This window comes from Pseudomonas sp. MWU12-3088 (genome assembly GCF_023242405.1).
Taxonomy (GTDB): domain Bacteria; phylum Pseudomonadota; class Gammaproteobacteria; order Pseudomonadales; family Pseudomonadaceae; genus Aquipseudomonas; species Aquipseudomonas kribbensis.
Genome location: NZ_JALJEA010000007.1, coordinates 283323 through 339864 on the forward strand (window position 1 = coordinate 283323; position 56542 = coordinate 339864).

Annotated in this window: 55 protein-coding genes (2 of these 55 only partly in view); 34 read left to right on the forward strand and 21 right to left on the reverse strand. The window is 61.2% G+C overall.

What is annotated here, in order from left to right:
• From M5B98_RS18365 to M5B98_RS18400, 8 genes are all read left to right on the forward strand, one after another.
• Positions 1–92: the end of a 5-oxoprolinase subunit PxpA gene (locus M5B98_RS18365; RefSeq protein WP_248743549.1), read on the forward strand. Its footprint begins 667 nt before the window's first position; the window shows 92 of its 759 coding nt (coding positions 668–759); the start codon falls outside the window, past its left edge; it ends in the stop codon at positions 90–92.
• Between the two features lie 90 nt (positions 93–182).
• Positions 183–428 (forward strand): acetyl-CoA carboxylase, encoded by a 246-nt coding sequence (locus M5B98_RS18370; RefSeq protein WP_085708515.1) that lies wholly within the window; start codon positions 183–185, stop codon positions 426–428.
• 10 nt (positions 429–438) lie between these two features.
• Entirely contained in the window at positions 439–1812 is a 1374-nt protein-coding gene (locus M5B98_RS18375; RefSeq protein WP_248743550.1) for an acetyl-CoA carboxylase biotin carboxylase subunit, read from the forward strand.
• The gene (locus M5B98_RS18380) at positions 1809–2681 is read left to right on the forward strand and encodes a 5-oxoprolinase subunit B family protein (protein ID WP_248743551.1); all 873 of its coding nucleotides are present in this window, start codon (positions 1809–1811) and stop codon (positions 2679–2681) included. Before M5B98_RS18375 ends, M5B98_RS18380 begins: the two co-directional genes overlap by 4 nt.
• Positions 2678–3652, forward strand: a complete 975-nt coding sequence (locus tag M5B98_RS18385) for a biotin-dependent carboxyltransferase family protein (RefSeq protein WP_248743552.1) — start codon at positions 2678–2680, stop codon at positions 3650–3652. Before M5B98_RS18380 ends, M5B98_RS18385 begins: the two co-directional genes overlap by 4 nt.
• Before the next feature lie 111 nt (positions 3653–3763).
• A complete protein-coding gene (locus M5B98_RS18390; RefSeq protein ID WP_248743553.1) occupies positions 3764–5086 on the forward strand; it encodes a purine-cytosine permease family protein in 1323 nt (440 codons plus the stop codon).
• A 180-nt stretch (positions 5087–5266) separates the two neighbouring features.
• On the forward strand, positions 5267–6319 hold the full coding sequence (locus M5B98_RS18395; RefSeq protein ID WP_248743554.1) for an alpha/beta hydrolase: 1053 nt from the start codon (positions 5267–5269) through the stop codon (positions 6317–6319).
• 19 nt (positions 6320–6338) lie between these two features.
• Complete coding sequence (locus M5B98_RS18400) at positions 6339–7493, forward strand: cupin domain-containing carboxymuconolactone decarboxylase family protein (RefSeq protein ID WP_248743555.1); 1155 nt, start codon at positions 6339–6341, stop codon at positions 7491–7493.
• A gap of 6 nt (positions 7494–7499) precedes the next feature.
• On the opposite strand, the gene M5B98_RS18405 is transcribed toward M5B98_RS18400, so the two are convergent.
• Complete coding sequence (locus M5B98_RS18405; RefSeq protein WP_114882368.1) at positions 7500–8393, reverse strand: LysR family transcriptional regulator; 894 nt, start codon at positions 8391–8393, stop codon at positions 7500–7502.
• Positions 8394–8692: 299 nt separating this feature from the next.
• Here M5B98_RS18405 and M5B98_RS18410 point away from each other — a divergent pair, with 299 nt between their 5' ends.
• Positions 8693–10534 carry a potassium transporter Kup gene (locus tag M5B98_RS18410; protein ID WP_114882369.1) on the forward strand — a complete coding sequence of 614 codons (1842 nt, stop codon included), beginning with the start codon at positions 8693–8695 and terminating at the stop codon, positions 10532–10534.
• 15 nt (positions 10535–10549) lie between these two features.
• Here M5B98_RS18410 and M5B98_RS18415 read toward each other — a convergent pair whose 3' ends face one another.
• From M5B98_RS18415 to M5B98_RS18440, 6 genes are all read right to left on the reverse strand, one after another.
• Positions 10550–11899 carry an ATP-binding protein gene (locus M5B98_RS18415; protein ID WP_248743556.1) on the reverse strand — a complete coding sequence of 450 codons (1350 nt, stop codon included), beginning with the start codon at positions 11897–11899 and terminating at the stop codon, positions 10550–10552.
• The gene (locus M5B98_RS18420) at positions 11875–12540 is read right to left on the reverse strand and encodes a response regulator (protein ID WP_114882371.1); all 666 of its coding nucleotides are present in this window, start codon (positions 12538–12540) and stop codon (positions 11875–11877) included. Before M5B98_RS18420 ends, M5B98_RS18415 begins: the two co-directional genes overlap by 25 nt.
• Before the next feature lie 86 nt (positions 12541–12626).
• The gene (locus tag M5B98_RS18425; protein ID WP_248743557.1) at positions 12627–13064 is read right to left on the reverse strand and encodes a hypothetical protein; all 438 of its coding nucleotides are present in this window, start codon (positions 13062–13064) and stop codon (positions 12627–12629) included.
• Positions 13065–13092: 28 nt separating this feature from the next.
• Positions 13093–13857, reverse strand: coding sequence for a hypothetical protein (locus M5B98_RS18430; RefSeq protein WP_085708503.1), 765 nt, complete (start codon positions 13855–13857; stop codon positions 13093–13095).
• Positions 13858–13947: 90 nt separating this feature from the next.
• Positions 13948–14817: an AraC family transcriptional regulator gene (locus tag M5B98_RS18435; protein ID WP_248743558.1), complete on the reverse strand. Its 870-nt coding sequence runs from the start codon at positions 14815–14817 to the stop codon at positions 13948–13950.
• A gap of 122 nt (positions 14818–14939) precedes the next feature.
• Positions 14940–16907 (reverse strand): alkyl/aryl-sulfatase, encoded by a 1968-nt coding sequence (locus tag M5B98_RS18440; protein ID WP_248743559.1) that lies wholly within the window; start codon positions 16905–16907, stop codon positions 14940–14942.
• An 85-nt stretch (positions 16908–16992) separates the two neighbouring features.
• Here M5B98_RS18440 and M5B98_RS18445 point away from each other — a divergent pair, with 85 nt between their 5' ends.
• Positions 16993–17922 carry a LysR family transcriptional regulator gene (locus tag M5B98_RS18445; RefSeq protein ID WP_248743560.1) on the forward strand — a complete coding sequence of 310 codons (930 nt, stop codon included), beginning with the start codon at positions 16993–16995 and terminating at the stop codon, positions 17920–17922.
• A 104-nt stretch (positions 17923–18026) separates the two neighbouring features.
• The gene (locus tag M5B98_RS18450; protein WP_248743561.1) at positions 18027–20225 is read left to right on the forward strand and encodes an OsmC domain/YcaO domain-containing protein; all 2199 of its coding nucleotides are present in this window, start codon (positions 18027–18029) and stop codon (positions 20223–20225) included.
• 75 nt (positions 20226–20300) lie between these two features.
• Here the strand turns inward: M5B98_RS18450 and M5B98_RS18455 are convergent, their stop codons facing one another.
• Positions 20301–20669 (reverse strand): VOC family protein, encoded by a 369-nt coding sequence (locus M5B98_RS18455; protein ID WP_248743562.1) that lies wholly within the window; start codon positions 20667–20669, stop codon positions 20301–20303.
• 138 nt (positions 20670–20807) lie between these two features.
• On the opposite strand from M5B98_RS18455, the gene M5B98_RS18460 reads away from it, so the two are divergent.
• The 6 genes from M5B98_RS18460 to M5B98_RS18485 all read left to right on the forward strand — a co-directional run bounded on the left by M5B98_RS18460 (position 20808) and on the right by M5B98_RS18485 (position 25570).
• On the forward strand, positions 20808–21368 hold the full coding sequence (locus tag M5B98_RS18460; RefSeq protein ID WP_248739075.1) for a fasciclin domain-containing protein: 561 nt from the start codon (positions 20808–20810) through the stop codon (positions 21366–21368).
• Between the two features lie 120 nt (positions 21369–21488).
• Complete coding sequence (locus tag M5B98_RS18465) at positions 21489–21944, forward strand: VOC family protein (RefSeq protein WP_248743563.1); 456 nt, start codon at positions 21489–21491, stop codon at positions 21942–21944.
• Positions 21945–22065: 121 nt separating this feature from the next.
• The gene (gene msrA / locus M5B98_RS18470; protein WP_114882379.1) at positions 22066–22572 is read left to right on the forward strand and encodes a peptide-methionine (S)-S-oxide reductase MsrA; all 507 of its coding nucleotides are present in this window, start codon (positions 22066–22068) and stop codon (positions 22570–22572) included.
• Positions 22573–22730: 158 nt separating this feature from the next.
• Positions 22731–23249 carry a MarR family winged helix-turn-helix transcriptional regulator gene (locus M5B98_RS18475; protein WP_248743564.1) on the forward strand — a complete coding sequence of 173 codons (519 nt, stop codon included), beginning with the start codon at positions 22731–22733 and terminating at the stop codon, positions 23247–23249.
• On the forward strand, positions 23249–24451 hold the full coding sequence (locus M5B98_RS18480; protein ID WP_248743565.1) for an FAD-dependent monooxygenase: 1203 nt from the start codon (positions 23249–23251) through the stop codon (positions 24449–24451). The genes M5B98_RS18475 and M5B98_RS18480 overlap by 1 nt, the downstream gene beginning before the upstream one ends.
• Before the next feature lie 267 nt (positions 24452–24718).
• Complete coding sequence (locus M5B98_RS18485) at positions 24719–25570, forward strand: TylF/MycF/NovP-related O-methyltransferase (RefSeq protein WP_248743566.1); 852 nt, start codon at positions 24719–24721, stop codon at positions 25568–25570.
• A 180-nt stretch (positions 25571–25750) separates the two neighbouring features.
• Here the strand turns inward: M5B98_RS18485 and M5B98_RS18490 are convergent, their stop codons facing one another.
• Entirely contained in the window at positions 25751–26659 is a 909-nt protein-coding gene (locus tag M5B98_RS18490; RefSeq protein WP_248743567.1) for an alpha/beta fold hydrolase, read from the reverse strand.
• A gap of 184 nt (positions 26660–26843) precedes the next feature.
• On the opposite strand from M5B98_RS18490, the gene M5B98_RS18495 reads away from it, so the two are divergent.
• Positions 26844–27971, forward strand: a complete 1128-nt coding sequence (locus M5B98_RS18495) for a saccharopine dehydrogenase family protein (RefSeq protein WP_248743568.1) — start codon at positions 26844–26846, stop codon at positions 27969–27971.
• 2 nt (positions 27972–27973) lie between these two features.
• Positions 27974–28465 (forward strand): DUF2269 family protein, encoded by a 492-nt coding sequence (locus M5B98_RS18500; RefSeq protein WP_248743569.1) that lies wholly within the window; start codon positions 27974–27976, stop codon positions 28463–28465.
• Here M5B98_RS18500 and M5B98_RS18505 read toward each other — a convergent pair.
• Both M5B98_RS18505 and M5B98_RS18510 read right to left on the reverse strand, forming a co-directional pair.
• Positions 28448–28912, reverse strand: coding sequence for a thiol-disulfide oxidoreductase DCC family protein (locus M5B98_RS18505; protein ID WP_248743570.1), 465 nt, complete (start codon positions 28910–28912; stop codon positions 28448–28450). The two genes, M5B98_RS18500 and M5B98_RS18505, sit on opposite strands and share 18 nt — an antisense overlap.
• A 41-nt stretch (positions 28913–28953) precedes the next feature.
• A complete protein-coding gene (locus M5B98_RS18510; RefSeq protein WP_248743571.1) occupies positions 28954–29943 on the reverse strand; it encodes a zinc-dependent alcohol dehydrogenase family protein in 990 nt (329 codons plus the stop codon).
• Between M5B98_RS18510 and M5B98_RS18515 the strand changes: the two genes are divergently transcribed.
• Positions 29933–30127, forward strand: a complete 195-nt coding sequence (locus tag M5B98_RS18515; protein WP_248743572.1) for a hypothetical protein — start codon at positions 29933–29935, stop codon at positions 30125–30127. The genes M5B98_RS18510 and M5B98_RS18515 overlap by 11 nt on opposite strands.
• Positions 30109–30999 (forward strand): LysR family transcriptional regulator, encoded by an 891-nt coding sequence (locus tag M5B98_RS18520; protein WP_085733973.1) that lies wholly within the window; start codon positions 30109–30111, stop codon positions 30997–30999. The genes M5B98_RS18515 and M5B98_RS18520 overlap by 19 nt, the downstream gene beginning before the upstream one ends.
• A gap of 16 nt (positions 31000–31015) precedes the next feature.
• Here the strand turns inward: M5B98_RS18520 and M5B98_RS18525 are convergent, their stop codons facing one another.
• Positions 31016–31567 carry a GNAT family N-acetyltransferase gene (locus M5B98_RS18525; protein WP_248743573.1) on the reverse strand — a complete coding sequence of 184 codons (552 nt, stop codon included), beginning with the start codon at positions 31565–31567 and terminating at the stop codon, positions 31016–31018.
• Positions 31568–31770: 203 nt separating this feature from the next.
• Here M5B98_RS18525 and M5B98_RS18530 point away from each other — a divergent pair, with 203 nt between their 5' ends.
• A complete protein-coding gene (locus M5B98_RS18530) occupies positions 31771–32172 on the forward strand; it encodes a hypothetical protein (RefSeq protein ID WP_248743574.1) in 402 nt (133 codons plus the stop codon).
• A gap of 73 nt (positions 32173–32245) precedes the next feature.
• On the opposite strand, the gene M5B98_RS18535 is transcribed toward M5B98_RS18530, so the two are convergent.
• Positions 32246–32623, reverse strand: coding sequence for a hypothetical protein (locus M5B98_RS18535; protein ID WP_248743575.1), 378 nt, complete (start codon positions 32621–32623; stop codon positions 32246–32248).
• A gap of 14 nt (positions 32624–32637) precedes the next feature.
• Positions 32638–33561 (reverse strand): LysR family transcriptional regulator, encoded by a 924-nt coding sequence (locus M5B98_RS18540; RefSeq protein WP_248743576.1) that lies wholly within the window; start codon positions 33559–33561, stop codon positions 32638–32640.
• A gap of 124 nt (positions 33562–33685) precedes the next feature.
• Here M5B98_RS18540 and M5B98_RS18545 point away from each other — a divergent pair, with 124 nt between their 5' ends.
• On the forward strand, positions 33686–35128 hold the full coding sequence (locus M5B98_RS18545; protein WP_248743577.1) for an aldehyde dehydrogenase family protein: 1443 nt from the start codon (positions 33686–33688) through the stop codon (positions 35126–35128).
• Between the two features lie 12 nt (positions 35129–35140).
• On the opposite strand, the gene M5B98_RS18550 is transcribed toward M5B98_RS18545, so the two are convergent.
• Positions 35141–36703, reverse strand: coding sequence for a sensor domain-containing diguanylate cyclase (locus tag M5B98_RS18550; protein ID WP_248743578.1), 1563 nt, complete (start codon positions 36701–36703; stop codon positions 35141–35143).
• Between the two features lie 225 nt (positions 36704–36928).
• Between M5B98_RS18550 and ycaC the strand changes: the two genes are divergently transcribed.
• From ycaC to M5B98_RS18575, 5 genes are all read left to right on the forward strand, one after another.
• Positions 36929–37561 carry an isochorismate family cysteine hydrolase YcaC gene (ycaC, locus tag M5B98_RS18555; RefSeq protein ID WP_065261269.1) on the forward strand — a complete coding sequence of 211 codons (633 nt, stop codon included), beginning with the start codon at positions 36929–36931 and terminating at the stop codon, positions 37559–37561.
• Between the two features lie 188 nt (positions 37562–37749).
• A complete protein-coding gene (locus M5B98_RS18560) occupies positions 37750–38871 on the forward strand; it encodes an AAA family ATPase (RefSeq protein WP_248743579.1) in 1122 nt (373 codons plus the stop codon).
• The gene (locus tag M5B98_RS18565) at positions 38868–39302 is read left to right on the forward strand and encodes a hypothetical protein (RefSeq protein ID WP_248743580.1); all 435 of its coding nucleotides are present in this window, start codon (positions 38868–38870) and stop codon (positions 39300–39302) included. The genes M5B98_RS18560 and M5B98_RS18565 overlap by 4 nt, the downstream gene beginning before the upstream one ends.
• Positions 39302–41137 carry a hypothetical protein gene (locus M5B98_RS18570; protein ID WP_248743581.1) on the forward strand — a complete coding sequence of 612 codons (1836 nt, stop codon included), beginning with the start codon at positions 39302–39304 and terminating at the stop codon, positions 41135–41137. The genes M5B98_RS18565 and M5B98_RS18570 overlap by 1 nt, the downstream gene beginning before the upstream one ends.
• On the forward strand, positions 41130–44066 hold the full coding sequence (locus M5B98_RS18575; RefSeq protein ID WP_248743582.1) for a bpX6 domain-containing protein: 2937 nt from the start codon (positions 41130–41132) through the stop codon (positions 44064–44066). The genes M5B98_RS18570 and M5B98_RS18575 overlap by 8 nt, the downstream gene beginning before the upstream one ends.
• On the opposite strand, the gene M5B98_RS18580 is transcribed toward M5B98_RS18575, so the two are convergent.
• From M5B98_RS18580 to M5B98_RS18600, 5 genes are all read right to left on the reverse strand, one after another.
• Positions 44059–45342, reverse strand: coding sequence for an NAD(P)/FAD-dependent oxidoreductase (locus tag M5B98_RS18580; protein ID WP_248743583.1), 1284 nt, complete (start codon positions 45340–45342; stop codon positions 44059–44061). The two genes, M5B98_RS18575 and M5B98_RS18580, sit on opposite strands and share 8 nt — an antisense overlap.
• A gap of 4 nt (positions 45343–45346) precedes the next feature.
• Positions 45347–46924, reverse strand: a complete 1578-nt coding sequence (locus M5B98_RS18585) for an aldehyde dehydrogenase (NADP(+)) (RefSeq protein ID WP_248743584.1) — start codon at positions 46922–46924, stop codon at positions 45347–45349.
• Positions 46925–46992: 68 nt separating this feature from the next.
• Positions 46993–47940 carry a dihydrodipicolinate synthase family protein gene (locus M5B98_RS18590; protein WP_248743585.1) on the reverse strand — a complete coding sequence of 316 codons (948 nt, stop codon included), beginning with the start codon at positions 47938–47940 and terminating at the stop codon, positions 46993–46995.
• A 55-nt stretch (positions 47941–47995) separates the two neighbouring features.
• Complete coding sequence (locus M5B98_RS18595; protein WP_248743586.1) at positions 47996–48922, reverse strand: 4-hydroxyproline epimerase; 927 nt, start codon at positions 48920–48922, stop codon at positions 47996–47998.
• Between the two features lie 22 nt (positions 48923–48944).
• Entirely contained in the window at positions 48945–50576 is a 1632-nt protein-coding gene (locus M5B98_RS18600) for an APC family permease (protein WP_248743587.1), read from the reverse strand.
• Between the two features lie 235 nt (positions 50577–50811).
• On the opposite strand from M5B98_RS18600, the gene M5B98_RS18605 reads away from it, so the two are divergent.
• The 6 genes from M5B98_RS18605 (at position 50812) to M5B98_RS18630 (ending at position 56277) form a co-directional block, all read left to right on the forward strand.
• Positions 50812–51582, forward strand: a complete 771-nt coding sequence (locus M5B98_RS18605) for an AraC family transcriptional regulator (protein WP_134827149.1) — start codon at positions 50812–50814, stop codon at positions 51580–51582.
• Between the two features lie 64 nt (positions 51583–51646).
• On the forward strand, positions 51647–51919 hold the full coding sequence (locus M5B98_RS18610) for a hypothetical protein (protein WP_412548542.1): 273 nt from the start codon (positions 51647–51649) through the stop codon (positions 51917–51919).
• 46 nt (positions 51920–51965) lie between these two features.
• Positions 51966–52592 carry a DUF3885 domain-containing protein gene (locus M5B98_RS18615; protein ID WP_248743588.1) on the forward strand — a complete coding sequence of 209 codons (627 nt, stop codon included), beginning with the start codon at positions 51966–51968 and terminating at the stop codon, positions 52590–52592.
• A 178-nt stretch (positions 52593–52770) separates the two neighbouring features.
• The gene (locus M5B98_RS18620) at positions 52771–53826 is read left to right on the forward strand and encodes an aromatic ring-hydroxylating oxygenase subunit alpha (RefSeq protein WP_085708470.1); all 1056 of its coding nucleotides are present in this window, start codon (positions 52771–52773) and stop codon (positions 53824–53826) included.
• 37 nt (positions 53827–53863) lie between these two features.
• Entirely contained in the window at positions 53864–55219 is a 1356-nt protein-coding gene (locus M5B98_RS18625; protein ID WP_248743589.1) for an FAD-dependent oxidoreductase, read from the forward strand.
• A 98-nt stretch (positions 55220–55317) separates the two neighbouring features.
• Complete coding sequence (locus M5B98_RS18630; RefSeq protein WP_248743590.1) at positions 55318–56277, forward strand: LysR family transcriptional regulator; 960 nt, start codon at positions 55318–55320, stop codon at positions 56275–56277.
• A gap of 15 nt (positions 56278–56292) precedes the next feature.
• Here M5B98_RS18630 and M5B98_RS18635 read toward each other — a convergent pair whose 3' ends face one another.
• A protein-coding gene (locus M5B98_RS18635) for a hypothetical protein (protein ID WP_248743591.1) crosses the window boundary here: on the reverse strand, positions 56293–56542 show its 3' portion. It continues 179 nt past the right edge of the window; the window shows 250 of its 429 coding nt (coding positions 180–429); its start codon lies off the right edge, out of view; the stop codon is at positions 56293–56295.

Genomic DNA, 56542 nt, shown 5'->3' on the forward strand with positions numbered 1-56542 from the left:
TGCACAGCGATACGCCGGGCGCTTTGGCGCTGGTCGAGGCCACCCGCAAGGCGCTCGATGCCGCCGGGATCGAGGTGCGCCGCCCTCGCTGAATAAAAACGAAACACCCGGCACACAGACGCCGGTGTTCAAACATCGATTTTTTTGCCTGCCTTTCTACAACTATTCCAAGAGGAACAGACATGGCCGAACACTCTGTCATCACCCCGTTACCCGGGACTTTCTACCGAAAGGCCACGCCGGATTCGGCGAATTACGTCGAGGTCGGCGATCCTGTCAGCGCCGACACGGTGATTGGCCTGATCGAAGTCATGAAGCAGTTTTCCGAACTGACCGCCGGGACGGCGGGGCGCCTCAGTGCCTTTCAGGTTGAAGACGGTGATCCGGTGGAGCCGGGTCAGGTCGTCGCTACGCTTGATAGCGAGTGAGGGCGTGAACATGACTCAACCTATTCGTAAATTGCTGGTCGCCAACCGTGGCGAAATCGCCGTGCGCATCATCCGTGCGGCCAAGGCCCTGGGCATTCCCACCGTTGCCGCGTGCAGCGAGGCCGATATCGACTCTCAGGCCGCACGCCTGGCCGATGAAGTGCATCTGCTGGGGCCGGCCCGTGCCGATAAAAGCTACCTGAACATCGAGGCGTTGCTGGGTGCCCTGCAAGCGACGGGCGCCAATGCGGTTCACCCTGGATATGGCTTTTTGTCCGAGAACGCCGGGTTTGCCGAAGCCGTGATTGCCAGCGGCGCGATTTTTGTCGGGCCGGACCCGGACACGATCCGGCGCATGGGCGACAAGGCCGAAGCGCGGCGTACTGCCCAGGCGGCAGGTGTTCCAGTGGTGCCGGGTTCGCCGGGCGAGCTGTTTGATGTCGAGTCGGCGCTTCGGGCGGCGGAATCGGTCGGTTACCCGTTGCTGATCAAAGCCTCGGCGGGTGGCGGCGGGCGGGGTATTCGTCTGGCAGAAAGTGCCGCGCAATTGAGTGAAGAGTTTCCCCGCTCGCAGCGCGAGGCGCAGGCCGCTTTCGGTAATGGTGCGGTGTATCTGGAGCGCTTTATCGGCAAGGCCCGGCACATCGAAGTACAGGTTCTGGGCGACGGGAAAAACGCCGTGCACCTGTTCGAGCGCGAGTGTTCGCTACAGCGCCGACGTCAGAAAATCTTTGAAGAAGCACCGTCGCCCGTACTGAACGCGCAGCAGCGGGAGGCACTCTGCGCCAGCGCCGTACGCTTGACCGAATCCCTCGGCTACAAGGGGGCGGGCACGCTGGAATACCTGTATGACGACGTCACCGGCGAGTTCTTCTTTATCGAGATGAACACTCGAATCCAGGTGGAGCACCCGGTCACCGAACTGGTCACCGGCATCGATCTGGTGCAGGCGATGCTGCGAATTGCCGGTGGCGAACCACTGGGCCTGAAGCAGAGTGACATTCGTCTGAATGGCGCGGCCCTGCAAATGCGCTTGAATGCCGAAGACCCGGCCCGGGATTTTTTCCCCAGCCCCGGTCTGGTCGAATCGTTGGTCTGGCCGCAAGGCGAAGGCGTTCGTGTGGACACGCATCTGTATGAAGGCTATCGGGTGCCACCGTACTATGACTCGCTGTTGGCCAAGCTTATTGTGCATGGGCCGGATCGCTCCACAGCCCTGGCGCGTGGCCGGACAGCGGTGGCGCAAACCCTGCTGACCGGCATGGCCAGCACCTTGTCGCTGCACGCCGAACTGCTGCAACAACCGTGGTTGCAAACCGCCGACTTTCATACCGGGACGCTGGAAAACTGGCTGTCCGCACGCCGCAGCGGAGGTGAAGCATGAGTCGTCCGATCCGCTACAGCTTTGGTGCCGATGAACATCTGTTTGCCGAAGTCAGTGAAAGCATGTCCCTCGAGGCGTTTTTCAAGGGCATGGCCGTTACCCGCGCCGTGGAGCGGTTGAAACTCGATGGCGTACTCGATGTGTGTCTGGCCAACGCATCCTTCCAGATCCGCTTCGATCCGGATCGAATTGCGCCGCAGGCCTTGCTCGAAGCGGTGCAGGGCGCCGAGGCAGAAGCCGTTGCCGAGCGCACATTGCAGACCCGGATCATTGAGATTCCGGTGCTGTACAACGATCCCTGGACCCACGAAACGCTGATGCGTTTTCGCGACCGGCACCAGGACCCGAGCGCTACGGATCTGGAATACGCCGCGCGCATCAATGGCCTGGCGGACGTCGATGCGTTCATTGCGGCTCATAGCGGGGCGCCATGGTTTGTCTCGATGGTGGGGTTTGTCGCCGGTTTGCCCTTCATGTTCCAGATGGTCGAGCGCGAACGTCAGTTGCAGGTGCCCAAGTATCTGCGTCCACGTACCGACACGCCGAAACTGACACTGGGTCACGGTGGTTGCTTCGGTTGTATCTACTCGGTGCGTGGCGCCGGGGGCTATCAGATGTTCGGTGTCACACCGGCCCCCATCTACGACCCGCAGCAATCGCTGGCGTACCTGAAGGAGCACATGGTGTTTTTCCGTCCGGGTGACATTGTGCAGTTCAAGCCGATGGATCGTGCAGCGTATGACCAGGCCGTTGCAGAGGTGGAGGCCGGGCATTTCGATTTACGGATCCGGCCGGTGGAGTTTTCACTGGATGCGTTTCTCGCTGACCCGGTCGGTTATCCCGTGTCGCTGCAGGAGGTGTTGGCATGATCAAGGTACTCAAACCCGGTCTCGCCACGTCGGTTCAGGATCTGGGCCGCGAAGGTTACTACCACCTCGGCATCCCGCCGTCCGGCGCGCTCGATCAATATGCGCTGAGTGCGGCCAATCATCTGGTCGGCAACGCGGCCGATTGCGCCGCACTGGAGTGTACGTTGCTGGGCCCTGAGCTGGCGTTTCAGCAAGACGCACTGGTTGCGGTGTGCGGCGCGCACATGGCGCCTCGACTCGATGGTGTGGAAATGCATCACGCCACCGCGTTCGCGGTGAAGGCCGGCCAGGTTCTGCGTTTCGATTTTCCCAAGGCCGGTGCCCGGGCTTATCTGGCTGTGGCAGGCGGAATCGACGTGCCTCTGGTGTTGGGCAGTCGATCGACTTATGCGCTCGGGGCGTTGGGCGGTTTTGCCGGACGACGCTTGATCGCCGGAGACGAATTGCCGGTGGGCAAAGCCAGCGGCAAGGGGCGTGCCGGGGCCAGTCTGCCCATGGCGCTGCGCCAGTCACTGGGCGGGGAGATCACCCTGCGCGTGGTGCCGGGGCTTTATTACGATCGCCTGACCGACGCGGCAGCGAAGAGCTTTTTCGCCGAGCCGTGGACCGTCGGATCGGAAGCGGACCGCATCGGCTATCGCTTCAAGGGCGGCAGCGCGCTGGACTTCCAGCCGCGAGAGCAACCCTTTGGTGCAGGTTCCGATCCGTCGAACATCGTTGACAGCTGCTACCCGATCGGCTCGATTCAGGTACCTGCCGGCCTCGAACCCATCGTGCTGCATCGCGATGCCGTATCGGGTGGCGGTTACGCCATGATCGGCACCGTCATCAGTGCCGACCTGGATCTGATCGGCCAGATGCAGCCCAACCAGAAGGCTCGCTTTGTAGCGGTCAGCCTCGACGAGGCCCTGGACGCACGGCGTTCCTACAAGAAAAAACTCAGCTGCCTGAGCAAGCTTTTCCCTTCCTGACTCTGCCCGCCGCACCGCGCGGGCCCTGCCACACGCCAGGCCAACGCCGCACTTCGGTGCGGTGAAGGCTGCCCGCGCTTCAACCTTTGACTGGTTCTGGAGTACACGCATATGGCTGCTTTATCGCAATCGAGTCAAACCGGGCAAGATCCGGCCCATCATCCCGTTTCCGCCGAAGCCCGCATGGGCCGACTGTCTCTGACCATGGCCTGGTGGGCCGTGTGCAGCGCCATGTTCTACATCGTGGTCGGCGCTTCGCTGGCCTTGTCTTTCGGTGCACGCAATGCGCTGATCGGGATGGTGCTGTCGGTGATCAGTTATGGGCTGATCAACAGCGTTCTCAGCCGTTTCGCCATGCGCAGTGGCTGGTCGGTCGCGTTGTTTTCAAGCGTGTTGTTCGGCCGGACCGGGGCATGCCTGGCCACGCTGATTTTCTTTTCGACGGCGATTTACTACGCCGTGTTCGAAGGATCGGTGATCGCCGTGGCGCTCAATCACCTGTACCCGGAACTGGTCTATCCACTGGCTGCCCTGCTGGTGGTGCTGTACAGCGTGCCGATGATTCTGGGTAGCGTGCAGCACTGGCTGGACAAGCTCAACGGCGTGTTGTTGCCGGTGTACCTGGGCGGTTTGCTGGTGGCGGTCGGGCTGTCGATCAGCCGTTATGGTTACCAGCCGCAATGGCTCGATTTCGGCCCGGCAACCCCCGCGCCCTTCGGCTGGTGGGACTGCTTTGTGGCCTACATGGGCGTCTGGATCCTGATGCTGTTCACCTTCGACTACGCCCGTTTCGGCAAGCCGCAGGACGCTCAGTATCATGGGCGCTGGAACTTCGGCATGCCGTTTTATGCCGTGACGTTTCTGCTCAACGGCGCGGCAGGCATCTATCTGGTCAGCAGTATTCCCCATGAAGGCGCGCTGAACGAAGTCTCTGTGGTGATGGCAATTCTGCAGTTGATGGGGCTGTGGGGTCTGCTGTTCGTCTGGGCCACGCAAACCCGGATCAACACCGCCAACTACTATCTGGCGACCCTCAACATGCAGGCATTCTTCGGTCGTTTCGGCGTACGCGGTTCTTACCTGCTGTGGGCATTGGTGGTCGGGGTGATCGTGTACGGCTTGATGCTCGCTGACGTGTTTTCCTACTTGCTCAAGGCATTGGCGTATCAGGGCATTTTTGTGGTCGCCTGGGTCGGTGTGGCATTGGCGCAGATTGTCTATGGCAGCAATGACGAAGGTGCACTTGAACGCAGCCGGGCATTCAATCCGGTCGGCCTGATGGCGTGGTTCGCCGCCACGGCGCTGGGGTTGTTGCTGATGTGGACGGGCGGTGTTCCCGGCAGTTTTTCTGCACCGGCGACGGTGCTGCTCGCGTTCGGCTTGCAGGCCGGGCTTGCCTATCGCCATCGGTGGGTAGGGCAGAGGGCAAGTTAAGAGGATCGGCGTTGGCCCGCTCGACGGCGGGCCAGTGTCGCGAGTGCATGGTCAGGAAGCCGAACGTCGGACTTATGTGATTCTGATATCAGTGCTATCCAATTAGTGCCGTTTATCAATCAATCGTCGAAGGGTAGTTTGCATCTCCATACCGTATTGATGGAAAGGAGGGTGCAAACGATGCGAACCACGATGAAGGCCGGCGTGCTGGCCGCGATGATCGGAATGTCGGGCGCTGAAGTCGAGGCGGCGGATTACCGGCAGAACCCGTTCACCTTGACCTACGGTGGCGCGATCACCCGTAACGAACCGGGCAAGGTCAACATTCACCCGGTGACCTACACGCTCAATGGCCTGGCCATTTCCGCCAACGTCTACACCCCCGCGAACTACGATCCGGCCCGGCACTATCCCGCCGTTGTCGTCGCGCACCCCAACGGCGGGGTGAAAGAGCAGGTTGCCGGTCTTTATGCTCAGCGTCTGGCCGACCAGGGCTATATCACCATCACGGCGGACGCGGCCTATCAAGGCGCGAGCGGTGGCGAGCCGCGCAACATCGACAAACCGGCCAACCGCGTCGAAGACATTCACGGCATGGCCGACTTCATCGCCAGCTACCCCGGCGTCGACAGCGCCCATCTCGGTTTGCTCGGCATCTGCGGCGGTGGCGGCTATTCGTTGAAGGCCGCGCAGACCGACAAGCGCTTCCGCTCGATTGCCACGGTGAGCATGTTCAATTCCGGACTGGTGCGCCGCAACGGTTATCAGGATTCGCAACTCGACACCATCCAGCAGCGCTTGCAGCAAGCCTCGGCCGCCCGCGCCCAGGAAGCCGCCGGAGGGGAAATCCAATACATCGGCGATGCCAAATTGACCGACGAACAGATCGCCAAATTGCCGTTCGACCTGTACCGCCAGGGCTTCGAGTATTACGGCAAGACCCACGCGCATCCCAACTCGACTTTCCGTTACACCCTCAGCAGCCTGCTGGACCTGATGAGTTTCGATGCGACGGATCAGATCGAACTGATCGACAAGCCGTTGCTGATGATCGCCGGCAGCAAGGCCGACAGCCTGTACATGTCGGAGCAGGCCTTCGCCAAGGCCACCGGGACCCAGGACAAGACCCTGTTCAAGATCGACGGCGCCACCCACATCGAAACTTATTGGGTGCCGGCCTACGTCGATGTCGCCATGCAACAGCTGACGGCGTTCTACGCCCGAACCCTCTGATTCGAAGGAAGCCATCGCCATGAACAAAACCTTGTTGGGCCTCGCCATGTGCGCGGCCACCCCTTTTGCCAGCGCTGCCGAAGTCGCGGGCGGCGGCAGTGAGCCTTCGAGCGCGCAGCAGATCCGTCGTGCGGGCTCCCAGGCTTCATTCGTGGGGCCTGAAGATTATTTCTCCGGTCGTGTGCGCGTCGATCCGCTGTTCAACGACACGGGCGAAATCAATGCGTCCGGCGCTTACGTGACCTTCGAATCGGGCGCCCGATCAGCGTGGCACACCCATCCGGCGGGGCAGCGGCTGGTGGTGATTTCCGGTGTCGGGCAGACCCAGGAATGGGGCAAGCCCGTGCAGGACATTCATCCCGGCGATGTGATCGTCTGCCCGCCGGGCGTCAAGCATTGGCACGGCGCCGCGCCCAACAGCACCATGACCCACCTGGCCGTGACCGGCTCGGTGAACGGCAAGAATGTGGAGTGGCTGGAGAAAGTCGCCGACGATCAGCCACTGCCGCCGGCAGTACCGGCAGAAGAAGCCGCCGTCTCCGAAGTGTTGTCCGCGAGGCAGCAGGCAATCGTGCCGATTGGCGCGGCCATGGCCAGTAGCAACATGGCGCGTCTCAACAGCGCATTGAACGAAGGGCTGGATGCCGGGCTGACCGTCAGCGAGGCAAAGGAAATCCTGGTGCAACTGTATGCCTACGCCGGTTTCCCACGCAGCCTCAATGCGCTGGGCGAGTTGATGAAAGTGGTCGAGGCGCGCAAGCAACGGGGCATTCACGATGAGCCGGGGCGCGAACCCGGTCACGCCGTGGCCACAGGCGACGCCTTGCTGGCAGCGGGCAAGGCCAATCAGACCCGTATCGCCGGGGCGCCGGTTCAGGGCCCGTTGTTCGACTTCGCGCCGGTCATCAACCAGTTTTTGCAGACGCACCTGTTCGGCGACATCTTCGAACGCGACAACCTGGACTGGCAAAGCCGTGAACTGGCCACGGTTTCAGCCCTGGCGGCTACGCCCGGCGCCGAATCGCAGTTGCGTTCGCATATCGCGGCCAGCCTGCGGGTGGGCTTGAGCGCTGCGCAATTGCGTCAGTTGACGCAGGTGTTGACCCGACACGGAGAAGTCGAAGCGGCGGGGCGCGCCAGCGAAGCACTGGAAAAACACCTGGCCCAGCCCTGAGCTGCGTCAGCCGCCATAGCGCAACGCATCGCGCAGCAGAGTGAAAGCGGGTGAACTCTGGCGCCGACTGGGGTAGTAGAGGTGATAGCCGGAAAACGGCTCGCACCAGTCGGCGAGCACCCGAATCAACCGGCCCTGCGCGACATGCTCCTGCACCAGGTCTTCCGGCATGTACGCCAGCCCCAGCCCCTGGAGTACGGACTGCAGGCGCATGGCAATGTTGTTGAACACCAGTTGCCCTTCGACTCGCACATTCAGGGTTTGCCCGTCCTTCTCGAATTCCCAGAGCAGCAGGCTGCCATGGGTCGGCATGCGCAGAGTGATGCAGTTGTGTTCCATGAGGTCGGGTGGAACCAGCGGTTTGCGGTGGCGGGCGAAGTAGGCCGGGGAACCGACTACCGCCATGCGCATGTCCGGGCCTATGCGCATGGCGATCATGTCCTTGGCCACCTGTTCGCCCAACCGCACGCCGGCGTCGAAGCCTTCGGCGACGATGTCGGTCAGGCCGTAGTCGACGATGATCTCGACATTCAGGTCGGGGTTGTCGGGCATCAGCCGGGCGAGGGCGGGTTGCAGAATGGTGATCGCCGAATGCTCGCCAGCGGTGATGCGCAACTTGCCGGCCGGTTTGTCGCGAAACTCGCTGAGCAAGGCCAGTTCGTGATCGATCTCCTCGAACCGCGGCGCGATCACGCGCAACAGGTGTTCGCCGGCCTGGGTCGGGGAAACACTGCGGGTGGTGCGCGCGAGCAGGCGCACGCCCAAGCGTTCCTCCAGTTGGCGCATCGCCCGACTCAAGGCCGGTTGCGACATGCCCAGTTTCGCCGCTGCACGGGTGAAGCTGCGCTCTTGCGCCACCGCCGAAAAGATCGCGAGCAGGTCGTAGCTTTCAACGGACATTGATGCGCCCCTGTTATGAACTGCTGGCGATTATGCCATCAGCCATAACAATTGGCCGACTCTAAAAAACTGTGTAACGGCTCGGGCCAGGTGGATTTTTTACGCATTCTTTACGGTGGAGGATTGGGTTCGCATCGATACTGGCCGCGTTTTTTTGACCGCACCTGAGCCTTGTATTTCGGAAGGCCACGGTCCGCGTATTGCCCAAGGATGGCATGCCACTACTTCCCGCCGTTCGAGAGCCGCGACCCTTGAGTAAAACCAACGAAAATTCCCCAACCAAGACCTCGGGCGCAGCCATGCTGGTGGCCGCTGTCGGAGTGGTTTACGGGGATATCGGCACCAGCCCCCTCTACACCCTCAAAGAAGTGTTTTCCGGCCACTACGGCGTGCAGCTCAATCACGACGGTGTGCTGGGCATTCTGTCGCTGGTTTTCTGGTCGCTGATCTGGGTGGTCTCGATCAAGTACGTGTTGTTCATCCTGCGGGCCAACAACCAGGGTGAGGGCGGCATCATGGCGCTGACGGCGTTGGCCCGTCGTGCGTCGGCGCCTTACCCGCACTTGAGCAAGGTGCTGGTGTTGCTCGGTCTGTTCGGTGCGGCGCTGTTCTACGGCGACAGCATGATCACTCCGGCGATCTCGGTGCTCTCGGCGGTGGAAGGGCTGGAGCTGGCGTTCGACGGCATCGAGCACTGGGTGGTGCCGTTGTCGGTGGTGGTGCTGGTGGCGCTGTTTCTGATCCAGAAACACGGCACCGCGCGGATCGGCATCCTGTTCGGCCCGGTCATGGTGCTGTGGTTCGTGGTGCTGGGCGCGCTCGGGGTCTACGGCATTGTGCAGCGCCCCGAGGTGTTGCAGGCGCTGAACCCGATCTGGGCGGTGCGCTTCTTTACGGCCCATCCGGGCATGGGCGTGGCGATTCTCGGCGCGGTCGTCCTGTCGCTGACCGGTGCGGAAGCGTTGTACGCCGACATGGGCCACTTCGGTCGCAAACCGATTGCCCGCGCCTGGTTCATGCTGGTCCTGCCCGGCCTGGTCCTCAATTATTTTGGCCAGGGCGCGTTGATCCTCGGCAACCCGGAAGCGGTGCGTAACCCGTTCTATCTGCTGGCCCCGGAATGGGCGCTGCTGCCGATGGTGGCGCTGTCGACGCTGGCGACGATCATTGCTTCGCAAGCGGTGATTTCCGGTGCGTTCTCCCTGACGCGCCAGGCCATCCAGCTGGGCTACGTTCCGCGCATGTTCATCCAGCACACCTCGAGCCAGGAGCAGGGCCAGATCTACATCGGCACGGTCAACTGGGCGTTGATGGTCGGTGTGGTGCTGCTGGTGATCGGTTTCGAATCCTCCAGCGCCCTGGCTGCCGCGTATGGCGTGGCGGTGACGGGCACCATGTTGATTACCACGCTACTGTCCGCCGCCGTGGTGTTGTTGCTGTGGAAGACGCCGCGCTGGCTGGCGATTCCGATGCTGTTCGGTTTTCTGTTGGTGGACAGCCTGTACTTCGCGGCCAACGCACCGAAGATCCTGCAGGGCGGTGCATTCCCGGTAATCGCCGGCATCGGCCTGTTCATCCTGATGACCACCTGGAAGCGCGGGCGCAAGATCATCGTCGAGCGGCTGGATGAAACCGCGTTGCCGCTGCCGCTGTTCATCAGCAGCATCCGTGCGCAGCCGCCTCATCGGGTGCAGGGCACGGCGGTGTTCCTGACAGCGCGGGCCGACGCAGTTCCCCACGCGCTGCTGCACAACCTGTTGCATAACCAGGTGCTGCATGAGCAGGTGGTGCTGCTGACCGTGGTGTCCGAAGACAGCCCGCGAGTGCCGGTGGATCGTCGCTTTGAAGTTGAGTCCTATGGCGACGGTTTCTTCCGGGTCAACCTGCATTTCGGTTTTACCGAGGAACCGGATGTGCCAATGGCGCTGAGCCTTTGTCACTTGGCCGAACTGGATTTCAGCCCGATGCGCACCACGTACTTCCTGAGTCGTGAAACGGTCATCCCGACCAAGCGCATCGGCATGGCCAAGTGGCGCGAGTACCTGTTCGCGTTCCTGCTCAAGAATGCCAACAGCAACCTGAAGTACTTCAAGCTGCCGTTGAACCGGGTGATCGAGCTGGGGACGCAGGTCGAAATGTAGGGAACGGGAAGCGGCTCAGGACTGCTCGATGCTGACGGTGACACACAGACCGCTGCGCTCGATGACGTCGGTAAACCCCAGATCAACCTTGAGCCCCGTGCGATCGGCAATCGCCTTGACGATGGACAGCCCCAGCCCCGAGCCCGACTCATCGGTGCCCAGGCTGCGGTAGAACGGGTCGAAGACGCGCGCCTGTTCTTCCACGGCAATCCCGGGGCCGGTGTCGCTGACTTGCAGGACGACCGCCGCTTGCTCCCGCTTGACCGACAGGTCGATGCGTCCGCCGGACGGGGTGTAGCGGATGGCGTTGTCCACCAGGTTGCGGATCAGGATCAGCAGGTCGGTTTCATTGATGCTGACCTGCACGTCCTCGCTGCTCTCGACGCCGATATCGATATTCTTGCGGTCCGCCAGCGGCAGCAGGTCTTCCAGAATCCGTCGGTAAACGTGCAGGACTGAAACACTGGTGGGCGCTGCATTTGAGCTGGACTGCGCAGCAGCCAGGCTCAGCAGTTGATCGATCAGGTTCCGGCTGCGTTCTATGCCCTGGGACAACGGTAACAGGCGTTCGCGGGCGGCGGCCGGCATTTCCGTGGCGGCCAGTCGTTCGGCTTGCAGGGACAGGGCGGTCATCGGCGAGCGCAGTTCATGGGCGGCATCGGCGACGAAACGCCGCTGGTTGTCCACGGACTGGGCGACGCGACCGAGCAGGCGGTTGATGGCCACCACAAACGGCCGGACCTCGCTTGGCACATGGCTTTCGTCCACCGGGTGCAGGGCCTGTTCGTCACGTCGATCAATGTCGGCCGACAGCGTGGCGATGGGGCGGAACATCTTGCGCACCAGATCGCCCACCACCAGCAACAGCACCGGAAACAGAATCAGGAACGGCAGCAGACTGCGCCAGGCGCTTTCGCGGGCCTCCTTGTCGCGCACGCCGGTTTCCTGGGCGACGACGATGCGTTCGCCACGGGCGGTGGTTCTGACCAGCACGCGAAAGTCTTCGCCGGTCACCTTCAAGGTCGACAGACCGTCGGGCAAGGTCGTGGGGAAGGGCAGCGGCAGCACGGTGTCGTCATTGCCGACCGCTCGGCTGCCGTCGGCCAGGTACTGCACGATGACCCGGGATTCTTCGTTGTCGTCGTCCACGGCCTGAGCGGCGGGGTAGTGCAGGGTCATTTGCTGGCGGTCGTAAAGGGCCGCTACCTGACGCAAGGTTTCATCCTGCATTTCGTGGGCCTCGTCCAGCGCCGAGACAAACGCAAACGCCGCGGCCAACAGTGCAACGAGCAGAATCGCCAGCGACAGGGTGACCGACAGCCGCAGTTGCACCGAGTCCCTCAGGCGCCTTTTGAAACCATCCATCCCATTCCCCTGACGTTCTTGATGACGTGACTGCCCAGTTTGCGTCGCAGGGCGTGAATCAGAAACTCCACCGCATTGCTTTCGACTTCATTGCCCCAGCCATAGAGCCGGTCTTCCAGTTCACTGCGCGAGAGGATCGCCCCGGGCCGGATCAACAGGGCCTGCAACAAGGCGAACTCGCGGCTGGACAATTGCACGTCCGGGTTGTCGGCAGTCGTGGCTTGCTTGGAGACCAGATCAAGGGACACCACGCCGTTGTCGAGCAAGGACAACGCAGTCCCGCCCTTGCGCCGCAGTACCGCGCGCATCCGCGCCAGCAATTCGGCCATATCGAAAGGTTTGAGCAAGTAATCGTCAGCACCGCCGTCGAGGCCACGCAAGCGGTCGTCGAGACCGTCCCGGGCAGTGATGATCAGCAGCGGCACCGGGTTGTTGCGAGCGCGAATGCTGTCGAGCACGTCCAGTCCATCCTTGCCGGGCAAACCGAGGTCCAGCAGCACCAGGTCGTAGTGCTGAGTGTCCAGGGTGGCCAGTGCGGTGAGGCCGTTTTTCACCCAGTCGGTGGCGTAGCTGGCGTCGTTCAGCGCGCCCTGGATGGCATCGCCGATCATCGGGTCGTCTTCCACCAGTAATATCCGCATGACCCGCTCCCCAAAAAAATAGCGCGACGGGCAGGGCCGTCGCGCTTGTATTGAAGCATCTGTGCAAGGGTTTGTCCGGCCCCGGATCAGGCGTTGCCCTTCAGCGAGTCAAAGGCTTTGAGCAACTCGTCCATCCGCGCCTTGCAGTCTTTCTGCTGCGTGGCGCTGGCGCGCAAGGTGTCGAGCGAGCGGTCGATGGCCTTGTCCAGCATGTGCCAGTCGCCGGCGGCACGGGGTTTGATTCCGGCCTCGGCCGAGTCCCAGGCGGTTTCCAGATCCTTGATCCGGGCCTTGGCGCCCGGGAGGTCGTTTTTATCGACGAGGGCAGCAACGTCGGCCGCGATGTTGCGGAACTCGGACAGATCCCCCAGTTTGGAGGCGGCCTGGCCTTGTGTGCTGACGGCTCCTGCAGCGGCGTTTGCAGCCGGTTTGTCCGCCGGCTTCGAGCAGCCGGCAGCAATGCTCAGCAGGCAGATGGACGAGACGATGGCGACGTGACGAATGATGTTTTGAATCTGGCGCATGATGATTCCTTGATGAAAGTCTGATGGTTTACTGAGTGATTGCTTTGCGATTGCCGACGCTGATCTGCGCGACGGTGACCAGCAGGACGATGACGCAGAGGAAAATCGCGCTGGTCCAGGTCGCGCCCATGCCGAGGCCGCCGTAGGTCTTGGCCTGGGTCAGCAGGTCGCCGAGGGACGCGCCGAAGGGGCGGGTCAGGATGTAGGCGATCCAGAATGTCAGCACGGTGTTGGCGCCCAGACGCCAGGCGATCAGGGTGGCCGCGATCAACGCGCCGAAGATCACTGCGCCGACGGTGAAGCCCAGGCCCAGTGCTTCGGTGGCCAGGTCGCCGGCGGCGGTGCCGAGGGCAAAGGTGCAGAGCACCGTGGCCCAATAGAACAGCTCCCGGCGCGGGGTGACGATTTCGCGGATCGACAGGCTGCGTTCGGTCCGGTACCAGATCAGGAAGTTGACCACCAGCAACACAGAGAAAACCGCCGTGCTGGTGTAGAGGCTGACATCCAGCATGTCGGTCAGGATGTCGGTGATCTGCGTGCCGACGATGCTCACCAGCACCACGGTCAGCCAATAAATCCACGGGGTGTAGGCCTTGGTACGCAACTGGGTGAACAGCGCGATGGCCAGCAGCGCGGCCATGCCGAGGCTGGTCGGGCCGGCGCCGAAACCGGCGTCCACGGCCAGAAAGTCGGCACCGGTTTCACCCACGGTCGTGGACAGGATCTTGATCACCCAGAAGGACAGCGTCACTTCGGGCACTTTGTTGAGCCAGTCGGCTATGGCGGGTTTCATGGGTGGATGGCCTCTCCTGAGCAGCGCTGAATGTGCGCAGGAGAGAAGGTATCCAGTGAAACTTAGCTGAGCCTGAGGGGTAGGCGATTGTTAGCGCAGCGGCACGTAAATATCCGTTTGCCACTGCTCCTGCGGAGTCTCGGGACTGATGCTCAAGTACTCGAAAAACAGCGGGTGATCGCGCAACTCTTCTCCGCTGGCGGGCAGCCAGTCGCGGTAGACCGGGTAGATGGTTTCACCGATGTGATCGGTTGAACCTGTGTGACGCACTACGGCACAGCGGCCGGCAGGAATGCTCAGCTCGCGGACGCTGAATTCATTCGGCGCCACCGCTTCACGGATTTCGCCGCAGATCGCGAAATGAAAGTCCTCCGGCGGCGTCGTGTCAGGGTTGCCGTAAGGAATCCCGAAGGTGCGGCTCGATGCCACGGGCGACTGCCCGCTCTGCTGGCGCCACTGGATGAAGCGTTGCACGCTTTGATTGACGAGGCCTGGTGGCCCACGGTGATCGAGCGCAGCGACCTGGACTCCGGGGAAGTCGACGATTCGTACCTGCATGGTAATGCTCCTTGAAAAGTGAGGTATGGCGAAGACCGTGTGCCAGACGCTCCAGTCCGGAGCCTTGCGAAATGCCCCCGGCGAGGTGCCGAAGGCTCGCTTGAATGCCCTGGAAAACGCTTCGGGACTTTCGAACCCCGCGTCGAGCGTGGCTTCCATCACCGAGTGGTCGGGCAGGGTGCTCAAACGGTGCGCGGCACGGCGCAGGCGCATCAACTGCACGTAGCGCGAGACAGGCACGCCGACGTATCCCGTGAACTGCCGGTGAAAGTGGAACTCGGAAAAGTTCGCCACCTGGCTCAGCGCTTTCACCGACAGATCGCCCTCAAGGTTGGCGTCGATGTAGGCGAGTACTGCGGTGAAGCGCTTTGCGTAGGCAGTTTGCGTCGGTGCGTCTGGCACGGAGTGAAGCTCCTGGAGTAACGGTCGGCCCTAGAATCGTCGAAAGCGGCGTACAGATACCTAGCCGGACTTGCTCAGGGTTTGACCTCTTCAGGCATTACATCCGAACGACCCTGCACGAATCAATCGCGCGCCTGAGCGACGATCGCAAAGTTGCCCGGGGCTTTCTCCAGCAATCCAAGGAATCTCACCAGATCCACCGTGCTGCCATCGACTTTCAGGTCTTTGGACGTGAGGGCATCCTTGAATCCCGCTGTGCCGCCCAGCAGTTGTACAAAAAGATCCTTGGTAACGCTCAACGTGGCGTTGGCATTGCTGGCCGGTGCGCCCCGGCGATAGTGCAACACGGCGTTCTCGATCCACAGCACGAACGATTCCTTCGTATCGGTCAGTTGCAGGTTGAAGGTCCAGTTTTTGCCGTCCGCCGCCGGCCCGTCGAGGCTGGCGGCCATGGCTTCGAGGAAGCGTTCGGTGGGCGTCTGCTTCATCAGCTCGATCAGGTCCGAGCGGCGCACGCCTTTTTCCGGCGGGCCGTTGCGCAGTTCCTGGGCGGCGGTCAGGTAGCTGTTGCGCCAGGTCGCCGATTCCGACTGATAGCCCAGCTGTTCATAGGCTCGGGCCAGCAGTTCCTTGGCGGCCTTGTCGCCGGGTTGGTCGAGGACGGCTTGATCCAGCAGCTCGGCGACCCAGCGGTATTCACCTTTGTCATAGGCCGCGCGTGCGGCTTCTTGCACTTTGGCGCTGCCGCCCATCAACTCGACGTAGCGTCTGGCTGACTCTCTGGGAGGCAGCGGATTCAGATGCGCCGGGTTGCCATCGTAGGCGCCGAGGTACATCTGGTAGATCGCCTTGACGTTGTGTCGCACGTCGCCGTAATAGCCGCGGGTGCCGAAGTACGAGGCCAGTGAATCGGGCAACTGGATCTTTTCGGCGATCTCGTCGGGCGTGTAGCCGGCGTTCATCAGGCGCACGGTCTGATCGTGCATGTACTTGTAGACGTCGCGGTGCTGGGTGATGAATTCGCGGATGCGTTCATTGCCCCAGACCGGCCAGTTGTGTTGGCCGAAATAGACTTCGGTGTCGCCCAGTTCATCAAGGGCAGCCTGGGCGTAATCGGACCAGAGCAACGCGTCACGGACCTTGGCGCCACGGATCGGCAGCAGATTGTGCATGGTCTGCGCCAGCAGCTCGGCACCGCCGTAGGCCTTGCGTTCGGGGATGGAAAAGGTCAGCTCGGCCGGGGCCTCCGCGCCCGGAATGTTGTGGAACACGAAGGTCACGCCGTCGATCACCCGTTCCTGCGTCGGCTGATCGATGATCTGCGTCGGCGGCAGAATGCCGATGCTGCCGTAGGCGACGTTTTTGCCCAGCCCGGTATCCACCATGCCGGTGGCGCCCGGTGTCAGGTTCTTGCCGAACTGATACATCGAACGGCGCGACATTGCCGGCCCGGCCAACACGTTTTCGCTGGTGGCTTCCTCCATGAAACCGACAGGAGCCACCACGGGAATCTTGCGCTCGGCCACTTCCGCGACCGAGGTAATGCCCAGTACGCCGCCGAAGTGGTCGGCATGGTCGTGGGTGAATATGATCGCGGTCACTGGTTTGTCGCCCAGTTGTGCGCGGGCGAATGCCAGGGCAGCGGCAGCGGTTTCCTTCGAGGTCAGCGGGTCGACCACGATCCATCCGGTCTGGCCCTCGATCAGCGTCATGTTGGCGATGTCGAAGCCGCGCAACTGGTAGATGCCGTCGGTGACTTTGAACAGACCGATCTGGGCGTTGAGCATCGCATGGCGCCAAAGGCTCGGATTGACAGTAGCGGGGGCCTTGCCTTCGACGAACCTGAACGCATCGAAATCGATCAGCACAGAGCCGTCGGAGCCGAGGATCTGGCCGGTCGGCCGGGCGATGAGACCGCGCTGGGCGTCCTCCATGTCGCGGGTATCGTTAAGGTCCAGGCCCTTGATCGAGGCTTCGATCACCGCAGCGGTGGCGGGTGTTGCTTCGTTATTGGCAACGCTGGGCGGTTTGTCGCAGCCGGCGAGTGATACCAAGGCCAGAGCGATGAGGGTGTGGCGGGGCGATCTCATTCTTGTTGTTCTCCGATGATCAATCAGCAGAGAGTAGGGAGACGCTGGCGATGTATCCAATGCATTGTTTACATCCAGACAATGCGTGGCTAGCATCGGTGACATGGACCTCAAACGACTGACACACCTGCTGGCCCTTGCCGATGAACGCCATTTCGGCCGCGCTGCCGAACGCGTGCACCTCAGCCAGCCGGCCCTGAGCCGCAGCATCCAGGCACTTGAAAGCGAAACCGGACAGCGCCTGTTCGACCGGGACAGTGGCGACGTGCGTCCGACGCCAGCTGGGGAGTTTCTGATCGAGCGGGCGCGGCGTCTGCTGTTCGACGCACGCTCGCTGGAGCGGGATCTGGCGCTTTACGGCGATGGCCGGCTCGGCAGCCTTGCGTTCGGCGTCGGGCCGTTTCCGGCGGCGATGTTGATGCATCAGGTGGTGCCTCGGTTGCGTCGGGAGTATCCGGAAGTCACCCTGCGGGTAGAGATCAACAACTGGCAGATACTCGAAGCACGGTTGCGGGATGAAGCGATCGAGTTCTTCGTCGCGGACATTCGCAATTTCTCGGCCGACACCGATCTGCTGATCCGCTCGCTGGGTCAGGCCTCGGCGGGGTTCTTCGTCCGGCCGCAACACCCGTTGGCCGGACGCGCGGTGACGATGAGAGACCTGGAAAAGTACGGCATCGCCACGACGCGCCTGCCGGCCGTGGTGAAGGAAGAGACTGCGCATACCCTGGGCATTTCCACGCGCCAGGCCTTGCCGCTTGCGCTGGAGTGCGACGATGTGGCGTTGCTCAGGACGGTGGCCTGTTCGACCGATACCATCCTCGGCGTGATCCACGGTGCCGTGGCGGAAGACCTGCGCAGCGGCAACCTGATCGAATTGCAGGTCGTGGACCGGCCCGGACTGCACTCCGAAATCGGCGTCGTCAGCCTGCCCAGCAGAAGCCAGTCACCGACCGCCCGCTGCGTGATCGACGCCATCGTCGCCGAGATGGCGCAGCGCAACGTCTCGACCTGACCGGCGCTCCGGTCGGCGGCCAAAACGCCAAAGCACAAGACTTCCCGCTCAAAAACCGGATAATGGCGGCCATTCTGTTCAGCTCGCTATTCTGGTAGTCCCCCATGGAAATCAAGGTCAACTTTCTCGACAACCTTCGACTTGAAGCCAAGTTCGACGACTTCACGGTGGTGGCCGACCAACCGATCCGCTACAAGGGCGATGGCTCGGCACCGGGTCCGTTCGACTACTTCCTGGCCTCGTCGGCGCTGTGTGCGGCGTACTTCGTGAAGCTGTATTGCGAAACCCGCAATATCCCGACCGATAACATCCGCCTGTCGCAGAACAACATCGTTGACCCGGAGAACCGCTACAACCAGATCTTCAAGATTCAGGTCGAGTTGCCGGCAGACATCTCCGACAAGGACCGCCAGGGCATCCTGCGCTCCATCGACCGCTGCACCGTGAAGAAGGTGGTGCAGGCCGGCCCCGAGTTCGTGATCGAAGAAGTCGAAAACCTCGACGCCGACGCTCAGGCACTGCTGATGCCGGGTGCGAACTCCAGCGCCAGCACCTACATTCCGGGCAAGGATCTGCCGCTGGAGCAGACCATCGCCAACATGTCGGGCATCCTCGCCGACCTCGGCATGAAGATCGAAATCGCTTCGTGGCGCAACATCGTGCCGAACGTGTGGTCGCTGCACATCCGCGATGCGCACTCGCCGATGTGCTTCACCAACGGCAAGGGCTCGACCAAGGAAGGCGCGCTGGCGTCGGCACTGGGCGAATTCATCGAGCGCCTGAACTGCAACTTCTTCTACAACGATCAGTTCTGGGGTCTGGACCTGGCCAATGAGCCGTTCGTGCACTACCCGGACGAGCGCTGGTTCAAGCCGGGCAGCAATGATGAGCTGCCGAGCGAGATCCTCGACCCGTACTGCCTGAAAATCTACAACCGCGACGGCGAGCTGCGCGGTTCGCACCTGATCGACACCAACTCCGGCAACGAAGAGCGCGGCATCGTTTCGCTGCCGTTCGTGCGTCAGTCTGACGGCGAGGTGGTGTACTTTCCGTCGAACCTGATCGAAAACCTGTACCTGAGCAACGGCATGAGCGCCGGCAACACCCTGGCCGAAGCCCAGGTGCAGTGCCTGTCGGAAATCTTCGAGCGTGCGGTGAAACGCGAAATCATCGAAGGCGAATTCGCGTTGCCGGACGTGCCGCAGGAAGTGCTGGCGAAGTACCCGGCCATCATGGCCGGCATTCAAGGCCTGGAAGCCCAGGGCTTCCCGGTGCTGGTGAAAGATGCGTCGTTGGGCGGCGAATTCCCGGTGATGTGCGTCACGCTGATGAACCCGCGTACCGGCGGTGTGTTCGCCTCGTTCGGCGCACACCCGAGCTTCGAGGTGGCGCTGGAGCGCAGCCTGACCGAACTGCTGCAGGGCCGCAGCTTCGAAGGCCTGAACGATCTGCCGCAGCCGACCTTCGAAGCTCAGGCGGTCACCGAGCCGAACAACTTCGTCGAGCACTTCATCGACTCCAGCGGCGTGGTGTCGTGGCGCTTCTTCAGCGCCCAGGCGGAATACGAGTTCGTGGAATGGGACTTCACCGGCCAGGGTGAAAACTCCAACGTCGAAGAAGCCGAAACCCTGTTCGGCATCCTCAAGGGCATGGGCAAGGAAGTGTACATGGCGGTGTACGAGCACATCGGTGCCACCGCTTGCCGCATCCTGGTGCCGGATTACTCGGAAATCTACCCGGTGGACGACCTGATCTGGGACAACACCAACAAGGCGCTGTTCTTCCGCGAAGACATCCTCAACCTGCATCGCTTGAACGAAGAAGAACTCCAGTCGCTGGTCGAGCGCCTGGTCGAAAGCGAACTGGACGACTACACCGACATCACCACGCTGATCGGCATCGAATTCGATGACAACACCGTGTGGGGTCAGTTGACCATCCTGGAACTGAAACTGCTGATCTGGCTCGCCCTGGGACAAATCGAGGAAGCGAAAGAAGCAGTGGAAATGTTCCTCCAGTACAACGACAACACCGTCGAGCGCGGTCTGTTCTATCAGGCCGTCAACGGGGTGCTGGAGATGCAGCTGGACGAAGACCTGGAACTGGCCGACTACGAAGCCAACTTCCGCCGCATGTTCGGCAACGAGCGGATGGGCGCGGCGATCGGCTCGGTGGACGGCAGCGTTCGCTTCTACGGCTTGACGCCGACCAGCATGAAACTCGAAGGCCTCGACCGTCACCTGCGACTGATCGACAGCTACAAGAAACTGCACGCAGCCCGGGCCAGCGTGAAGACTTCGTAACGCTGACAGCAGCGACAAAAAAAGCACCTTCGGGTGCTTTTTTGTTTTCGGGTGGTGGGGCGGTCGTTGGTTCTGTTACGGGCGAGTGGGTTCCTGGCTCGTCCAGACGGCCAGTTCATAGCCATCCGGATCAATGAAGTGGAAGCGGCGGCCACCGGGGAAGGAAAAGGTCGCGCGGGTGATCACCGCGCCCAGCGTTTTGAGCCGCTGCTGCACGCCTTCGAGATCTTCCGCGTACAGAATGATCAGCGGGCCACCCGGGCGAACGGGTTCTCCCGTGGTGAAGCCACCGGTCAGCCTGCCATCGCTGAACTCGGTATAGGTCGGGCCGTAGTCAACGAATGTCCAGCCGAACGCATCACCGTAGAACGCCTTGCTGCGGGCAATGTCGCCGACATTGAACTCGATGTTGTCGATTTGCCGGTCTTTACCACGAACACTCATGGTGGCCTCCTTGGCTGATTTTAAAAAAACCGATCATAGACGAATAAAAATACTTGCACCGTGATGCATCCGGTTGCGCTTCTGCTCCGTAAATTCATCACCCTCATTCGAAGGGTCGAAGAATTCAGGAGACACACCATGCACTCGCTCATCAAACGCATCGCCATCGCCTGCTTCACATTGCTCTGCCTTGGTACGGGATCGAGCTTTGCCGCCGATACCGTGATGGTCGGCGGTGCGGCCATGTACCCGAACAAGACCATCGTCGAAAACGCCGTCAACTCGAAGGACCACACCACGCTCGTTGCAGCGGTCAAGGCGGCCGGGCTGGTCGATACCCTCAACAGCAAGGGGCCGTTCACAGTCTTCGCGCCGACCAATGAAGCCTTCGCCAAATTGCCCGCCGGCACCGTCGATACGCTCGTCAAACCGGAGCACAAGGCCGACCTGACGACGATCCTTACCTATCACGTGGTTGCCGGCACTCACACGGCAAAACAGCTGATGGATGACGCCAAAATGCACGGCGGCAAGGTCATGCTCAAAACCGTTCAGGGTGAATCCCTGACCGTCATGCTGCACGACGGCAAATTGTGGGTGGTGGACGCCAAAGGCGGAAAGGCTGCGATCACCATTGCGGACGTGATGCAGTCCAATGGTGTGATTCATGTAGTGGATACGGTGCTGATGCCGAAGTAGTCCTTTTAATGGGGACAGATTTATTTTTTAAATAAATCTGTCCCCATTTTCACCAACAGAAAAGCACCTTCGGGTGCTCTTTTGTTTTTAAGATGGGCGCCTGTCAGAAGGAGCGATGCAATGGATCTGAAATTCAGTCACGTCGACGTACTGGTCAATAACCTTGAGGAAGCCTGTGCCTATTATGCGCAGATCCTGAACGCCAGAATCTCCAGAACCCTCGTCTGGGAACGGGGTGGCCTGCATGTTCGCTACGCGGTTGCGCTGATCGGCCAGGAGCGTTTCATGCTGGTCCAGCCGTTGGCGGGCAATCTCAAGGAACTGCTGGATTCGTCGGGGGAGGGAATGATCTACCGTCACTGCTATTCGACACCGGACATCGAGAAAGCCTACGACGAACTGGTGATCGCCGGCGTGCAGCCAGAAGACGAAAACGGCCAGCCACTGGAACGCGCCAACCTGCAGTCACCGTCCGGGACACGCATCATCTGGCTGCCCAAGCGCTTCGGGCATTTTTCTATCGAGATTCTGGAAGAACAGGCGCTTGAGGCGTTCATCGCATCGGCGTTCGCCTGATTTTTTAATGGGGACAGATTTATTTTAAAAATAAATCTGTCCCCATTTGAGGTATTGGAATTGGCCAGCGTGCCCTCATAACAAGGGTTACCTCCAACATCCCCAAGGGGAAGGACAGACCATGACCAGCCAAACCGAAACTGCCATCCTCGCCGGCGGCTGCTTCTGGGGCATGCAGGACCTGCTGCGGCGCTACCCCGGTGTCCTGAAGACGCGCGTCGGTTACACCGGCGGCGATGTGCCGAATGCGACCTACCGTAATCATGGCAGCCACGCCGAAGCCATCGAAATCGTCTTCGACCCCGCTGTTATCAGCTATCGGCAGATCCTCGAGTTCTTCTTTCAGATTCACGACCCGACCACGCCCAACCGTCAGGGCAATGACCGCGGTCCCAGCTATCGCTCGGCGATCTATTACCTCAGCGAACAGCAACGCGACGTCGCCGAAGACACCGCTGCCGATGTCGACGCTTCACGTTTGTGGCCTGGTCGAGTGGTGACCGAAATCGAACCGGCCGGGCCGTTCTGGGAAGCGGAGCCGGAGCACCAGGATTACCTGGAGCGCATTCCGAATGGCTACACCTGCCACTTCATTCGCCCGAACTGGAAGCTTCCGAAGCGCGCCTGAGGTTCAGTAGCGTCAGTGTGAAAGAGGGGAGCCGGTTTGTTTTCTGAAAAACGGACCGGTTCCCCTTTTTTTGCCTTCGGTCCAGAAAGGTAGCTAAGCAAGTTAGCTATATGTTAGTTTCGCGTCCTCACCACAACCCGCCGGGACTGACCCTACACATGACATCGCCTTCATCACCGCCCGATCCGTCCGAAGATCCCCGCAACCTGCAGATCGCCAGTGATGTCGTCGGCCAGCAGTTGCAACAGATCGCCATCCTCACGCGCAAGGCCGCCAGCCATCTGGGCGCGGTTCTGGGTATCAATCAGACCGATGTCGCGGCGCTGGAGCATCTGATCGCGGATGGACCTCTGCCGCCGACCGAACTCGCGGTGCGGCTTTCCGTGACCACCGCCGGTATCACGCAGGTCATCGATCGACTGGAACGCGCCGGGCATGTGGTCCGCGAGCGGCAGCTCAATGACAAGCGTCGGGTGCTGGTGTGTCCGGTTCCGGAATCGGTGGCGCAGGCCTATCGGCATATCGCGCCGATGCTCGATGGCCTGAGCGCCGTGCTCGGAGCCCTCAATGGCGAGGATCGCGCCGTGGTTGAAGCCTTCCTGGGCCAAGTGATCGAGGTCTACCGCACCACGTTGCCGGGCAACGCTGTGGCCACGTCTGAAAACCGGGACGCGTGATGAATCCCAAAAAAGTACTGGTGACTGGCGCAAGCATCGCCGGACCTGCGCTGGCGTATTGGTTGTCCCGGCAGGGCATGGACGTCACGGTGGTGGAGAGGGCGCCTGCGTTTCGCGATGGCGGACAGACGATTGACGTGCGGGGCGCCGGGCGTGAGGTCGTCCGGCGCATGGGCCTGGAAGATCTGATTCGGGCGAACACGACTCAGGAACAGGGCATCGCCTTCGTTGACCAGAACAACCGGACCAAGGCGTTTCTGGGCGTCGATGCGTTCGACGGTGAGGGGCCGATTGCCGAACTGGAGATCCTGCGGGGTGAGCTCGCCAAACTGCTCATCCGGCCCAGCCAGGACCGTGTCCTGTACCGATTCGGCGATAGTGTTGAAGCCATGGAAGACGATGGCGAACAGGTTCACGTGCGTTTCGAACAGGGTCGCGAGCAGGTTTACGATCTGGTGATCGTGGCTGAAGGGATTGGTTCGGCGACCCGCAACCGGGTGTTCGGCAACGAAGTGCAGCGGCGCCCCCTCAATCTGTATACGGCTTATTTCACCGTGCCTCGACAGCCGAGCGATGGCCAGGTCATGCGCTGGCACAACCTTCCGGGTGGTCGCTGTGTCTGCTTGCGGCCGGACAATCTGGGCACCACCCGCGCGTTTCTGTCTTTCCAGCAGGCGCCGTGTGGATACGAAAAACTCGCGCAGGACGAACAGAAGTCCTTGCTCAGGCAAATATTTGCCGACGCCGGTTGGGAAACACCTCGCGTGCTGGCTGCGTTGGAAGATGCTACCGATCTTTATCTGGACGCAGTGGGGCAGGTCAAAATGTCCCGCTGGTCCAAGGGGCGTATCGCGCTGGTCGGGGACGCGGCGTATTGCGCATCGCCCATCAGCGGCATGGGCACCAGCCTGGGGCTGTGCGGCGCCTATGTGCTGGCCGGTGAACTGGGGCGTCATGCCGACCATACCCTGGCGTTCGCGGCCTATGAAAAACGGATGCGGCCCTTCGTTGCCCAAGCGCAAAGCGTGCCCGGATTCGCCCCCAGACTGGCCTCACCGCATTCGCGCCTTGGTATTGCCTTGGGCCACGCGGTGTTGAGGCTGGCGATTGCGCCGGGGTTCAAGGCACTGTTCGGTAAAGTGCTTTCACCGAAAGCTGATGCAATCATGTTGCCGGACTATGAAGGACAACGGCGGACCTAGAGCGACTGTCCGCATCAGCTTTCGGGTGATCGGAAGCGGATGCAAAGGGCTGTTTCCAGACATGAGTGGCGTTCGAATTTCCTGCCCTCGCGCTTGAACGTTAGAGCATTTATCTGGGACGGAGTCGATTGTAAGGGTGTCGTGCTTTTAAATGGATGGCGATGCGTCGCTAATGTAGTATCGCGCCCGCGCTAAGTCTTTATGTCGAGTGGTGTCAGCTCCTGCGCGGCGCAATGGAAGCTGTTCAATGGCTAACAAGGATATGGAATGAGTTTGCCTATAGATTTTTCTGCTGAGCAATACCTGTATATGCACCCGGACGTCAGACTGGCAGGTATCGATCCGGCATTTCATTACGTGACCTGGGGCATTAAAGAAGGCCGTCCTTATCTGCCGGGTTCTGACCCTCTACAGTCCAAAGTCAAGGGCGAGTTCAACTCGGATGGCCTGAGGACAGTACACAATCACGACTTCATGAGTGATCCCCGTTACGTCGCCGCGTACGACCGGGGCATAAAGGCTTCCGGTGCCGACTACACATGGTATTGGCGCGTACACATTGGTCTTTGGGCTGCTCGGACCGCTGCGAAACGCCAAGGTGACTTTGTCGAGTGTGGCGTCAATTACGGCTTTTTAAGTTCAGCCATCATGAAGGATCTGGATTGGGACAGTACCGGCAGGGTATTTCATCTTCTGGACACTTTTTCGGGTGTTGACGAGCGTTTTTTATCGGATGACGAGAAAATGGCTGGCGTCTCAGATAAAAGCCAGAAGTGGATTGAAGATGGAAGTTACGTATCAAATATTGATGCGGTAAGAGCCAATTTTTCGGAATGGTCAAATGTCAACCTTATTCAAGGCTCCATCCCTGAAACGCTGAATCAAATCGATTCGACACAGATTGCTTACTTGCACATTGATATGAATTGTACGGCGCCAGAAGTGGCGACCATTGAGTTCTTGTGGGATCGACTGGTTTCGGGGGCGGTCATACTTTTGGATGACTATGCGTATCTGGGTTATCAGCCGCAGAAGGACGGGATGGATCAGTGGGCCGCAACAAGAGATATTGCGATTGCCTCATTGCCCACAGGACAGGGACTTCTGATAAAGCCATAGTTTGCTTCCGCCCGCACCTGAGGACCGCCGCTGTACAGGTTTTGCAGACCTTGGCAGCGGCTCCTGCACCATCCGGCCTCTATGGGGACCATTCAATGGGGACAGATTTATTATCAAAAAATAAATCTGTCCCCATTGAATGGTCCCCATTTTGTAGAGGGAAGGCGTCCATCTCCAGCGTCAGCGGGTCATAAAACGGCGAATCACCTGCGTGGTTTCCCCCGGCGCTTCTTCCATCAGCCAATGACCCGCGCCGGCGATCACCACTTCGGTGACGTTGTCGGCGGCGTTGCGCATCACGATCGCTTCGTTGTTGCCGAAGGATTTCTCACCACCGACGGCCAGGACCGGCATCGTCAGCCTGTTCTTTGACGACGCTTCGTTGTCCACCGCGTCCTGGCGAATGGCGCGGAACTGAGCGAAGGCCGCGTGCATCGCACCGGGGCGGGCGTAGATTTTGGCGTAGTGCTGGCGCGTGGCTTCGTCGACTTTTTTCGCGTCGCCGGCGAACTCGTTCCAGAACCGATCCAGATAAATGCGCTCGCGGCCGGCGACCAGCCGCTCCATGTCCGGGCCTCCAAAATCGAAGTGCCAGAGCATCGGCGAACGCACGATGTCATTCCACGGCGCAATGCCCGGAACGGGCGCATCCATCACCACCAGGCGATCGGTCTGTTGTGGATACCGCGAGGCATAGGCGAAGGCGACCATGGTGCCGATGTCATGGCCGATGACGACTGAATGTTCGATGCCCAGCGAGGCCAGCACGGCGCGGATGTCTCCCGCCTGGGTCTTCTTGTCATAGCCACTGTCGGGAATCGACGACAACCCCATGCCGCGCAGATCAGGAATCACCACGGTGTGATCCTTCGCCAGATCGGTCGCCAGCGGCACCCACATGTCCCCGGTATCACCAAAACCATGCAACAGCACCACGGCCGGGCCCTTGCCGCCGATACGCGTGTGGATCTTCGCGCCGTCCACGGCAATGTCTTGCGTGCGGAAGGAAGCGGGGAACGGTTTTACGTCAGCATGGGCCGGAACACTCAGGGCTACCAGCAAGGAAGCGGTCAGCAAGGCACGGATCATCACGGTGACTCCAGAGGAGGGTAGTGGATGGAGCGTAGACCGCTTTGAAAGCACTGCCTTAAAGGCTGTGGGGTTTGCATCATCGATTGCTGCTGACTTGCCTGACCCGCCGATATCAGGGAAGCTTCCGCGAATCTGTCTCGGGCAAGTCGGCTGGACGATCGAATCGTTAGGGAAGCGTTGCATGGCGTTCAAGGTGTTGGTGGTCGGTGGGTATGGAAACTTCGGCAGCATCGTCTGCCGGCATCTGGCGTCGATGCCCGATGTTGATCTGGCGATCTCGGGTCGCGATCCGCACAAGTTGCTGCGCAAGGTCGAGGCGTTGCAAGCCGCCTCAGGAAAAGCCTGCGCCAGTTGGTGCGGCGATGCCATGGGGAATGGGTTCAAGTCCGCTCTGAATTCGATGGGGATCGAGTTGGTCATCCACACCGGAGGCCCGTTTCAGGGGCAGTCCTATGCTGTTGCCGAAAGCTGCATCGAGGCCGGTGTGAGCTATTGCGATCTGTCCGACTGCCGAACCTTCGTCAACGGTATTGCTGTACTCGATGCGCGCGCGAAAGAGGCGGGCGTTGTGATTCTTAGCGGGTGCAGTTCGGTGCCGACCCTGTCTTCGGCCATCATCGATCAGCAGCGGTATCGCTTCCAGCGTATCGACTCGATCGAGCATGGCATTTCCTCTTCCGCGAAGATGCCGGGGCTGTCGACTGTCGAAGGTGTGCTTGCCTACGCGGGCAAGCCGATCAAGCAGCTCAAGGATGGCCGGGTTCACGAGGTGCCGGGCTGGCAGGATTTGACGCTGCGCAGGATGCCGCATCTGGGCACCCGCTTGCTGGCTAATGTCGACGTACCAGACATGGATATTTTCGCCGGTCGTTATGGCGCCCGGACACTGAGCTTCAAGGCCGGTGCCGGGCTCAAGCTCGGCGGTGTCGCCAATGCCCTGTTTGCACAGGCCCAGAAGATGGGGTTGATTCGGGACCATGCGCCTTGGGCTGCGCGACTGCATCGCCTGGGCACCCGCTTCGAGCAATTCGGCGATGGCAAAAGCGCGATGTACATCGACGTGCAAGGTCTCGGGGTTGAAGGACAACCGCTGTCCATGACCGCTCAACTCACGGCCGGAAATGACAAGGGCCCGGAAATCCCGAGCTGCGCCGCTGTTGCCCTGGCCACCAAAATGGCCCAAGGCTATGTGCCTGAGCCCGGCGCCCGGCCTTGCGTGGGCGAAATCACCGTCGACGAATACATGGCTGCAATCAACGACCCTGAAAACCTCAGCCTGTCCGTGCATTTCTCTGACGGGCAGCGCTGACCATGCTTTATCTGTGCCTCAAATACATCCATGTGATTGCCGCGGTTTTCCTGTTCGGATTCGGCATGGGTTCCTACCTTTACCTGATCGCTGCCAGCCGCACCGCCAATCCTCAGGTGATCGCTCACGTGGCGAAAATGGTCGTGCGCTTCGACGCCTGGATCACCACCCCGGCAGGCTTCATTCAGATCGCATCGGGCTATGGACTGATCAGGCTGGCCGGCCTGCCGTTGACCACGGAATGGGTGCTGACCTCGTTGATCATCTTTCTTTGCGTGGGGTCGCTCTGGCTGCCGGTGCTGGTGCTGCAGAAGCGCTTGTACGTAATGGCTTCGAATGCGGTCGAGACCGGAGGAGGGCTCGCGGATGAGTACCGCTCGGTCTACCGGAAATGGTTCTGGATGGGGGTGGCCGGTTTTCTGGGGATGTTCGTGATCGTCTTGATGATGGTGACGAAGATGACGCCCGTGCAGGTGCTAGGTCTCTTTCTGTAGCGAAGCCTTCAGAAAGCGTTGTTCATGATCGGGGTCAGGCAGAAGACAGGTGTCATATTGTCCAAACAGCCGATAACGATTCAGTGCAATACGATCGTAGGCCCAGTTCCGAAGCCCGCGTGGGAAAATGCGCAAGCATTGCAATGGACGCCAGCGGGCGGGCAGTTGGGCAACGACTTCGAAAAAGGCATCGGAGCGCTCCCAATAGTGTCGGTCGCGGATGACCGCCATGGTGTCGAACTGATCGAGGGGTAAATCTGCCCAGGCGAGCAGCGCCTGCCCTTCGGGAGACTGCACCGCAGCCAGCCGGACTCGCTGATGGCGGTCATGGCGAATCAGGAATTTCGCCCAGCCATTGCACAACTTGCAGACGCCATCGAACACCACCACCGTCTCGCCGGGTTTCAGCAGGGGAGCCGGTGAAGGGCGAATCCGGGAAACGGGCATAGACATCGGTCCATTGAGGCCTGGTTTCCCGGATCATATCCTTAAACGGTCACGACAATCTTTCCGACCTGCTGATTCGCCTCAAGAAAGCGATGCGCCTCCTGAATGTCCTCAAGGGCGAACGTCTTCGCAATGATCGGTTGCAGCGCGCCTGATGCGAGGCCGTCGCCAATGAACGCCTTGGCTCGGGCCAGCGCCGCAGGATCCGCGACGATCTCTGCGTAGAGATAGCCTTTGAGCGTCAGGCTTTTACCCAGCACGGTGAACAGCGGGAACGGCGTGGGTTCCGGGCTCAAGGCGCCGTACTCGAGCAGAATGCCGCCTCGGGCCATGCTCTGGGTGAGCTGTTCGAACCCGGGGCCGCCAATCGGATCGAACACCACGCGTGCGCCCCGGCCATCGGTCAGGGCCATGACGGCGGCGACGATATCCTCTTCATCGCTGACGATGACGTGCGCGGCGCCGGCGTCCAGCAAGGCTTGCTTCTTGGCGCGGGTGCGGGTCACGGCAATCGAAGTCGCGCCGACCATTCGGGCAATCTGGAAGGCTGCCAGGCCGACGCTGCTGGAGGCGGCAGTGACCAGCACAAAATCGTTCTTCGTCAGCTTGGCCTGTTCGACCAGCGCGCCCCACGCCGTGACGTATTGCATCCAGGACGCAGCAGCCTGTTCAAAAGACAGGTTCGACGGGTGTTTGACCGTCAGCTCTGCGGGCACGTTGGCCAGTTCGCCGTAGGTGCCCCATTTGGCGATGTCCAGCGGCGGAATCAGGCTGACCGCGTCGCCGACCTTGAACTCGCTGACGCCGGCACCGACGGCAGCTACCACACCGGCCGCTTCATAACCGAGGCGGCTGGGAAATTGCGCTTCCTGCAGATAGGCGTGATTGCGGAACATCACCTCGGCCCGATTCAGTCCGAAGGCCTTGACCTCGATTTGCACCTCGCCGGATGCCGGCGCCGGGACATCGACCGATTCCAGTTTCAAAACGCTTGCGTCGCCGTATTCATGAATCCTGACAATGCGTGCCATGGTTACCTCTTCTGTGATCAATAAGGCCGGTGTGAACGACCTGAGTTCCAGTGATAACGCGCCTGCTGCAGTTGCGCGCGTCGTTGCCATGGCCGTCAATTTAGGCTTTGGCCCGGGCCGGATAAAGACCTACGATAGCGCAACACTAGAAACGCAGGGTTTCCAATGGATCGCCTCACATTGATGGCCGTCTTCGTCAAAGCGGTGGAGCTTGGCTCCTTCAGCGCGGTGGCCGATGAGCTCAATCTGTCCCCGCAACTGGTCGGCAAACAGGTGAAGATGCTCGAGCAGCATCTGGGTGTCTCGCTGCTCAATCGCACGACCCGCAAACAGAGCCTGACCGACTTCGGCCGTACGTTCTATCAACGGGCGAAGCTGATCCTGGCTGACATGGACGCCGCCGAAGAAATGGCCGCGATGACTCGAGGCGTGCCCAGTGGCCGCCTCAGAATCAACGCACCGGTCACCTTTGGCGTCAGCACGCTGGCGCCTCGGCTGCTGGAGTACATGGTCAGGTATCCGCAGGTGTCGGTGGATCTGACCCTGTCCAACGAACTCGTTGACCTGCTGGAGGGCGGGTATGACGTGGTGTTTCGAATCGGTGAACTGTCTGACAGCGGCCTGAAGGCATTGCCTTTGAAGCCCTATCAAATGGTGCTGTGCGCGGCGCCTGCCTATCTGGCCAGGCGTCCACCGATCACGACCCCGCTGGATCTGCAGGAACATGAATGCCTGGCGTTCGCCTATTCCGACGGTCGTTCCCACATTCGCCTCGAAGGGCCGGACGGTTGCATCGACGTGCCGATTAAAAGCAGATTGACGATCAATCAGGCCGACCCGTTGCTGTCGGCAGCGGTGGCCGGGCTGGGTGTGGTGCTGTTGCCGTTGGAACTGGTCAAGGATGCGCTGAGAAGCGGAACGCTGGTGGGGTTGCTGCCGGACTACAACGTCCCGGTCTCCCCGATGAATCTTCTGTACGCACCGGACCCTCGGTTGACGCCCAAGTTGCGAAGCTTCGTGGATTTTGCGAGGGCTGTGTTTGGGGCGGGTGCGTGAAGGAAGATTGTGGCCGTCATCTCTGATTTTCTGGCTGGCTTGTAGCCCATTGCTCCCTGGTCAGCCCGTAACACTTGCACCAGGCCGGCGTCGTGGACAGCGTCAGCTCGGCATCATACAAGTGCACCGCACCGATCTTCATGGCGGCTTTCTGCGAGCGGATGTTCGACGGAGCGATGTGCAGATAGACCGTGTCGTAGACTTTGAAGGCGTGTTCCACCATCAGCCGTTTCAGCTCGCGATTGGTCTCGCCACCCCATTTCGCCCGCACCAGAAAGGTATACCCGATGGCGATACTGTCCGGCAGGTCGGGCGGTGTGTAATAACTCGACATGCCCACGATCAGCCCCGAGTCGATATCGATGACGACCAGGGTTTTACCGGTGGCCAGCCGCGCGGCGAAGTACGTTTCGAATACCGGCCGCTCATGGCGGTCGCTGGCGGGGTGGCCTGCCCAGATCTGCGGGTCCGAGGCCGCCAGAAACAGGCCTTCAAAATCGTTTTCGGTCAGAGGCCTGAGCCTCAGTGTGCTCCCGCATAAAACGGGTTGGCAGTCGAAATCGTGCACTTGAATGGGTTCCTTTCCAGTTGAATCGTGGGAAGGGAACCAGTCTAGAGTCACGGATCCTCAAGAAAAGAGCCAATGCGCCTGATATTGATGGAGCCATCGCGCTCAAGTCAGGTGTCCCCGGGTTTCCAGTGCCCCGAGGCCTGGATGACCAAGGTCGCCCGTTTGACCCATTGATCGAACCTGAAGGTATTGAACTGTAAATGAGCAAAATAGGATGCAAGTGTGGCCATGTAATTGTCGATCAGACCGACAGCTTGCCCTACAAGGCCAGCTTGCTGCGCGACCAGGAGGAAGATGCATTCTGGGATGAGCTACGTCGTGAGATCGCACCGCTGGTGGCGGCTGCGGAGTCAGGAGACAAGGCCGCGATCGCCAAAGCCTATGGAGTACTCGCGCCTTGGGTAAGCGCCGCTAATGCCCTGGAGGACCGGATATCCAGCATCCATGCCAGCCGACAAACCACCGTTTATGAATGCCAGCGCTGTGGTCGGATTTTGCTGGAGAAGGCTGTCGGCGGCCGGTTTGTTTCATATGCCCCTGAAGTCGGGGGGTATCAGGGGGTTCTGTCACAGGAGTCCGGGGAAACCGATCACTGTGATTGAACGTGTGTTTTGGCCGGAAGTCGTCGCCGACAATTGACTGCCTAAGGCCCAAAATGCTCATGCCAACGCAAGTTCAAACCTGATCAGGCCCCACGACTTGCAGGATCATTTGCAGTGATTCCCCGGTCAGGTCATGAAGAACGTCTATTTGTGACGCGTTGATGAAGAAAGTCGATCCTGATGGAGTCTCTGCCGGCATTGCAAAATACGGAGACAATCGGCGTCGCAGTTTTTCCGGGTAAGCGACGAGCAGCGTGCCATCCATGACGGCAACAACGGCGGAACCCGCGGTGCACCGGATTTCCAATGACGTGAATGGCGACCGGCTGCTTTCCAGCGGCAGGTGGATGCTTGTGCCCACCTTGCATTTGCGGATAGCCCGGGACACGGTACTGAACGCCGAGGGAGTACCGAGCAGTCGCGCTTCGTTTTCCGTGACAAATACCTGCAATTTAACGCCCGTTATCAATGCTGTCCCTTCCTGATATCGCTCAAGGTCGGCCGCAACTCGTGCACCAGATCAATCAGCGCACGCAACCGCGCGGGCACGAAGCGATGGCCCGAGTAGTAAAGCCTCAACCCGCCAAACGACGGACACCACGGCATCAGCACCGGCACCAGCGCGCCGCTTGCCAGTTCCTCCTGGATGAACCACTCGGAAATAAAACCGATGCCCAGGCCCAGCACCACGGCCTGTTTGATCGCCAGCAATTCGTTGAACACGAAGCGCGTCGGCAGATCCATCTGCAGTTTCTCGCCGTCGCGTTCCAGCTCCCAGTGATAGAGACCGCCGTGGGCCATGCGCATGCCGATGCTCTGGTGGGTGAGCAGATCCCGTGGGTGTTCGGGCACGCCATGGCGTTCGAGGTACTCCGGCGTTGCCACCATGAGCATGCGGATGTCGCCTGACAGCGCCACCGCAATCATGTCTTGCGGCACGGACTCGGCCAGGCGGATCCCGGCGTCGAAGCCCCCGGCAACGATGTCGACCATGCTGGCCTCGCTGACGACATCGATGCGCACCTCGGGATAGCGCCGTGCGTACTGATTGAGCAGCGGCTCCAGCAGCAGATACGCGGCGCCGTGCGGTGCGTTGATGCGCAGTGTGCCGCTGGGTTCGTCGAGACCGACGCTGGCCTCTTCGCCGGCACTCTTGATCTGCGCCAGGGCCGGGGCGATGCGCTCCACATAGCGCTGCCCGATGTCGGTGAGGGCAACGCTGCGTGTGGAGCGGTTGAACAGGCGCACCTTCAGGCGCGCTTCGAGGCCGGCCACCGCGCTGCTCACGGCGGTAGTGGACATGCCCAATTCCTGGGCCGCGCCGCGAAAACTGTTGCGCCGGGCGACGGCCAGTACCACTTCCAGCTCGGTCATTCCTGTTCTGTGCATGGATTGTCCTGAAAATAGGGATGTTTCATCAGCCAAAGGATAGCTTATCGGAACAATAAACCCTTCTTAGACTTCGCTTCATCGAGGCTCGCTTCAAGCGGGTCAATCTCAGCGAGGAGTTGCCATGCAGCGCATTGAACACATCTATATCAACGGAGAGTACGTCCTCCCACACGGTCAGGAATGGTTCGACCTCCATAACCCGAGCACCGAGGAAGTCATCGGTCAGGTCCGGTTGGGCGATGCACTTGACGCCCAGCGTGCCATCGCCGCCGCCAAGGCTGCGTTCCCGGCCTGGTCTCGTACCTCGCGAGAGGAACGCATCGCCGCCCTGCAACGCATGCACAAGGCCGTGGCGGCTAGAGAGGAAGAACTGCTGGAAGCCATCCTTGAGGAGTACGGCTCGCCCGCGGTTCGCGGGCGCTGGATGGCGACGTACCCGGCTGATGTAATTGCGCAAGCGATCGAGGCACTGCAGGCGTTCGACTTCGAAGAGCAGGCCGGTATGGCCAAGGTCATTCTGACGCCCGTGGGCGTGACCGGGCTGATCACGCCGTGGAACAGCAATGCCGGCTTCATCTGCAACAAGCTGGCCACCGCACTGGCGGCGGGTTGCACCGCCGTCATCAAGCCCAGCGAGATGAGCGCGTTGCAGACGCAGGTCGTGCTCCGGGCGTTGCACGAAGCGGGGCTGCCACCGGGTGTCTTCAACATCGTCAACGGACGAGGCGACGTGGTTGGCGAGGAGATCGCCCGGCATCCAGACGTGGCCAAGATCTCGTTCACGGGATCGTCCGCGGTCGGTCAGCATCTAGTCAGGACCGGCGCCGACACCCTGAAGCGCGTGACCCTGGAACTCGGCGGCAAGTCACCCACCGTAGTACTCGATGATGCGGATTTTCAGGCGATCATGCCGCTGGCGCTGCACGCCGGATTCCTCAACAGTGGCCAGGCCTGCATCGCGGGCACGCGCATTCTGGTCCCGCTTTCACGGCTCGCGGAGTTCGAGCAGGCTGCGAAGGAGGGCGTCGCACAGTTTCAATCGGGCGACCCGCGCAATACCGACACCGATATCGGCCCGATGGTCAGCCAGAAACAATGGGACCGAGTGCAGCGCTACATTCGTATCGGCCAGGACGAGGGCGCGAGGTTGCTGGCGGGTGGCGAAGGTCGACCTGAAGGCCTGCACGCCGGATGGTTCGTCAAACCCACGATCTTCACCGACGCCAACAACCAGATGCGGATCGCGCGCGAGGAAATCTTCGGCCCCGTGCTGACGATCATCCCTTACGAAGACGACGCCGATGCGATCCGCATTGCCAACGACACGGACTATGGGCTGAGCGCCCTGGTGCTGGGTCAGAATCCCGAGCGCTGTGTGAGCATCGCCCGCCAGATCGATTCGGGACGCGTGCTCATCAACACCCTGGCCCACGAACCGCGAGCTCCTTTTGGTGGATTCAAACACTCGGGGCTGGGGCGCGAAATGGGCAAGTGGGGGATGAGTGCGTATCTGGAGCCGAAGACGTTGATCACGGATCTTCCGAAATCCGCCCGCGAAGATTGACCGATACCTCTATCACACCGACTCATCCGCCGAACACCAACGATTGCGCCCCAGCCGCTTCGCCTGATACAGGCAGGTGTCCGCCGACTTCAGCAGCATGGCCGGCGTCACCGCGTCGTCAACCGGATGACGGGTCGCAATGCCGGCGCTGGCGGTGACGTACCCGAGGGGATGCCCGGAATGTTCCAGTTCCAGCGAGCGGATGGCTTGCAGGATGTCCTCGGCAACCTGGATGGCGCCGGCGTTCTCGGTGTTGGGCAGCAGCACGGTGAATTCTTCGCCGCCGTAGCGCACGGCGAGGTCGCCGGGGCGTTTGACCGCTTGCTGGATCGCGCGTCCGACGGCGTTGAGGCAGTCGTCGCCGGCGGCGTGGCCATAGCGGTCGTTGTAGCGTTTGAAGTGGTCGACATCGAGCATGATCAACGACAACGACGAGCCCTGACGGCGGGCCAGACGAATCTCGTCCGCCAGCGCATTGTCCAGGCGCCGACGGTTGCCAAGACCGGTGAGACTGTCGGTCAGTGCCATGTCGCGCATGGCCTGGTGGGCGGAACGGATTTCCCGTTCCATCGCGATCCGCTGGCGCAACTGGCTCAGTACGATCAGTCCGAAACCGGCGAGGACCAGGATCAGAAAAATCAGCACGAAGCCGTTTTTCAGAAGATCCCGACGCCAGGGGGCGGTGATTGAATCTTTCGACAGGCCGGCTTCGACCACCAGCGGATAGGTGGTCAGGGCGCGATAGCCATACAGGCGCTCGGTGTCATCGACCACCGCCCGGATCTGGGCAATACCTTCGTTGGAGGCGGGCAGGTAGGTCTTGAAGATCTCGCTGTTCGCCAGGCTTTTACCCACCACGGAGGCGATGAAAGGTCGGCGAACCAGAATCGTGCCGTCACGCATGGCCAGCACCAGTGCGCCTTTGTCATCGATCCGGAAATCGCCGTAATAGTCGACGAAATAACTGACCTTGACCGTCCCCAGCAGCACGCCGGCGAACGAGCCATCGGGGTTGTTCAAGCGGCGGGAGATGGGAATGATCAGGTCATGGGTGGAGCGGCTCTCGACCACCTGGCTGATGCGCACTTGCCGATCCTCATGGGTGCGGTGGTACTCGAAATAATCGCGGTCGGCGTTGTTGGCCATTTCCGGGGTGACCTCTTTGTCGGTCACGATCCAGTGGCCGTCCGGCCCGTAGATGAACAGGCCGTGCAGCTGCGGCATGATTTTCGATTGCTGCACCAGCAACTTGTGAATGCGCGGGACATCGAGGTTCTGCAGACCGTCACCTTCGACGCGCTCGGCCAGCCCGGCGGTGACCACATCGACCTGGCGAATCGTGTCCTCGGCGTGCTGGGCCGTGGCGCGGGCCAGGTTGGTCACCGAATCGCGCGCGGACGCAAAGACCGAACGATAGTCACGCCATGTCCGCCAGCTCTCGACCGCCAGAAACGCCACGACCACCACCAGCATGAAGCTGACGGTCAGCCGAAAGGTCGAACCGGCCTTCATCGCTTTGCCGGCGGGGCGCCGCGTGTCGTTCGCAGTGGGCGCTTGTGTGTTGCGTCCGAGCATCAACTTTTCCCTGGATGTCGTTCTGAACGTATTGCTGGCGAACATTATGACAAGGATCGGCGGGAAGGTCGGGGCCGCAGCGTGATTGAGCCACGCATTGAGCGGATTGTCTCGTTTGGGTTGACGGTTAAACGCTTTACAGGTGATTTATCGCTTTCAGGCGAGTCATTAATCTGTGCCCATCTTGAACGCAAGCGAACTTCCACAACTAAAAAGGGATTCAACATGAGCACTGCAACCTACAACCGCCTGAACAAAGACGACGCCGTGGTTCTGCTGGTCGATCACCAGACCGGTCTGATTTCGCTGGTCCAGGACTTCTCGCCGAACGAGTTCAAGAACAACGTGCTGGCACTGGCCGACCTGGCAAAATTCTTCGAGTTGCCGACCATCCTCACTACCAGTTTCGAGCAAGGCCCGAACGGCCCGCTGGTGCCGGAACTCAAGGAAATGTTCCCGGATGCGCCGTACATTGCCCGCCCGGGCCAGATCAACGCCTGGGACAACGAAGACTTCGTCAAGGCCATCAAGGCCACCGGCCGCAAGCAGATCATCATTGCCGGTGTCGTGACCGACGTGTGCGTGGCGTTCCCGACCTTGTCGGCGCTGGCGGAAGGGTTTGACGTGTTCGTGGTGACCGATGCTTCCGGCACTTTCAACACCACCGTGCAACAGGCCGCATGGAACCGCATGACCCAGGCCGGTGCACAGATGATGAACTGGTTCTCGGTGGCCTGTGAGCTGCACCGCGACTGGCGCAACGACATCGAAGGGCTGGGCAACCTGCTGTCACAGCGGATTCCCAACTATCGCAATTTGATGAATGGGTATGCGGCGCTGACGGCACACCAGAAATAACCCTTCGCGGACAACAGAAAGCCTGCCCTGAAAAAGCAGGCTTTTGTCGTTCATATCGCAATCAAAAGGGAGTCAATGCCCAGCTCGTCAGAAAATGATGGCATTGCGCCATTTATCTCGCTGATTGTCTTGTGACAGAGCCTTGCGCTCAGGCAGAATCCGCGGCTTCAGTTTCAGGGAAGACCCCCATGATTGCTTCATTGCAGAGCGCAGCTGCGCAAATTCGCCAGGCCGTTCGTGTGGCCACCGAGGGCCTGGTGGGGCGTGAACAGTTGGCCGAGTTGATTGTCCTCGCCGCTGTCGCCCAGGAGCACATTCTGGTGGTCGGGCCACCGGGCACCGCCAAGAGTGCGGTGGTGCGGCGAGTGGCGCAATCGATGGGGGGGCGCTATTTCGAATATCTGTTGGGCCGCTTCACCGAGCCCTCGGAGCTGTTCGGTGCCGTGGACCTGAAAAAGCTGCGCGAAGGCACGGTAGAAACCGACGTGACCGGCATGCTTCCCGAGGCCGACATCGTGTTTCTGGACGAAGTCTTTCTGGGTTCCACAGCCATTCTCAATACGCTGCTGGGCGTGCTCAACGAACGACGCTTTCGTCGCGGCCACACCCAGATTCAGTGCCCGCTGCGAGTCTGTGTCGGCGCCGCGAACGGACTGCCGGATGACGAAGCGCTGGCTGCGTTCGGTGACCGGTTCCTGCTGCACCTGTTTGTCGAGTCGGTACCGGACAATCAACTGGAGGCCATGCTGGCCGGTGGTTGGCAGTCCGAGCAGCGGCCGGTTCAGCAACTGCTGGGTTTGAGCCAGTTGGACACCCTCGGTCAGGCGCTCAAAAATGTTGATCTCACCCAGGTTCGCCCCGCATTGGCCCAGGCCATTCGCCGTTTGCGTGAGGCCGGCATTCAGTTGTCGGACCGCCGTATCGTCAAATCCCAGCGGTTGATTGCCGCCGCCGCTTTGCTCGGTGGACGTCTGCAAGCCAGCGAAGCGGACCTGTGGCCCTTGCTGTATGTGCTGCCGACCAAAGAAACCCAGCAGCATGGCCGTGAGGTTTTGCGGGAGATCTTCGCGCAGTCCAGCAACAGCCACCTGTTCAGTGCCGTGGAGGAGGCGACCTTGCAGCCGATGTCGCGGCTCAATCGCCTACTGGAAACGGCGCAGGACTATCTGACGCGCGCCGAGCCGCCAGCGAGCCCTCTGCTTGAAGGATTGCTGCGCGAGATCGACGCCAACTTCGACAGCCAGACCATGCCGGCACAATTGCAGGACGTCCGTGGGCAAATGACGCGCCTGATGACCTCCGCTGTATGAGTGTCTCGGCCAGGGCCTGGGCCTGGCGTCCACGGTCGACGCCTGTCGAACCGCAAGCTGCTGTGGCCTGGGGTGATGCCGCGCGACACCTGCATGCCCGATTGCAGTTGATGCCTGTCGAGCAGGCATCACGCCTGCAAGCCACCGCCAATCGCGACATGCTGATGGTTTCGGGAGCGGCTGATGATCTGCCCTGGGTCGACGGCGTGGCATATGCCGCAACGGATGCCCGTGCACCGGGACTCTGGCTTCCCACGCGTTGGGAGCCCGAAGTGCCAATCGATCTGTTGGGACAGGCGTTGTCCAACGCCTTTTCCCGTGCGCCGCTGTTGCTCTGGCGCGATCCCGCGGTGGTGATTCCCCTTGATCGACAATTGCCGGTGACGGCGCAGCATCTGCAGAAAATCGATGCTTATTGGGCAGGACGCTGATGCAGTTACCCGAATCCTTGCACCCTTGGCGGCAATGGCTGGAATGGTTTTCCCCGGAGCAGATGCCACTGTTCGGCGACCTGCTGGGTCGTCTCGACCCGATCCTTGGCCCTTTGCGCGGTCAGCATCAGGGCGGTGTGCCCGAGCCTGATGGACTGGGTGATTTGCAACGCCGTGGTCCTTATGAGCGCCTGTTGTCCAGCGAATGGCTGCTGGCAGACGAAGTGCCCGAAGAATTCATGCGTCGCGTGGCCGTTGGGGAACACCTGTTTCTCGCCCCGCAATTTCGCTCCCGACAGGCCAATCGACTAATTGTTGTTTTGTTTGATGCCGGCCCATTGCAGTTGGGGGCCGCGCGGCTGGTGCATCTTGCCTTGCTGATCCTGCTGGCACGCCGCGCCCAAGAGGCGGGTGCAGAGTTGCGCTGGGGAATCCTGCAAGAGGCGCCTCGTCTCCATGAGCTCGGCACTTCGGCGCAACTCAAGCGTTTGCTCAACGCCCGCACCTATCACACGGTGAGTGACGCGCATTGGCAGGCCTGGCGCGCGTGGCTCGCAGAGCAGCCCGATCAGGCCGGTGAATGCTGGGTCGTCGGCCAACGTCTGCCCAAGACCGACAGCCCGTCCTGCACTCACCGGGTTCAGATCCATCGCAGCCTCGAAGGGCAGAGCCTGTCCTTCGAATTGCAGGCTGCGACAACCCGTCGTGTGTCGCTTCCGATACCCGAAGAGAATTCGGCCGTACGGTTGCTCAGCGGTCAGTTTGAAGCTGAAGTGGTGGCAGCAGCACCGGCAGTCAAGGGCACAGTACCCCGGGTCGCCCTCAACCTGCCGCCGGTCATCTCCAGTGCCGGTACCCACGTAGCGCTGAGGTTGCTCGATGAAGATGGCATGGTGGTGATAAAGCTGCCGACAGAGCACCAGAAAAAATCGCTGCAAGTGCGCCGCAACCTCTGGAGCACCGGGCGCGTGCCGCTGGCTGCAACCTTTTCGGGTCGCAACCTCGGCGCGGTGTTGAGCCAGCACGACAGGCTCTGGTTCTGGAAAGTGCCCGGCTTGAGCGCTGTGGAGAAGCCCCCTCGCGAGCAACTGCAATTACCGCCTGGTACCGCCAGACTGCTGCCTGTCGTCTGGCTGAACGGTGGTCGAACCGGCCGCCTGTTTTTGCTGGATACCCAAGGACATCTGGCGTATTGGGAGGCCACCAGCGGTGAGTCTGCGCCCCCGTCGCCACTCGCGAAAACCCGTCGCTGGGCCGACAACGTGCTGGGGCTGGCCAAGGTCGCCAATGAGACGATGGCGTATGTACGGAGTGACGGCGGCCGGTTATATGCCCATTCGGTTGGCGCCGAAGGCGCTGCATCGTGCGGTCATGTGATCGGCAATACCGAAGGCGTGAGCCAGGTGTTGTTTGCCGCCAGTCGACTGTGGCACCGGTCCTTCGGTGGTTGTGCGTTGCTCTCGGTCGATAATGGCAAACAGCGTTGGCAGATCATTTCGGCGACAGGCAGCTCGATGCCAGCCGAACGAGTCGATCTGGCCCATGGCTGGAAGGGTCTTGGATTGTTGCGTCAGTACAGGGGGGACCCGTACTCGCTGGTCTTGATCGGCCCTGATCAGCAAACCGTTGCTCTGCATAGCGAAGGACAGCAGCGTGTCCTGTTCACCGCTGCCAGTGACATTGTCAAAATCAGCTTCTGCCCGATGAGTGGCCTGGTTGCAGCACTGACCAGCGCACGTGAGTTGCTGGTCTACTCGGTTCCCCAGCGTACCCTGCGCCTGCAGATTTTCTGCAACCAGGTGGCGGCAAAACACAAGGAAGGCGCCGATGCTTGAGCATGACGCAGCATTGATACGCCGTCCGGTGCTGACCGGGCATCAACAGATTGAAGGGCTTTGGTTTCCAGCCGAACGCTTTGACGAATCCGAGCGTGCGCGCCAGATCCTCGATCATTGGCAGACCGGTGCGCGTGCTTACCGCTTCGACGACGGCGACTTGTTGCGGTTTGGTCAGTCAGTATCGGTCCAGTGTGATGCGCTGGTCGGATGGCCGCTGATCCGTCAGGGCCACACCTTGTGTTCGGCGCCGCTGACCCCGCAAGAAATAGCCCGTCTGCCCGCCGCCGATGTCTGGCTGGTGCGCGGCAGCCACGTCAGCACTCTGCAACTGCGCGATGCAATAACGCTCGCACCGGGTGAGTGGATCGACGTCAGCACTTTCACCCTGCTGGACACGTTCGATTGCTGCAGCGCATTGCCGGAGCCGGCACCTGAACCTCGTGCGGTCTCTACCGATGTACGGGAAATACTTGGTGGCGCGCTGGGGCCGGTCAGCCCCGAGCGCGAAGGGGTGATGCGAGCGCTGCTGGAGCGTCCGCGCACGGCCGCTAAAAGTCAGCCTGACCAACCCGTAAAACCCTCGAATAGTGCCTGGAAAAGTACTGAAGAACCGTCATGGCCGTGGCTGACGCTCGGCTTGGCCTTTCTGGTGCTGGTGGCGTTGTTCTGGATGGCGACGCAGGGCCAAAGCAACGGACTGCCCCCGACGCCGGTGGCCCCGGAGCACTCGGCACCTTCTGATATTGGCGCAGTGGTGCTGGGAACGGTGATCGGTTCGGTACTGTTCACCTTGTTGTTGATGGGGGTGCGCAAACTGCTGCGTCCGGTGGAGCCCATATTGCCGGGAGGGGCTGCTCGGGCTCCTCAAGCATCGGCGCAGCCAGCGACGAAACCGCCGATTGCACCGCGCGCCAAACCCGTCAGGCACAAACCCGCCATCTGGCGCCGCGTGTTGACCCGCCTGACTCAACATTCGCGTCTGTCGGCGTTGTATGGCCGACGTCAGGCCGACTATATGCGCCGGATGCTCGCGATGTTCGAGAATGGCGATCTGGAGGAAGCCCTGCGCCACGCCATTCCATTGGGCGGCGGGCAAGACAGCGTCGAGCAGGCGTTCGGCACCCCGCAGCGTCGTCAGGAACTGGCGATCAGTCAGCATCAGGGACCGAGTCGTTCGATGCTGTTCGAAGAGGACCTGGAGTCCCACCTGCGGAAAATCTACCGACAGACGTTTGAACGTCTGGATCGCGAGTTGCGAATCGAAGAGGCGGTGTTTGTCCTCGCCGAACTGCTGAAGGATCGTCAGGAAGCCCTCGATTATCTGGAAAAACACGGTCGTCAGCAGCAGGCCGCCGATCTTGCACTCGCATGGGATATGCCGGCGGCCATGATCGTGCGTCTGCTGAGTCTGGCAGGCAACTGGGAGCGAGCATTACAGGTCGCCCGTCGCGACGATGCCTTCGCTGATGCCGTGCTGATGCTTCAGGAAAAATGGCCGGCAAATGCCGATGCCTTGCGCCTGGAATGGGCCAGGGCCCTGGGCGAAAAGGGTCTGTGGCTGCAAGCCGTGGAGGTTATCTGGAGTCTGCCTGCCGAGCGTGAGCAGGCCACGCAATGGTTGCTCAATGCCGAAGCTGCCGGAGGACGGCTGGCGATGGGCGCACTGGTCAAGCGGGCCGTGTTGCTGCCCGACACTCTGGTGGCGTACGGGGCATGGATCGAGCAATTGCGGGACGATCCTCAGCGCTTCGCCGAGCGTGCCGCGCTGGCCGAGGCGTTGTTGCAGCAGAAGTCGGAGACCCATGCACTGGCATGGCTCGCCGGCGCCACCGTACACGCCATCATCGCCGATCAGGCCTGTGACCACGGGCGGTTGACCCGGGATCAGTTGAAGGCGCTGATCAAAATGAGCAAGGACAAGCTGCTGCAAGCCGACTTGCCGGAACACGCTCTGCCACGTGCTGCCAGGCGGTCGCTGGAACGGGTTGAGTCGACACTCGAGTGGACGGCGCCGGAAAGGGGCAATCGACCGATTTTTGATGCAGTGCCGCTGGAAGATGCACGTTATCTGGTGGCCCTTGGGGAGGCCGGAGCAATGCTCATCAATGCGGCCGGCAAAACGCTTTTCCATTTCCCGATACCGGCGCAGACGATCGTCCTGGCCCATGGTCGGCAAGTAGCGCTTGCACTGGCGAAGCGCGATAACGTCTGGCGAATCTGCAAACTGGATCTGGTGAACCGCACCGTCAAGGACCTGGGTGTATTGATGCTCGACGTTTTTGCCCGATCATTCGATGGTACGGCGTGGACTATCGGTCGAGGTCAGCAGTTGCGAGTGGTCGACGTCGATCGCGGGTTTGAAACCCTCTGGCAGGTCAGTGATTTGCCCGGTCAGATCGTGAGTATGAAGGACGATGTTCAGAACGAATGCCTTTTACTGTCAGAGCCCGGGGTTGGCTGTCAGCTCTGGCGCTACCGACTGCCTGAACGTCGGCTGCAGAGTCGTGAGCCGTTACCCGAGGCGATCTTTCCTGAAGGTTTTCAGTTGTTCGATCGCTTCGGTGTGGTCATCGACGTGAGGCTTCAGTATCAGGGCGAAGACGATCCGATACTGGTGCTGGAGCAGCGCGGCAGTCGCAAGGGTTACCGACTGCCCGGACACGTTGATGCGTTTGCCAATGAACCGCTCCTGCATGTGTTTCCTGTCGAGCACTGGTTCGTGATTGGCTACGGCGCCGAGGATGAGCAAAGTCGCTGGCGTTTCATCCATCGTACAAGCGACCAGGTCTGCGCAAGTCTGCAATGGCCTTTGCAAAATGTGCAGGTGCGATACCTCGGCGCTGATTGGTTACTGTTCGACCAGCAGGGCCGTTTGAGCCATATCAATGTCGATGAAGCCAGTCAGTGCAATATCTCCCTCAACTGACTGGCCCCGAGCCCTGGAAACGAGCGAGCTTGTAAGGTTCGATCTTCGGTAGAACGTCACCTTTGCTTCCAGGTGAAGGTGAAACCATCCGTTCGACCAATTCCGCTGTCACTGCCGCTTGCGTCAAACCCAGATGCTGGTGACCGAAGGCAAGCAACACCTTGCCTTCGCACACCTGATCAATGACCGGCAACGAGTCCGGCAGCGAAGGCCTGAACCCCATCCACGGTGTGGCCGCCTCAATACTCAACTCCTCACGAAACAACCCCTTGCTCAACCGATGTAACTGCCAGGCTCGCGCCATGGTCGGCGGCGCTTCAAGTCCGGCGAACTCGACGGTGCCCGCCAGGCGCAAGCCTTCGGACATCGGCGTCATGATGAACTTGCGTTCCAGTGAGGTGACGGGGAAGGGCAACCGGTTGTGCTCCTGAGGCAGCATCAGGTGATATCCGCGCTCGGTGTCCAGCGGTACTTTTTTCCCCGTCAGTGCTGTCGTCAGCCTGGACGAGTGGGCGCCGCACGCAATCAGTACTCGACGGGCATTCAGGCTGCCGCTTCCGGTGTTGAGCGAAACGCCCTGTGCATTCAGTTGTCCGCCCTCGACCCGTTGCTTTACAAACTGCACGCCACTGGCCTTGGCGGCGCTGACCAGTTCGCACACCACCCGGTACGGATCGATGAAGTGCCCGGTGCTCGGGAAAAACAATCCGCCCTGCAGGTGTTCGCTCAGTTGCGGCGCGCTGTCACGCACCGCAGCTGCCTGCCAGAAGTCGACCGGGACCTGTTGCTGATGCAAGCGCGCCTGCAACGCTTCAATGGCCGGGCGCGACTCGGGCCGTTCGAACACCAGCAGCGAACCTTCCACCTTCAGCAGATCAGGTCGCTGGATGTCACCGAGCAACCGGTGCCAGGCCTCCAGCGAACTCTCATTGAGCGCTCGCAGACCTGCCACCGTGCGCTGGAACGGCGCCGAGCGCAGATTCAGCAGCAGGCGAGTGAACCAGGGCAGGGCGCAGGGCAGGTATTTCCAGTCCAGGCGCAGCGGCCCCATCGGGTCCATGAGCATGGCCGGCAAGCGCTTGAGGATCGACAGGTCGGCAATCGGAAAAACCTGTTCGGTGGCCAGGTGTCCGGCATTGCCGAACGATGCGCCGTGGCCGGGCTCCTGCGGGTCGATCACGACCACCTGCAAACCCTGCCGCGCCAGACGCAGGGCGCAGGCAACGCCGATGATGCCGGCGCCGACCACGGCGATGTCATGGGTGATGTTCGACATGGTTTCAGGCTTCCCTTTGGCCGTCGAGCAGGCGTCGCAGTGCCAGTGGATTGGACTGTTTGAGCGCAGTTGGCAGTAAGGCGTCGGGGAAATCCTGATAGCAGACCGGGCGCAGGAAACGCAGGATCGCCGCCGTGCCGACCGACGTTGTGCGCGGATCGGATGTGGCCGGGAACGGCCCGCCATGCACCATCGCGTCACAGACTTCCACACCGGTCGGCCAGCCGTTGACCAGCAAGCGTCCGGCCTTGCGTTCCAGTGTCGGCAGCAGTGAACGTGCCTGATCCAGATCCGCGTCATCCAGATGCAGCGTGGCGGTCAATTGACCTTCCAGCCGTTCGAGCACCTGACGGATTTCATCGTGGTTGGCACATTGAACGACCAGGGACGCTGCGCCAAAGGCTTCGGCTTGCAGCGCGTGATCAGCAAGAAAATCCGCAGCTTCGGCGACAAAGACATGGGCCTGACCCTGGTTCGGAGCTGTTCCTCTCTGCCCGACCGCTGCAAGGCGTGCGTGCGGGTTTTCGGCCAGTGCATTCACGCTGGACTCGTAGGCATTGAAGATGCCGGGCGTGAGCATGGTCTGGGCCGGGCTGCGCTGGATGAGTTCGGCGGCGGCATCGATGAAGGTGTCCAGCGCTGGCCCCTTGAGGGCGATGAGCAGGCCGGGATTGGTGCAAAACTGCCCGGCGCCCAACGTGAGCGAGGCGACAAAACCTTCGGCCAGCGCTTGCGAACGATTGCGCAGCGCAGCGGGAAACAGCAAAACCGGGTTGATCGAACTCATTTCCGCATACACCGGAATCGGTTCAGAGCGAGCCTGAGCCGCTTTGATCAACGCGAGCCCGCCGCTGCGCGAGCCAGTGAAACCGACGGCTTTGATGCGCGGATCGCTGACCAAGGCAATGCCGACTTCACGCCCGGAACCGTACAGCAGCGAGAACACGCCCTCAGGCAGTCCGCAGACCTTTACGGCCCGAGCCACTGCACAGCCGACCAGTTCGCTGGTGCCGGGGTGGGCGCCGTGGGCCTTGACGATTACCGGGCAACCGGCGGCCAGTGCCGAAGCGGTATCGCCGCCGGCGACGGAGAAAGCGAGGGGGAAATTGCTTGCACCGAACACCGCCACCGGCCCCAGCGCAATCTGACGCTGACGCAGATCCGAGCGCGGCATTGGCTGACGCTGTGGTTGGGCGCTGTCGACCCGCACATCCAGCCATTCGCCGGCTCGTACAGTGCGAGCGAACAACCGCAATTGTTGGCAGGTACGTCCGCGTTCGCCCAACAGGCGAGGGCGCGGCAGGCCGGTTTCGGCCATGGCGCGGTCGATCAACTCATCGCCTAGGGCTTCGATCTCGTGGGCGATGGTTTCGATGAATTCGGCGCGTGTTTCCAGCGCGGTTTCGCGGTAGCGGTCGAACGCAGCCCAGGCCAGCGCGCAAGCCTGTTCGACGTGCTCGGCGGAGCCGCCAGCGTAAGCGGGCTCCAGCGGTGCGTCAGTGGCCGGGTTGATTCCCTGAATGATCTCGCGATCACCCGAGATAGTTTGCTGACCGATCAGCAGTTTGCCCGTAAGAGACATGGCATGTTCCTGAAAAAGAATGAAGGCCCGCCGCAGGTGTAGGCAGCGGGCTGAAGCGCAGCGGCTGGTCAGGCGAAGTTCTGTTCCGCCGACCAGTTTTCGTACCAGTGACGGAACAGCGCGTACTGGGCTTCCGCGTAGCGACGTTGCGAGTCGCTGAGGGCGTCGGTCTCGTTGAAATGCAGGGTGTATTCCTTGTCGCCGTTGAGCACCATCAGGTGTTTGTAATACAGCACCAGGTCCGTGCCTTCGTCGAAGGACGACAGCACCGCGAGCGCCGATTCCAGCTCCCGTGCCTGACGCCGAGCCTTGGCGTCTCCCTTGGCCGCTTGCTTGCTCAGGGCCACCAGTTGCAGCACTTCGCGGGGCAGGGCGTTGCCGATGCCGGTGATCGCGCCGGTGGCGTTGCAGTTGACGAAACCGTGCACGACCTGGGTGTCTACACCCACCATCAGCGTCACGTCATCGTCCTTGGAGGTGATGTTTTCAGCGGCGTAGCGCAGGTCCGCACCACCACCGAATTCCTTGAAGCCGATCAGGTTCGGGTACACGCGGCGCAGTTCGAAGAACAGGTCGGCGCGGGTGGCGAAGCCGTAGTAAGGGCTGTTGTAGATCACTGCCGGCAGGTTCGGCGCGGCCTGCAGAATCGCGGCGAAGTGCGCCTTCTGCGCGGCGAGCGAAGCGCCACGGGACAGCACACGAGGAATCACCATCAGACCCTGAGCGCCGACTTTGGCCGCATGGGCCGCGTGGGACACCGCTTCACGGGTGTTGATGGCGCCAGTACCGACGATGGTCGGAATCCCTGCCGCCACCAGCCGCGCCACGCCTTCCTGACGCTCGGCCTCGGTGAGCAGCGGCCAGTCGCCCATAGAGCCGCAATACACGACAGCGCTCATGCCGATATCGATCAGCTCGCGACCCTTGGCTACCAACGCATCGAAGTCCGGTTTGCGTGCGGCGGTGCACGGGGTCATCAGGGCGGGCATGCAGCCAGTGAAGATGTTGTCGCTCATTATTGTTCTCCTTGGAACGGTCATTCATAAAGGTTTGGAAAAGCAGCGCGGCGGCTCAGATGCCCCACGCGAACGGATCGTCTTCGTCGATCAGCAGCGTGCTGTCGGCGGTCATGTAAGCGCGGCCGGTGATGAACGGGCGCACGCGTTCACCTTCCCGTTCGAAGCGACCTTCGAACTGGCTGCCGGTGATGCTGGCCTGTACCCAGCGCTGGCCGGGCTGAAGTTTTTCGTCGGCGGCCAGGCAGGCGAGTTTGGCGCTGGTGCCGGTGCCGCACGGCGAGCGGTCGTAGGCTTTGCCGGGGCACATGACGAAGTTGCGGCTGTCGGCGTGGTCGTCATCGGCGAACAGTTCGACGTGGTCGATGATTGCGCCGTCCTCGCCATGGATGCCTTGGTCTTCGAGGGCCTTGAGCATTTTCCAGGTGAAGTCGGTCAGGGTTTCGACGTTGTCCATCGTCAGTGTCTGGCCGTGCTCCGACACCAGGAAAAACCAGTTGCCGCCATAGGCGATGTCGCCAAGGAAGCGGCCGTACCCCGGCACTTCCACCGCCACCTGTTTGCGTGAGCGATAGGCGGGCACGTTGCCCAGAGTCACGGCGCCGTCCTCATGCAACGTCGCGCTGACCGGGCCCACCGGCGTGTCGATCTTGTGCACGCCCGGGGCGATCAGCCCCAGATGCTGCAAGGAGGCGATCAGGCCGATGGTGCCGTGGCCGCACATGCCCAGGTAGCCGGCGTTGTTGAAGAAAATCACGCCGCAGGTGGCGTCCGGCGACACCGGTTCGCAATACAGCGCGCCGACCAGCACATCGTTGCCGCGCGGTTCCAGCAGGCAGGCCCGGCGCCAGCGGTCGTGCTGGTTGCGCAGGGCATCGCGCTTTTCGGCCATGGTGTTGCCGGGCAGATCAGGGAAACCCTTCATCACCAGACGCGTCGGTTCTCCGCCGGTGTGGGAATCTATGACGTGTACGCGTTTCATGTTCGTTTCCCTTCAAGAGGTTTCAATAAGCGCCGGCAGCGCGCGGGTTGGCAGCGGAGGCCGGGGACGGCGAAGCGACTTCGCTTTCATCCTCTTCGGACTCCAGACGCAGCAGGTGCGACGGCACACCGGTGGCGGCGCCCCAGTAGTAAATGCCGGTGGCGAAAGCGGCGACGACCAGCGTGTCGAAAGGGTGGGCGAGGATGCCGAGGCCACCGAAAGTGCCGAGTTTCGACAGGACGATGGTCACGGCGTAGAAGGCGATCAGCCACGCGGATGAGCGCACTTGGTGGGCAAGGCTCAGATGCTGGGTCGGTACGAAGCGACCACACAGCAGGTACACGACAAACATCAGGATCTGCAGGCCGAGCAGCCAGGACACGGTGTCCCACCCGGACCAGTAGACGATCAGCGCCGCGATGATGAACGACACCGGGCCCAGCACGCCCATGCACTTGACCCGGAACGGGCGCGGCATGTCGGGTGCATTGCGACGCAGCGCCGCGACGGTCACCGGGGCCACGGCGTAGCTCAACACCAGTGCGGCGGAGACCACGTTGATCAGCGCTTCCCAGGACGGGAACGGCAAGGTCCAGAACACCGACAGGGCAAAGGTCAGCCACAGTGCCGGGCGCGGGATGCCGGACTTTTCATCGATGCGGGTGAAGACCTTGAAGAAGGTACCGGTCTGCGCCCAGCCGTAGATCACGCGAGGCGTGGCGTTCATGTAGATGTTGCCGCAGCCGCTGGGCGAGATCACCGCGTCCGCGACCACCAGATAGGCCAGCCAGCCCACGCCGAGCGCCAGAGCGATGTCGCGATACGGCAGGGCGAACTCCTTGGAAACCCCGGCCCAGCCATTGGCGAGTAGTTCGGTCGGGATGCCGCCGAGGAACGCCGTTTGCAGCAGCACGTAGATTGCAGTCGACAGCAGCACCGACAGGATCAGCGCAATGGGAATCGTGCGTTGTGGATTCTTCACTTCGCTGGCCACCGAAATGATCGGGGTCAGGCCGAGGTAGGCGAAGATCACACCGCCAGCGGAAACGGCCATCTCGATGCCCGAGAGCCCGAAAGGTGCGAAGCCCTGAACCTGAAAGTTCTCCGGTTTGAAGAAGGTGAACAGCACACCGATCACCAGCAGCGGCACGATGAACTTGAACACGCTCACCAGGTTGTTGGCCTTGGCGAAGGTTTTCACGCTGCGGTAATTGAGCAGGAAGAACACACAGAGCAGACCGAACTGCACCAGCCAGCCCAGCACCGTCGGATCGCCGCTGCCGGCCTTGGTCAGGCCGGGAAACCACGCCGCCGCATATTGGCGCGAGGCGACCACTTCGATCGCCACCAGACTGGAAAACGCGATCAGCGTGATGAACCCCATCAGGTAACCGAGCAGCGGCCCGTGACTGTAGACCGGGTAACGCACCACACCGCCGGCCCGGGGCAGCGCGGCGCCCAGTTCGCAGTAAACGATGCCCAGCAGCAATACGGCGAAACCGCCCAGCAGCCAGGAAAAAATCCCCGCCGGCCCGGCAATCGCGGAAACGTGACTGGCCGCGAACAGCCACCCCGAACCGAAGATCGCTCCGAGCCCGATAAACGTGAGGTCGATCAATGAAAGCTGTTTTTTGAACTTGCCTTGGCCTGACATGGCGTCGCCTTCTTGTGAGTTATTGGATAGGCAGGTGTATGTCACTGGGACGGGCCAACATTGAACTCATCGGCCGCTGCGTGATTGATGTTTTGCGCAAGCCTGGATGACGAAATCAGCACAATTGCGCTGAGCGACGGCAGGCCTCGACAGGCCGTAAGCGTTGCTGCACTCTGCACGCGAACGCCGTATGGCGGGCCGTTGGCCGATCCACCCGCGAAGGAAAACACCGACGATGCAGAACGCATTTGTGCGCCTGTGCGAGGGCGATGAACACAATCGCCCCCAGACTCTCGAAGCCTTGGTGGCAGGCGTTGCCGCACTGTTGCCGATGCTCGACGTGATCCCGAATGCGGTGATTTTCATCAAGGATCCGGACGCGCGTTACGTCCTGGCCAACCGCACCCTGGTGCAGCGCTGCGGGTTGAAAGACCTGAAGCCGTTGCTCGGCAAAACCAGTGCGCAGGTGTTTCCAGCACAACTGGGGCCGGGCTACACCGAGCAGGATCGCCGGGTGCTGGAAGAGGGATGGGTGCTGGAGGATCAGCTGGAATTGCATCTGTACGGCAGTCGCGAACCGGGCTGGTGCCTGACCCACAAGCGACCGTTGTACAACCGCGATGGCGCGATCATCGGCCTGGCGGGGATTTCGGTGGATCTGCAATCGGCCAGCGAGACGCATCCGGCCTTCGAACGTCTGGCCGCTGTCGACGAGCACATTCGCACGCATTTCAATCGGCGGGTGACGCTGGGCGAGCTGACGCGGATCGCCGGTATTTCCGTGGCGCAACTGGAGCGCTACTGCAAACGCGTGTTCCACCTGACGCCCCGTCAGATGATCCAGAAAGTGCGGCTGGAACATGCCCATCGCTTGTTGCACACCGACCTGCCGATCACCGAAGTCGCCCTGCAATGCGGCTACACCGACCACAGCGCCTTCACACGCCAATTCAAGGCCTCGACCGGATTCACGCCGCGTCAGTACCGGCAGGCGACGGAGCAATGAACGGTTCTCGGGTCATTGCGGATAAACTGAGCCTGTCAGTCCCAAGTTGCGCAGGTAAAACGAGATGAACCGGATACAGATACGCCATTGCGCGTATTTTCTTTGCGCGATCATGCTGACGTCGACGACAGGCTGCTCCAGCAAGGCTCGCTATGCGGCCGTGGGTGATCGCTGCTATGCCAAAGCGGTGCCGACGATGGGCGAGGGTGGCCTGGCCTGGGGACAGACCCTGGGCCAGGCACAGAAAAAATCCATGGATAACTGCATGCGCTACGCAAGCCGCTCCGGCGGTACGCCCGGTACCTGTCAGGTGGTGTTGGCCAAGTGCAAAAATTAACAGGGCGGTATAGCCGCCCACGCCACATCGACCGAAAAGGACTTCAGTGAATCTTCATCTTGAAATCGAGCGGGTTTTTACCGACCAGGCCTTCGCAAGGCCCCTGTTTTATTCCTGCCCGGGAGGACTGCGTTTCGAACTCTCCGAAAACGGAGGAATGATCGAGCAGTTCCTGTTGGCCTTACGAAAATCGACCGAGATCTGCACCGACGTTTTCAGTGACGAGCCCATGCTGGTGACTTGTCTGCGCTTCCACTCCGGCGGCCAGCGATTTGCCCATCGAGCGTTGCTTCAGTCCGTTCGATCGGCAGGTATCGAGATACCCGCAGAACGCTCGATCTGGAGTGAACGCACCGATCCGGATGACTGGTTCTGCAAAAGCGAGCCCGAGTACTGGATCAACCTCGCTTTCGAAGTGCCCGCAAGGATGCTTCAGGCAATGCTCTGGTGTGCACTGTCCACGGATTTTGGTGCGATTGCGCCGAATCCGCGCTGTGCGGTCTACCTGTTCAACTTGAAGGCCGGAGTGATGGTTTTCCCTTACGACGACCGAGGGATGGACGTGGTCGGGCCCAACAAGGATCTGCTTTCAAAGTTGTACCACCGGCATCATGCGTATCTTCTCGATTACGACCGGCCCGCGATGGACGCTGACTTCGCGGGCAGTGCCTGAATCTGGTTGCGTCTGTATATCGAATCTCACATAAGCAACATGTTCTTCACGACATGGGCGAGGCCGGCGCGAATCTCTAGCATGGATTTCGCACTCGTCGTCCGCAGGCCTACAACACATCCAACAGCCTGCGGATGCGCACCCCTTCGGTGCCTTTTCCACGTCAAGGAGAACTCACATGTCCACGGCCGCAATAGCCTGCCAGTCCGTTACCTGGAACCCGATCACCAAGAGCAGCACCTTCACCGCACAAGACCGCGAGACGCTCAGCAAACACTGGCACCCCGTGGCCTTCTCGGCAGACGTGACCGACAAACCCTATGCCGTCACGCTGCTGGACGAGCCGGTCGTGCTCTACCGGGCCGGCGGCAAACTCAACGCCGCCCGGGACATTTGCAGTCATCGCGGGGCGCCACTGAGCAAAGGCTGGGTGAAGGGCGAAAACATCATCTGCCCGTATCACGGCCTGCACTTCGGCACCGATGGTCGCTGCACGCGTATCCCGTCGGAACCCAATGCCAATCTCACCGAGCGCCATCGCATCCAGATGTACTCGACACGCGAGGACTTCGGGTTGATCTGGGTCTTGATGTCGGGCACGAGCGCGCCATTCGCTGAAATGCCGTCCTGGGCCGATGACAGCTTCCAGCGCATCCTGCCGCCGTCCATTGACATCGCGGCTTCTGCCGGTCGGCAGGTGGAAGGCTTTATCGATGTCGCGCACTTTGCGTGGATTCACCACGAGGCTTTCGCCGAGCGCGACAACCCGGTGGTGCCGACCTACAAGGCCGAGGTCACGCCGTACGGAGTTCACGCCGAGTACATCAGCAACGTCAGCAATTTCCCCAAAAGCCTGCAGCATCGCGCGCCGGAAGGCTTTCTCTGGAACCGCACCTTCGATGTCTTCGCTCCGTTCACCGCACGCCTGACCGTCAACTTCCCCGAGCCGGAACACCGCTTGGTGATTCTGAACGCGGCCAGCCCGATCTCGGCGCGCAAGACCCGCATGTTCTGCGCCATCACCCGCAACTTCGACAAGGAGATGCCGCTGGAGGATGTCTATGCGTTCAACCAGCAGGTCTTTGAAGAGGATCGCGACATCGTCGAACTGTGCCGGCCGGAAGACTTGCCGCTGGATCTGTCGCTGGAAATCCACATTCCTGCCGACCGTTCCTCCACCGCCTACCGTCGCGCCTTGAGTGCGCTCGGCCTGGGGCGCGCCTTCACCAGCTGACTCAACCGCTGCGTATCGATTGACTGGAGGATCGACCATGTTCAAGTGGGAATGTCTTGTGTGCGGCTTCATTTACGACGAAGCCGTGGGAATGCCTGAGCACGATATCCCGGCAGGGACCCGCTGGGAGGACGTGCCGGAGAGCTGGTATTGCCCGGAGTGCGGGGTAGGGAAGGCTGACTTTCAGATGATCCAGGTCGGGCAGAGTGCAGAGCCGAACCCTGTGCCGGAGCCATCCGACCCGGTGATCATTCTGGGTTCGGGGCTGGCCGGCTATACCGTGGCGCGTGAGCTGCGCAAGCTGGATAGCGACACGCCAATCTTGATCGTCACCCGCGACGGCGGCGAGTTTTACTCGAAACCGGCGCTGTCCAACGCCTTCCAGACCGGGCGCCTGCCGGAGCAACTGGTGACCTTCAGCGCCGAGCAGATGGCCGCGCAACTGCAAGCGCAGGTCAGGACACGTACTTCGATTGAACGGATCGACACCGATGCGCGGTCGATCTACATCGACGGCCAACCACTTCGCTACCGCGCACTGGTGCTGGCGCTCGGGGCCGATGCGCGTCGCCCCGCGCTGGAGGGTGACGGGGTTGACGCGATCATCACGGTGAACGACCTGGAAGATTATCGGCGCCTGCGTCAGCAGACCAGCGCTGATAGCCGGATCGCCATTCTGGGCGGCGGGCTGATCGGTTGCGAGTTCGCCAATGACTTGCGGCATGCCGGTCATGAAGTGTGGGTTGTCGACCGGGCCACCTGGCCGTTGAGTCGCCTGCTGCCTGCAGAGGCCGGAGAGGAAATGGCCAATGCGCTGGCGTCGATCGGCGTGCGCCTGGAGCTTGGCAATGCGCCCGTTGCGGTTAACCGCGCCGGGCAGGGGTATACGTTGCAACTGGCCGATGGCCGCGTGCTGGAAGCGGATTATGTGCTGAGTGCCATTGGCCTCGAACCCCGCGTCGATCTGGCGCGGGCGGCTGGTATTCGGGTTGCTGGCGGTATTGTCACTGACGCGTATTTGCGTGCGAGCGCCGATAACGTTTATGCCTTGGGCGATTGCGCGCAAGTTCATGACCTGGTGCTGCCCTATGTGATGCCCATCATGTTGCAGGCCCGGGCGCTGGCTCAGACCCTGGCAGGGCAGCCTACGCCGGTCGCCTATCCCGCCATGCCGGTGACGATCAAGACCAGCGTCTTGCCGACCATTGTGGCGTCGCCGATGAACCCCGAGGGAGAGTGGTCGACCGAGTGGGCGGGGCGCTGTGACAAAGGCATTGCTCACGTGAAATCCATTTACCTGGATCAGCAGAGCCAGATGCAGGGGTTCGTCCTGATGGGCGGTGCGACCCATGAAAAAGCCGAGCTTCTGAAAAGGTTGCCGGACTGGCGGTAGCACGGCCTATGAACCCTCGCATGGACGCGAAAATGAATAGCGCTATATCATCGGGTATATAGCGCTACATCAATCTGTCCACCGGAAAAGAGGTTGCTGTGTCCAACGCTTTGCCCAACTGCGATGTCCAGCTGATCCGCACGCTCTACACGCTGCTGACGGAGTGCAGCGTGTCGCGTACGGCCGAGCTGCTCGGGCAGACCCAACCGGCAATCAGTGTCGCGTTGCGCAGGCTGCGCGAGTTGACCGGCGATCAGTTGCTGGTGCGCAGCGGCAGCCGGATGGTGCTGACCGCGCACGGCCTCACCTTGATCGAGCCCGTTTCGCAGGCGTTGAACGGTATCGAGCAGATTCTGCATCCGGTCGACCTGTTCGATCCCGCCACCACCCGACAGACCTTTCGCATCAGCACGCCGGATTACCTGAGTGTGTTTTTCGTGCCGGCCATCATCGAGCGTTTTTATGCGCAGGCGCCGTTCGCCACGCTGGAGCTCAAGCACCTGCAGGCCGAGGGCGGCTACTCCCGTGGACTGGAGGACGGTTTTCTGGATCTGGTGATCGGCAACTGGCGAACGCCGGCCGAGCATCTTCATCTGCAACCCCTGTGCGACGATGATCTGGTTTGTCTGATGCGCGAGGAGCATCCGATTGCACGGGGTGGGCTGACCCCGGAAGCCTACGCGGAAGCGGATCACCTGGCAGTGATGACACACAATGCGTCCGGGCAGGGCACGATTGGCGCCGAACTGGCGAAAAGCGGTCTGGTCCGGCGCGTAAAAACCACCTTGCCGTACTTCTGCATTGCGCCTTACGTGCTGGTCAAATCGAACCTGGTGTTTACCACCACACGTTCGTTTGCCAAGCACTACACCGAATTGCTGCCGCTGCGGATCGAGCCGTTTCCGGTACCGGCGCAGCCCTTGCGCTACTACCAGTTGTGGCATGCGCGCAAACACCGGTCGCAAGCTTCGAAGTGGCTGCGCAGCGTGGTGCTGGCCGCCGCCAGGGCGATTGCCTCCGAGCCCTTGATGCCGGTGAGTCAGGATCGAGGGCTCTAGAGGACAAAGCGCCGTTTACCGGGCGCGTTTCAACGATTGCGAAAGGGCCTGTTTGGCGATCAGTGAGGCAACATCCTTGGCACCGTAGCAGCGAAATTTGACGCTGTACGCGTCGGTGTCGAGACGGACGATCTTCGTCACGAAACCACCTTCGACGGTGACCTTGCGGATCGATGTCATGGGCAGTTCGACGTCCAGTGTCCCGTCCTGAGCCATGCGGTTCATGGCATTGGCATTCAAGTGAACAGCGTTCTGGGTCACGGTC

Coding starts and splice junctions, on each gene's coding strand:
- M5B98_RS18370 (WP_085708515.1), top strand. CDS start 183: ATGGCCGAACACTCTGTCATCACCCCGTTACCCGGGACTTTCTACCGA.
- M5B98_RS18620 (WP_085708470.1), top strand. CDS start 52,771: ATGTCCACGGCCGCAATAGCCTGCCAGTCCGTTACCTGGAACCCGATC.
- M5B98_RS18485 (WP_248743566.1), top strand. CDS start 24,719: ATGAGTTTGCCTATAGATTTTTCTGCTGAGCAATACCTGTATATGCAC.
- M5B98_RS18390 (WP_248743553.1), top strand. CDS start 3,764: ATGGCTGCTTTATCGCAATCGAGTCAAACCGGGCAAGATCCGGCCCAT.
- M5B98_RS18495 (WP_248743568.1), top strand. CDS start 26,844: ATGGCGTTCAAGGTGTTGGTGGTCGGTGGGTATGGAAACTTCGGCAGC.
- M5B98_RS18585 (WP_248743584.1), bottom strand. CDS start 46,924: ATGTCTCTTACGGGCAAACTGCTGATCGGTCAGCAAACTATCTCGGGT.
- M5B98_RS18425 (WP_248743557.1), bottom strand. CDS start 13,064: ATGCGCCAGATTCAAAACATCATTCGTCACGTCGCCATCGTCTCGTCC.
- M5B98_RS18455 (WP_248743562.1), bottom strand. CDS start 20,669: ATGAGTGTTCGTGGTAAAGACCGGCAAATCGACAACATCGAGTTCAAT.
- M5B98_RS18480 (WP_248743565.1), top strand. CDS start 23,249: ATGAATCCCAAAAAAGTACTGGTGACTGGCGCAAGCATCGCCGGACCT.
- msrA (WP_114882379.1), top strand. CDS start 22,066: ATGACCAGCCAAACCGAAACTGCCATCCTCGCCGGCGGCTGCTTCTGG.
- M5B98_RS18540 (WP_248743576.1), bottom strand. CDS start 33,561: ATGCACAGAACAGGAATGACCGAGCTGGAAGTGGTACTGGCCGTCGCC.
- M5B98_RS18605 (WP_134827149.1), top strand. CDS start 50,812: ATGCAGAACGCATTTGTGCGCCTGTGCGAGGGCGATGAACACAATCGC.
- M5B98_RS18610 (WP_412548542.1), top strand. CDS start 51,647: ATGAACCGGATACAGATACGCCATTGCGCGTATTTTCTTTGCGCGATC.
- M5B98_RS18460 (WP_248739075.1), top strand. CDS start 20,808: ATGCACTCGCTCATCAAACGCATCGCCATCGCCTGCTTCACATTGCTC.
- M5B98_RS18550 (WP_248743578.1), bottom strand. CDS start 36,703: ATGCTCGGACGCAACACACAAGCGCCCACTGCGAACGACACGCGGCGC.
- M5B98_RS18465 (WP_248743563.1), top strand. CDS start 21,489: ATGGATCTGAAATTCAGTCACGTCGACGTACTGGTCAATAACCTTGAG.
- M5B98_RS18600 (WP_248743587.1), bottom strand. CDS start 50,576: ATGTCAGGCCAAGGCAAGTTCAAAAAACAGCTTTCATTGATCGACCTC.
- M5B98_RS18580 (WP_248743583.1), bottom strand. CDS start 45,342: ATGTCGAACATCACCCATGACATCGCCGTGGTCGGCGCCGGCATCATC.
- M5B98_RS18570 (WP_248743581.1), top strand. CDS start 39,302: ATGCAGTTACCCGAATCCTTGCACCCTTGGCGGCAATGGCTGGAATGG.
- M5B98_RS18395 (WP_248743554.1), top strand. CDS start 5,267: ATGCGAACCACGATGAAGGCCGGCGTGCTGGCCGCGATGATCGGAATG.
- M5B98_RS18510 (WP_248743571.1), bottom strand. CDS start 29,943: ATGGCACGCATTGTCAGGATTCATGAATACGGCGACGCAAGCGTTTTG.
- M5B98_RS18625 (WP_248743589.1), top strand. CDS start 53,864: ATGTTCAAGTGGGAATGTCTTGTGTGCGGCTTCATTTACGACGAAGCC.
- M5B98_RS18520 (WP_085733973.1), top strand. CDS start 30,109: ATGGATCGCCTCACATTGATGGCCGTCTTCGTCAAAGCGGTGGAGCTT.
- M5B98_RS18420 (WP_114882371.1), bottom strand. CDS start 12,540: ATGCGGATATTACTGGTGGAAGACGACCCGATGATCGGCGATGCCATC.
- M5B98_RS18595 (WP_248743586.1), bottom strand. CDS start 48,922: ATGAAACGCGTACACGTCATAGATTCCCACACCGGCGGAGAACCGACG.
- M5B98_RS18450 (WP_248743561.1), top strand. CDS start 18,027: ATGGAAATCAAGGTCAACTTTCTCGACAACCTTCGACTTGAAGCCAAG.
- M5B98_RS18515 (WP_248743572.1), top strand. CDS start 29,933: ATGCGTGCCATGGTTACCTCTTCTGTGATCAATAAGGCCGGTGTGAAC.
- M5B98_RS18530 (WP_248743574.1), top strand. CDS start 31,771: ATGAGCAAAATAGGATGCAAGTGTGGCCATGTAATTGTCGATCAGACC.
- M5B98_RS18560 (WP_248743579.1), top strand. CDS start 37,750: ATGATTGCTTCATTGCAGAGCGCAGCTGCGCAAATTCGCCAGGCCGTT.
- M5B98_RS18410 (WP_114882369.1), top strand. CDS start 8,693: ATGCTGGTGGCCGCTGTCGGAGTGGTTTACGGGGATATCGGCACCAGC.
- M5B98_RS18375 (WP_248743550.1), top strand. CDS start 439: ATGACTCAACCTATTCGTAAATTGCTGGTCGCCAACCGTGGCGAAATC.
- M5B98_RS18475 (WP_248743564.1), top strand. CDS start 22,731: ATGACATCGCCTTCATCACCGCCCGATCCGTCCGAAGATCCCCGCAAC.
- M5B98_RS18500 (WP_248743569.1), top strand. CDS start 27,974: ATGCTTTATCTGTGCCTCAAATACATCCATGTGATTGCCGCGGTTTTC.
- M5B98_RS18505 (WP_248743570.1), bottom strand. CDS start 28,912: ATGCCCGTTTCCCGGATTCGCCCTTCACCGGCTCCCCTGCTGAAACCC.
- M5B98_RS18380 (WP_248743551.1), top strand. CDS start 1,809: ATGAGTCGTCCGATCCGCTACAGCTTTGGTGCCGATGAACATCTGTTT.
- M5B98_RS18575 (WP_248743582.1), top strand. CDS start 41,130: ATGCTTGAGCATGACGCAGCATTGATACGCCGTCCGGTGCTGACCGGG.
- M5B98_RS18565 (WP_248743580.1), top strand. CDS start 38,868: ATGAGTGTCTCGGCCAGGGCCTGGGCCTGGCGTCCACGGTCGACGCCT.
- M5B98_RS18590 (WP_248743585.1), bottom strand. CDS start 47,940: ATGAGCGACAACATCTTCACTGGCTGCATGCCCGCCCTGATGACCCCG.
- M5B98_RS18405 (WP_114882368.1), bottom strand. CDS start 8,393: ATGTCCGTTGAAAGCTACGACCTGCTCGCGATCTTTTCGGCGGTGGCG.
- M5B98_RS18400 (WP_248743555.1), top strand. CDS start 6,339: ATGAACAAAACCTTGTTGGGCCTCGCCATGTGCGCGGCCACCCCTTTT.
- M5B98_RS18545 (WP_248743577.1), top strand. CDS start 33,686: ATGCAGCGCATTGAACACATCTATATCAACGGAGAGTACGTCCTCCCA.
- ycaC (WP_065261269.1), top strand. CDS start 36,929: ATGAGCACTGCAACCTACAACCGCCTGAACAAAGACGACGCCGTGGTT.
- M5B98_RS18430 (WP_085708503.1), bottom strand. CDS start 13,857: ATGAAACCCGCCATAGCCGACTGGCTCAACAAAGTGCCCGAAGTGACG.
- M5B98_RS18440 (WP_248743559.1), bottom strand. CDS start 16,907: ATGAGATCGCCCCGCCACACCCTCATCGCTCTGGCCTTGGTATCACTC.
- M5B98_RS18385 (WP_248743552.1), top strand. CDS start 2,678: ATGATCAAGGTACTCAAACCCGGTCTCGCCACGTCGGTTCAGGATCTG.
- M5B98_RS18415 (WP_248743556.1), bottom strand. CDS start 11,899: ATGGATGGTTTCAAAAGGCGCCTGAGGGACTCGGTGCAACTGCGGCTG.
- M5B98_RS18490 (WP_248743567.1), bottom strand. CDS start 26,659: ATGATCCGTGCCTTGCTGACCGCTTCCTTGCTGGTAGCCCTGAGTGTT.